A 57,671-nucleotide genomic window follows, 5' to 3' on the forward strand; every position below is an offset into this window, starting at 1 on the left:
AATCTATAATCGTTGGCCTACATTTATAAAGTAATATCATATCATTTAGTGAAATTTTCTTTCTAGAATTAATGGATGTGATTTCATATACATTTCCATACTTAGCACAAAAATCAACTTTCAATTCTCTTTTCTTTGTTTTTGCCAATGTGTTTATAAAGATTTCTGAGTAATTGCTCCAATATTGAATTCCTGGAGATAACCTTTCACTTAAACGTAAATCTAAATCAGCCCCCCAATAAATAAGTAGCCATTCATAATTGTTTGACATAATACTTACTTGCTTATTACTAAGATCAACCCTAGTTATGGATAAATCTACATCATTCCAATCAAAATAATTCGAAAAAATACTTTTTAAATTATAACAAGATTTTTCTAATAAATTGTTTTCTATATCCATACACTATCCTTAATTTATGTTATGTTTACAATGATTAAATTTAATACTTTCAAAAAAAACAACATTTCCACTAGTATTTAGAGACTTATTAATTAAAGCCACCACATTTCCACTCTAAATCACGTTAATAATCCAGCATTTTAACATGTATATTGTAATTTAAGGATAACTCACCAAAGATTCCAAACACGCAAGAGTAATGCCATTTTCTTTTAAAGCCTGAAATAAACCACTAGGTGAAGTATAAGAGCAACCTAGTTTTTCTTTAATGCGTAGAATACGTTTATTTTCTGTCGCTTCCGAACAACCTTGAATATAACTAATTTCCTTTACTCGGCAATGTGATAATAATAAACGAATAGTTATCATTTCTTTACGGGTAAAACGAATGTTACCAAAACGCATATAATGATGAAAATCTAAAATATCTCGGTTATTATCTTCAATTTGTTGAGATAAGCTTATGTCCGCCCTAAGTGGTAAAATAATATTTTCATTATCTTTCCAGACATGCTGGGAGTAATCAGAAATAACAGCCCTTAATTTATAGAGCTCTAATAACTCATTAGATGAGAATTTCTTTCTTGAATTTATTGATGTAATTTCATATACACCGCCATATTGAGTACAAAAATCCACTTTCATTTCTTTCTTATCTGTTTTAGATAATGTTTTTTGAAATTCGGCAGAGTAATTATTCCAATATTGAATACCAGGGATTAATCGCTCCTTTACTTTCTTATCTAAATCATCATCCCAAACCATAAGAACCCAATTATAATTACTAGAAATAGTCCTTACAGAATGATTAATCAAATCTACTCTACTATAAGTAACATCTATATCATTCCAATCGAAATACTTTAAAAACTTATCACCAAAACCAGAACAAGAAAGTTCTAGGTGTTTATTTTCTATATTCATATGTCACCCTTACATTTAAATAGTTAATAACCTTTGTTTTTTACTCAATAACAATGAAACAAATAGAGTTAACGAACTCAATGAAACAAAAACACCAACCAAGGAAACATCAATGATGACTAAATAGTTGATAATTAAAGGCGTTAACCCGCCTATAATCGTCGATGCAAGATTGTATCCCATACTTAAAGTCGTAACTTGTCCATTGGCTGGTTTTGCCATGGCATAATTCCAATTACATAAAACCATTGCTGAAATAATAATAATTGACGATTGGGAGATAAGTACTAATGATAAAACCTTAGTCGACATTAGGTAATAAATAGGAATTGATAGTATGGCAGCTAACTTTACCCCTAAGTTAAACACCCGTTCAGAGTAACTGTATTTATCTGTTAACCAGCCAACTATTGCCATTAAAATCAATAATAAAGTTGATGATATCATTGAATATATACTTTTAAATTCTTCTAGCTCTAACTCCTTAAGTAAAAACGAAGATGAAAAATTTAAGGTATAAAAAATAACCGAACCAGGAATAACAACCAGTAAAATATTAAATGCCTTAAGCCAATCTATTTTTTGGCACCCATCATACTCAATGGGTTGGTCTGGTAAGCGATAGCGAAACCAAAAACAGATCAGTATATTACCTAGACCTAATAGTAGTGGTATCCTCCACCCCACCCTTTGCATGGTTTCAGGGTCTAATATATTTTCGAGAATTAACACGATTCCTAACGAGCCAATAACACCAACAACCGCACTTCCAGTTAACAACGCCGAAATTCTACCTCGTTCTTGGGGCTTAGAGTCTTTATATAAATAGGTAGACAGTGATGGGCTTTCACCCGCAAAACTAAAAGATAGCAACATTTGAAGAAATAATATGGCTAAAGGCGTATATACCCCTAAGAGTTCAATTGGCAGAAATGCCATACATAATGTTGCACTACCGGTGAGAATACTTACCAAAATCATTGCTGGTTTTTTACCAACTTTATCTGCATAACGGCCAATCACATACCCACCTAGTGGCCGTATAAGAAAGCGTAAAGCAAAAATCCCCCACACAAGTTCCGTTGCTTGCTGATAACCTAGCCGAGTTAATTCTGCACTTAAATATGATGAAATCGCTGCAAAAATTGCAACATCATAAAATTCTAAGGTATGCCCTGCTACAGCGCCAAAACGTAATTTCCATTTCATAAAATGATCCCATATCCCTATATGAAACAAATAGTTAAATTAATTAATAGGCATTAATTTTTCTAAGCTTGCTAATGTAATCCCGTGATCTTTCATTACCGAAAAACATTCCTTTTGAGATACCATTTCACAGTTTAATTTTTTCTTGATATTGTTAACCCTTATATATTCGTCCTCCTCCGAACAGCCTTGAATACGGCTAATTTCATTTATATTTCGGTGGGAAAGCAACAAACGGATGGTTAATACTTCTTTATTTGAAAATGACAACTGCCCAAAACGTATATAATTAGAGATTTCATTACCCCTGCAAATAATAGGTGCGGTTTCGTCTAATTCAATTTTTTGGCGTAACGGTAATGCAACCGTTTTATTTTCAGACCATTTTTCATATGCATATTCAGAAACTATTGAACGCCATCGATACAATGAAAGTAAATGATCATATGGGACTTTATGATTCGCATTGAGTGAAAATATCTCAAATAAATTATTGTATCTATTACAAAAATCAATTTTTTTATTTCCTTTATCTAATTTGGTTAAAATTTTCTGGTATGCTTCCGAATAATTACTCCAATATTGAACACCCGCAAATAACCGTTCTTTTAATGATAAATCCATATCATGATGCCAATAAATTAATTGCCATTCATAGTCGCTTGACAATGCATATATCTTTTTTTCGTCAATATCAATAATATTATAATTAACATCAATATCATTCCAATTAAAATAATTACATAGGTCTAATTTCACACTAGCACTTATTTTTTCCATCCTATTGCTTTCTATATCCATAAAAATCACCTTTTAGTTATTTAAATAAAAATAAAGATAATAAAAACGTTGAATCTATATCTTTAACACATAAAAATAAATATTCAAAGGCCAAAATTTAAAGGTATTCAAAATTAAGAATTATTTTTTTATCTTTATATCTCAATTGAATTACAGTTCATTAAAATAATTTAAATTATATTTATATATTAACTATTGGAGATCATATGAAACAAGACTGGCACTCGGCTGATATTATTGCAGCAATAAAGAAAAAAGGTTCTTCTCTTTCAGAAATATCACGTTCAGCAGGGTTAAACTCATCAACATTAAATAACGCCCTATCAAGACGCTGGCCAAAAGGAGAGCGTATTATTGCCGAGTTTTTGGGTGTTGCACCATCTGAAATTTGGCCATCGCGTTATAACGAAAAATAACATAAGAATTGTTTTCTCTATGTCCCCAAAAATATCAAAAAAAGCGGGTAACTTTCTCTGTCACCCGCTTATTATTCATTTTTAATTAAAAAATGCTTAATTTGAAAGCTAACTTGATACTTTTAAACCAATTAGCCCTGTAATAATCAAGGCAAGGCTTAATAAGCGAAACATATTCGCTGATTCCCCAAGAAAAATAATCCCAACAATTGCCGTACCTACTGCACCAATACCGGTCCAAATTGCATAAGCCGTGCCGACAGGTAAGTCACGCATTGCGTAAGCTAACAGACCCATACTCGCAATAATCGCAATAATGGTAATGATACTCGGTGTTAAACGTGTAAAACCATGGGTATATTTCAAACCGACAGCCCATACAACTTCTAATAAACCCGCAAATAAAAGGACGATCCAAGCCATAGCTGGTTGCTCCCGTTAAATACTCGGGGTCGTCCCCATATTTAAATGACGTTAATTCAGGTCGTCCTGAATACGTATGAAGTGAAAATCCATTATAAACATTCATGTAACAAGACTCAAGCAACGAAAAATAACAAATAAGCGCAAATCAGTAATAATATTTAACCTTTTTATACTGTTTTTTATGATTAAGCATCATAACCATCGCACTCAAAATTATACACAGGTAAAGTAGGTGTCTTATCTGGCAAGTTCATCGAGAAAACAGCATGAGTCTCAGAGACATCTTACTCGCCCTTTGTGTAGTGATTATTTGGGGGGTTAACTTCGTTATCATTAAGCTCGGGGTAACTGCACTTCCGCCGTTATTATTAGGTGCCTTACGCTTCATGTTTGTGGCCTTTCCCGCTATTTTTATTTTTAAACGCCCTAAAATTCCATTCAAATTATTGCTTCTCTATGGGCTAACGATTAGCTTTGGTCAATTCGCCTTCTTATTTTGTGCTATTCGAGTTGGAATGCCTGCGGGTATAACCTCTGTCATATTGCAATCCCAAGCTTTCTTTACCCTATTACTTGGCGCAATGATTTTAAAGGAATCATTACAGCCAACCCACTTTATTGGTATGTTTATCGCGATTGCAGGGCTGACGGTGTTAGCCAATGGCGCCACTGCCGGTGGGCTAGATGATATCCCATTGCTCGGATTAGCATTTACTTTAATTGCAGGATTATCATGGGCTTGTGGTAATATCACCAATAGAATTATTATGAAACAGGAAGGCGCAGAGAAATGTAGTGCCCTATCTTTAGTCAGTTGGAGTGCTCTGATCCCAATTATCCCTTTTTTAATTAGTTCATGGATTTTAGAAGGCGAAGAAGCAATTATTGAAGGGCTATCTGGTTTTAATTGGTCGGTCTTTGGTGTCATTATCTATTTAGCTTATTTATCAACATTTGTTGGCTATGGGATCTGGGGTGTCTTACTTGGTCGCTATGAAGCGTGGCGTGTTGCTCCTTTTTCATTGTTAGTTCCCGTCTTCGGTTTAAGCAGTAGTGCATTATTTCTTGATGAGCACATTAATGGCGTACAAGTTGCTGGCCTTGTTTTAATCATGTTTGGCCTAATTACTACACTTTTTGGCAAAAAAATAATTCAAAAATTAAGACATACCTAGTTAACCAATTAATAATCGGAGGTTTTTTAACTTCCGATTATTTGCCCTACCTTTACCCATCCCCTCATCGGCAAAAACACATCAACAGTCATTAATTTCAAAATAAATAATAAATCAAGATAAAAAACCAAATCAATAGACAACCACTAGTTCAAAACCAAATAAAATCCAATAAATAATCCTAAATTAGTGATACTGGCTACAATTATGAAATTTATCTCAAATTTCAATTGGGTGTATCGGTTTAGCTACTTTTTCTTTGACTTAAGTATGGTTATACCTTTCTCAGTTTTACTTAAACAAATAACAAAAAGTAATCAACTGAACAGATGGGGATGGCTATGGGTAAACAATTAATATGGATTGTGCTCGCATTACTTGGTGCTTTTTCACTGGGTTACATCGCCTTAAATCGAGGTGAACAGATTAATGCCCTGTGGATCGTTGTTGCAGCCGTGTGTATTTATCTGATTGCATACCGATATTATGGGCTTTTTATTGCTAAAAAAGTACTCCAAGTTGATGCAACTCGTATGACACCAGCAATTCGTCATAACGATGGCTTAGACTACGTACCGACAGATAAAAAAGTATTATTTGGCCACCACTTTGCCGCTATCGCAGGTGCTGGCCCACTTGTCGGCCCTGTACTTGCGGCACAGATGGGGTATTTACCAGGCATGCTTTGGCTACTTGCCGGGGTTGTGCTAGCAGGGGCCGTACAAGACTTTATGGTGTTGTTTGTTTCAACACGTCGAGACGGCCGTTCACTGGGTGAATTAGTTAAAGAAGAAATGGGTAATACGGCAGGGGTTCTGGCTTTAATTGCTTGTTTTATGATTATGGTGATTATCTTAGCCGTACTCGCTATGATTGTCGTAAAAGCCCTCACTCATAGCCCATGGGGAACTTACACCGTTGCCTTTACTATTCCATTGGCGATTTTTATGGGTATTTATACCCGTTATATACGGCCAGGACGCATTGGTGAAGTCTCTATTATAGGGTTAGTTTTCCTCGTATTTGCAATTATCTCTGGGGGTTGGGTCGCTGAAAGCGAAACTTGGGCACCTTATTTTGACTATACTGGTGTTCAACTCACTTGGATGTTAGTGGGATATGGCTTTGTTGCCGCTGTACTTCCTGTTTGGCTGCTACTTGCCCCACGAGACTACCTATCAACCTTCTTAAAAATCGGTACTATTATTGGTTTGGCAATTGGTATTTTAATCCTCAATCCAAATCTACAAATGCCATCGCTGACCAAATATATTGATGGTACAGGCCCGGTTTGGGCAGGTGACTTGTTTCCATTCTTATTTATTACCATTGCTTGCGGTGCCGTTTCTGGCTTCCACGCACTGATATCATCGGGCACCACACCCAAAATGTTGGCGAATGAAAACCAAGCTTGCTTTATCGGCTATGGTGGCATGTTGATGGAATCTTTTGTAGCTATCATGGCGTTAGTCGCCGCTTGTGTGATTGACCCAGGTGTTTATTTCGCCATGAATAGCCCCATGGCAATGTTAGCTCCCGCAGGTACACAAGATGTAGTCGTTTCTGCTGCCCAAGTCGTCAGTAGCTGGGGCTTCCAGATCACCCCTGAACAGCTTAACAGCATTGCTAATGATGTGGGTGAAACCAGTATTATTTCACGTGCCGGAGGTGCTCCAACACTGGCTGTTGGGATGGCGTATATTCTCCACGGTGCCCTTGGCGGTCTAATGAATGTCGCCTTCTGGTATCACTTTGCCATCCTATTTGAAGCGTTGTTCATTTTAACCGCGGTGGATGCAGGAACTCGAGCGGCACGCTTTATGCTGCAAGATTTACTGGGTGTGGTTTCTCCATCCTTGAAACGTACCGATTCGTTACCCGCAAACTTGATAGCAACCGCGCTATGTGTGCTGGCTTGGGGTTATTTTCTTCACCAAGGTGTTGTCGACCCACTTGGCGGTATTAACACCTTATGGCCATTGTTTGGTATCGCGAACCAAATGTTAGCGGGTATGGCATTAATGCTGTGTGCTGTGGTACTGTTTAAAATGAAGCGCCAAAGATATGCATGGGTCGCTTTAGTCCCAACTGCATGGTTGTTAATCTGTACGATGACTGCAGGCTGGGAGAAAACTTTCAGTGAAGATGCCCGTGTTGGTTTCTTAGCTGTCGCAAATAAATTCCAAGCAATGATTGATAGCGGTAATATTCCAGTTCAATATACGGAATCTCAATTAACTCAGTTAATTTTCAATAACCGCTTAGATGCAGGATTAACTATTTTCTTTATGATTGTTGTGGTATTACTGGCTCTATTCTCCATCCGCACTGCGTTGAAGGCATTAAAATCCGACCAACCAACAGCGAATGAAGTACCATACGAAGCCATGCCAGCCAACTATGAAGAAATCGTGGCAAATACACGCCATCATTGATTTTCGCGGAAAAGCTTGTCACTGTTTAGGACATATACTCTTTCTCCAAAATAATTCACGTTGGAGCAAAGCGGCAAAGAAGATAATCCCTAGGAGCATACTCTAGTATGTGACTAGGGTTAGCGAATGAAGCCAACGCAGCAACAACGTGAAGTATGAAGGAGAAACTAGGAGCATACATAACAGTATGTGACTTGGGTGGCCGAGAGCAGTCAACAACGCTGTAGCGCGAGGTATGAAGGAGAAAAAATGTTTGGAGAACTGGGAAAAGCAGCCCGCTACCTAGGCCAAGCGGCAAAAATGATGGTCGGCGTCCCCGATTACGACAACTACGTCGCTCATATGCAAAAAACGCACCCTGACCAAACTCCCATGACCTATGAAGAGTTTTTTAAAGAGCGCCAAGATGCACGTTACGGTGGTAAAGGTGGGTTTAAGTGCTGTTAGGCCTTAAAAAATAGACAAAAAAAGCCGTGGCATTCGACCACGGCTTTTTATTTTTAACGATTCAGTATAGGATCAACCGTTATTTTACGCGTGAAACATACTCGCCAGAACGAGTATCAACACGGATCACTTCACCGATCTGAACAAACAGAGGAACCTTAACCACTGCGCCAGTGCTCAGTGTTGCAGGTTTACCACCTGTACCTGCGGTATCACCTTTCAGGCCAGGGTCAGTATCAGTAATTTCTAACTCAACAAAGTTAGGTGGAGTAACCGCGATAGGACGGCCGTCCCACAGTGTTAAAATACATTCTGCTTGGTCAACTAACCATTTTGCGTTATCGCCAACGGTTTTTTCGTCCGCTGCTAACTGTTCGAAAGTTTCGTTGTTCATGAAATGCCAGAACTCACCGTCGTTGTACAGGTAAGTTAAGTTCATATCCATGACATCTGCACCTTCAACAGAGTCAGTAGACTTAAATGTTTTTTCCAACAGTTTGTTAGAAATCAGTTTACGGATACGCACACGTGCGAACGCTTGACCTTTACCCGGTTTGACGAATTCACTTTCTAAAACGACACAAGGCTCGCCATCTAACATGATTTTAAGACCTGAGCGGAATTCATTGGTACTATAAGTAGCCATGGTGATCCTCTAATTTATAAACTAAAAATGGCATAGCCAAAAAATGGTCGATATTGTAACTCAAAATACCTCATCCAGAGAAGTCTGGATACAACAACTTGCAGAAGCAATCACTAATCCAGATGAATTGCTGCAAATACTTAACCTAGAAAATCACCTTTTATCAAAAGAAGGCAGTGAGGCACGTAAACTATTTCCTTTACGCGTTCCAGTGCCCTTTATTTCCCGTATGAAGAAAGGCGATCCACTAGATCCTCTGTTATTGCAGGTATTAACCGCAAAAGCAGAGTTTGATATACATCCAGGTTTTTCTACTGACCCACTAGAAGAGCAGGATAATGAAATTCCAAGTTTACTGCATAAATACCACAACCGCGCATTACTGCTGGTAAAAGGTGGCTGTGCAGTCAACTGTCGCTACTGTTTTCGCCGGCATTTTCCTTATGAAGACAACAAAGGAAATAAAAATAACTGGTTGATGGCTGTGGATTATATAAAAAACCACACCGAACTCAATGAAATCATCTTCTCAGGTGGTGATCCATTGATGGCAAAAGACCATGAACTCGATTGGCTTATCAGCCAATTAGAGGCGATCCCACATATAAAACGCCTTAGAATTCATACTCGCTTGCCTGTAGTGATACCTGAACGTATCACTGAAACTCTCTGTAAACGCCTTGCTAGCTCAAGGTTACAAGTAATTATGGTGACACACGTTAACCACGCTAACGAAATCGACGAGTCATTCACCAATGCTATGCAAAAACTAAAGTTATCAGGTGTGACATTATTAAACCAAAGCGTATTACTGCGCCAAGTTAATGACAACGTGACAGCTCTGATGAATTTAAGTAATGCTCTGTTTGATGCGGGTATTTTACCTTATTACTTACATGTATTAGATAAAGTCCAAGGTGCCGCTCACTTTTTAGTGAGTGATACTGAAGCTAGACAATTAATACAGCAATTATTGAGTAAAGTCTCAGGGTACCTTGTACCTAAGCTCGCTCGGGAAATTGGGGGAGAGCCAAGTAAAACACTGCTTGACCTTAATTTAAGGCAGAACTAGAAAGCAAAACGCCCAAATCATCATTTGGGCGCTATGAATTCATTTTAGGGGCACTTATAAACTTGGCCAACCATTTTGCTATCTAATGGAATGAAGCTAGATAACACAGTTTCACTTGGACTTGATGCACCAAAAATCACGTTACCGCCCATTGCCGCGGCTTTATTACGTAAATCATTTGCTGCGCTGCGCATTGAGCTAGATTCATTATTCACACCACTCAACCAGTTGCTTTGAGTCCCTGCAACCTGACCGAGAAGTTGGCAATCACTTCCTGGTTGATTCTCAACAAAACGAACTTGTGAGCCTGCCGCAGTCAAATTAGTTGTTGTTGAACAACCTGCTAAAAGCAATAATGCAGCAGCACCAAGCAAGACTTTAATTCGCATGTTTTCCCTCATTTTTTCATTGTGTTTTTGCAGCTGGTTTGAAAATCGCTTTAGTTTCAATAATCTATTAATTGAAATATCTAGGAGGTGATTAACATACAGCGCCATAATTGCCGCACATCACCAGCCGAATAGAGTTTACCACAAATTAACCAAGAACCTGCTCTATTCTTTACTAATTCAAACCATTTACCTTACGTTAAATATAACCTGTGAAGCAACATTGACGCAAAAATAAATCGTATAACGCATTAATTGTACATCGTTTCGAGGTATTACATTCATCAATAATTAATGGTTATATATTTATTAAAAACCAATAAAAAAACCGGCACCGCTAGGAACACTAACGATACCGGTTTTGTGGTGGGTAGCCCTAACTGAGTTAGTGACTACTTAAGCTTGATGTCGCCAGCTGGCTTACATCATACCGCCCATTCCACCCATGCCGCCCATACCAGCAGCACCTAAGTCAGGTGCGTCTGATTTTGGCAGTTCAGTGATCATCGCTTCAGTGGTGATCATCAGACCTGCGATAGACGCTGCGAATTGCAGAGCAGAACGCGTTACTTTAGTTGGGTCTAAGATACCCATGTCGATCATGTCGCCGTAAGTATCAGTCGCCGCGTTGTAACCTTCGTTACCTTTTGCTGCTTTCACGTTGTTAACAACAACAGAGGCTTCTTCACCTGCGTTAGTAACGATTTGACGCATTGGCGCTTCCATCGCACGCAGAGCAACACGAATACCTACGTTTTGTTCTTCGTTTTCACCAGTCAGTGCTTCCAGTTTCGCTGCAACGCGAACCAGTGCAGTACCACCACCAGCAACAACACCTTCTTCAACCGCTGCGCGAGTTGCATGCAGAGCATCGTCAACACGAGCACGTTTTTCTTTCATTTCAACTTCAGTTGCTGCGCCCACTTTAATAACAGCAACACCGCCTGCTAATTTAGCAACGCGCTCTTGCAGTTTTTCACGGTCGTAGTCAGAAGAAGATTCTTCGATTTGTTGACGAATTTGTGCAACACGGCCCGCAATCGCAGATTCTTCACCCACACCATCAATGATAGTGGTAGTGTCTTTGTTAATAACAATACGTTTTGCTTGACCTAAATCTTCTAATGTCGCTTTTTCTAACTCCATACCGATCTCTTCAGAGATAACAGTACCGTTAGTCAGAATTGCGATATCTTGCAGCATGGCTTTACGACGGTCACCGAAGCCCGGTGCTTTAACCGCTGCAACTTTAACAATACCACGCATGGTGTTAACAACCAGAGTTGCCAGTGCTTCACCTTCAACATCTTCAGCGATGATTAACAGTGGTTTGCTTGCTTTAGCAACGCCTTCTAATACTGGCAGTAATTCACGGATGTTAGAGACTTTTTTGTCAACTAACAGGATGAATGGGTTTTCTAACTCAACAGCACCTGTTTCTGGTTTATTGATGAAGTAAGGAGACAAGTAACCGCGGTCAAATTGCATACCTTCAACCACATCCAGCTCGTCTTCCAGACCAGTACCTTCTTCAACCGTGATAACGCCTTCTTTACCGACTTTATCCATAGCTTCTGCAATTAATTTACCCACGGTTTCGTCGGAGTTTGCAGAAATAGTACCAACCTGTGCGATTGATTTAGTGTCTGAACAAGGAACAGACAAGGCTTTCAGTTCTTCAACTGCAGCAACAACTGCTTTATCGATACCGCGTTTCAGGTCCATTGGGTTCATACCCGCAGCAACCGCTTTTAAGCCTTCAGTAATGATAGCTTGAGCCAGTACAGTTGCAGTTGTTGTACCGTCACCTGCAGCGTCGTTAGCTTTAGAAGCAACTTCTTTCACCATTTGAGCGCCCATGTTTTCGAATTTGTCTTCTAATTCGATTTCACGTGCAACTGAAACACCATCTTTGGTGATAACTGGTGAACCAAAAGATTTATCTAAAACTACGTTACGGCCTTTAGGACCTAAAGTAACTTTTACTGCGTCTGCCAGAACATTCACACCACGAAGCATTTTCGTACGTGCATCACTACCAAATTTAACGTCTTTAGCTGCCATTATCTCTTTCCTTCAAATTCTTTTCGTTCGTTGAGAAGTTTTAAGTGAAAATTACGCTTCAACAATTGCCAGAATGTCACTTTCGGACATAATCAGAACTTCTTCATTGTCGATTTTTTCAGCTTTCACGCCATAACCATCGTTAAAAATTACGATATCGCCAACTTTCACATCCAGTGCTTTGATTTCACCATTTTCGAGGATGCGGCCGTTGCCAACAGCAAGAACTTCACCACGAGTTGATTTGCTTGCAGCAGTACCCGTTAGAACGATCCCGCCGGCAGATTTTGATTCAACTTCTTTACGCTTAACGATAACACGGTCATGCAATGGACGAATTTTCATTAATAGTTCTCCTATAAATAAAGTCCATACTAGGTAAAAGGACGATACCAGCATGTCTTAAATAAACTAGTACCATGTTTGAGCAGATTGGGGCGAAGAAGAGGGACTTCAAGGGGGGAGATAAAAAATTTTTCATTTTTATCTCCCCATAAATAGGGTGGTTTTATGGTTTAGGGCGTTCGTCTTTATCCGATGAATCTGTTTTATCTGAATTATCGATTGTAAAAGAAGGATCATCTTGCTTACGTTGGAATTCCCCCTCAAAAGTATCGCCACGTTGAAAGCCGCTATTTCCTGTTTGGTTAAAACCTGAACCCGGCTGGTAGAAACGAATATGAGGAATTAAGCGCATTACAATAAGCTTTTGAATTGGCGGAAGTAACAATAGTAAGCCAATAAAATCTGTAAAGAACCCCGGCACAATCAACAAAAAGCCCGCTAAAACCAATGCAACGCTCTTGATCATTTCAGCTGCTGGGCTTTCACCCGATGCTAACTTTTGTTGGATTTGTAGTACATTTTTCATACCTTGATTTTTAACGAGTGACACACCTAAACAGGATGTCAAAACGACCAAAATTAGCGTCATTAAAACACCAACTTCGGATGCAACCCGCACAAAAATCACGGATTCAATGTAAACGAGAATACATATCAGAATGAGTGGTAACCAGCGCACAAGTTCTCCTTTATTTCAATAAGCTATCGATTATTTTACGCCCCTAGGGAAACCTTTGTGAACTGCATCTAAGAGACAACTATCAATATTCGCTTTTTTCTTTAGTATAGCCATAATAATTGGGGCAGAGATAACGCTTTTCAACTCACAGATTTTTTTCATTAATGATACTTATCTGTGATGAATGTCACACAACGTGAAATCTGTTGCATAAATCAAACTATATAGTGATCTAGGTTCAAGGCAATAGATGATTAAAAGCATATCATCTACCCATAAATCAGTAGATCATAATGCTGACAACGTAGTAGACGGTGTTAATTGCTTGTAAAGTTTTACTTTGCAATATTAATCACCTGTGAATTTTGTTTTACGAAGTATAGATTTTTAAAGCGCATAAACGGACAGTAACTGTAATCTAATTAAGAAGGTTCTCATGTCAAACAATACTCGTATCGAAGAAGACCTGTTAGGTAAAAAAGAAGTTCCAGCTGATGCCTATTATGGTGTTCATACTCTGCGTGCGATTGAAAACTTTTATATCAGCGACCGCACTATTAACGATGTCCCAGAATTTATCCGCGGCATGGTTATGGTAAAAAAAGCGGCAGCTTTAGCCAACAAAGAACTGAAAACTATTCCTCGTAATATCGCAGAGACTATTATCAAAGCCTGTGACGTTGTGTTGAATGAAGGCAAATGCATGGATCAGTTCCCTGTTGACGTATTCCAAGGTGGTGCGGGCACATCACTGAACATGAATACCAATGAAGTACTGGCGAATATCGGTTTAGAGCTGATGGGTCACAAAAAAGGGGAATATGAATTCCTCAACCCAAATGATCACCTGAACAAAAGTCAATCCACTAACGATGCTTACCCTACTGGGTTCCGTATCGCAGTGTATAACTCAGTACTGAAGTTAATTGAATCTGTTGAATACCTGAGAAAAGGCTTTGAAGCTAAAGCTGAAGAATACAAAGACATTCTGAAAATGGGCCGTACCCAGTTGCAGGATGCTGTTCCAATGACCGTCGGCCAAGAATTCCATGCTTTCGCTACTCTCTTAAAAGAAGAAGAGAAAAACTTAAAACGCAGCATCGAATTACTGCTCGAAGTTAACTTAGGCGCTACTGCTATCGGTACAGGCTTGAATACTGCACCTGGTTACTCAGAGCTTGCCGTTAAAAAATTAGCTGAAGTGACTGGTTTACCATGCGTTCCTGCAGAAGACTTAATCGAAGCAACCTCTGACTGCGGCGCTTACATCACAGTTCACGCGGGCTTAAAACGTCTGGCGATGAAACTGTCTAAAATTTGTAACGACTTACGTCTGTTATCTTCCGGTCCTCGTGCAGGTCTGAAAGAAATCAATTTACCTGAGTTACAAGCTGGTTCTTCTATCATGCCAGCAAAAGTTAACCCTGTAATTCCTGAAGTTGTTAACCAAGCTTGTTTCAAAGTTATTGGTAACGATATCTGCGTAACAATGGCTGCTGAAGCGGGTCAATTGCAATTAAACGTAATGGAACCAGCGATTGGCCAAGCGATGTTCGAATCCATCTCTTTAATGAGCAACGCATGTCGTAATCTGCAAGAAAAATGCATTAGCGGCATTACAGTAAACAAAGAAATCTGTGAAGCATTTGTATTTAACTCCATCGGTATCGTCACTTACTTAAACCCATTTATTGGCCACCATAATGGTGACATCGTGGGTAAAATTTGTGCTGAAACCGGTAAGAGCGTCCGCGAAGTTGTTTTAGAACGCGGTTTACTGACTGAAGCTGAACTGGATGATATTTTCTCTATTGAGAACTTAAAACACCCAGCTTATAAAGCAAAACGCTTTGATGACTAAAAATTTATGTTTATCATAAATAACACTTAAAAATAAAGGCACGCCTCTCAATAGAAAGCGTGCCTTTTTTGATTGATACACACACAAATAATTAACATAACAGTTTCATAATTTTAATTTTCATTTTGTCGAGGAGTAAACACTATGTTAGCCGTAGAATTTATTATTGTTCTGCTGGCCATCTTTTTGGGGGCCCGTTTAGGTGGGATAGGTATCGGCTTCGCCGGTGGCCTTGGGGTACTGGTACTCGCTGCTATTGGCGTAAAACCAGGAACCATTCCATTTGACGTTATCTCAATCATCATGGCTGTTATTGCCGCTATCTCTGCAATGCAAATTGCTGGGGGTCTGGACTATTTAGTTGCCCAAACCGAAAAATTACTGCGCCGCAATCCTAAATACATCACCATTCTTGCACCCATTGTTACCTACTTCCTGACACTTTTCGCAGGGACAGGTAATATCTCTTTAGCAACACTGCCTGTTATTGCAGAAGTTGCAAAAGAGCAAGGCGTAAAACCGTGCCGTCCATTATCAACTGCGGTTGTTGCTGCTCAGATAGGTATTACAGCATCACCAATTTCTGCTGCAGTGGTTTACATGGCATCCGTCATGGAAAACCCTGCAATGGTTGGTGCAGGTAACACAGTCAGTTACATCTCTCTCTTAAGTGTTCTATTACCTGCGACATTCCTTGCTATCATTTTGATGTCGTTCATCATCTCTTGGACTTTTAACTCTAAATTATCCGATGACCCTATCTACCAAAAACGTTTAGCTGAAGGTTTAGTTGAACTGCGTGGTAGCCAAGTAAAAGAAATCAAAGCCGGTGCTAAGTCTTCTGTACTGCTGTTCTTACTTGGGGTTGTTGGCGTTGTCTGTTATGCCATCATTAACAGCCCAAGCTTAGGGATTGTCGAAACCCCATTAATGAACACCACAAATGCTATTTTGATTATCATGCTGACTGTAGCGACATTAATCACTATTTTCTGTCGTGTTAATACTGATGCAATCTTGAACTCAAGTACCTTTAAAGCAGGTATGAGCGCATGTATTTGTATTTTAGGTGTTGCTTGGTTAGGTGATACTTTCGTACAGCATAACATTGACTGGATCAAAGAAACTGCCGGTGATTTAATCCATGAGCACTCTTGGATGTTAGCGGTAATTTTCTTCTTCTGTTCTGCTTTACTATACTCACAAGCTGCAACAGCAAAAGCATTGATGCCTATGGCATTAGCGCTGAATGTAAGCCCATTAACGGCTATCGCATCATTCTCTGCGGTTTCTGGTCTATTTATTCTGCCTACTTACCCAACACTGGTTGCAGCAGTACAAATGGATGATACAGGGACAACACGTATTGGCCGATTTGTCTTTAACCATCCATTCTTTATTCCAGGTACCATCGCTGTCGCATTAGCTGTTTCATTCGGCTTCTTATTCGGCGGTATGATCCTATAGTTTATATTAGTATCAATTAATATTATAAAGACCCGTGCAAATCGCACGGGTTTTCTATGCCTACATATAACATATTATTTTTGTTATTCTATACAAAGTCACGGAGGAAATTATAAAAATATAATAATCATTCAGATAAAAAACTAAGCCATTTATTAAAAATATATTTAAAATATATTGAACTCGGTTGTTAATAATTAAATTAAAATCAGAAATAAGTATTTTTCTAACAATATATCTATATTAATACTCTACATATAAGTGTAACAAACAATGACTATAATCATATAATGACAAGCTGCTTCATTCATTTCTTCAAAATAACAAATAGAAATATAAATTCAAAAATAAAGTAAAAATAAATAACTATCAAAATAAATCACTAACAAAGCAAAAACAGACAAACAATAACACTAAAAAGCCTCTCATCACACACGAATTGAGAGTGCCAAAGATAGAAATCATCTATCAAAAATTTAAAATCAATCCGCCATAAATATTGGTAATAATTAACTGACCCTTGTTTAATAATATCCGAAAAGTCTGATAATTATCTTTTAATCACTCTGAGTGACACAAATTAAACATCACGAAACTTTAATAGAAAAATAACTTATTTGTTCAATATTTATATATTTGGAGGAGTAATGCTAAATACTCAAAGAAATGAAAATACAAATGTAACCGTTTATATTGGAAGCTTTTTAAAACACCGTAGAAAAGTGGTGGGCTTAACTGGCTCACAATTAGCTTCTCGCTTAAAAATTAGCCAACAACAAGTTTCTCGTTATGAAAGAGGTAAAAATGCGATTACGATCCAAGGTCTTTTAGATATTTTACAAGCTCTCGAATTACGAACACATGATATTGATGATTTTATGAAAAAAGTCTTTCAGTTTTATTATATCGATGCTGCATTAGAAGCTAAGTTGATCAACTAAGACCGATATAAATCCATGAAGTTCGTTTCAGGGGGGTTCTTCCCCCTCCTGTTTGCTTTAAACTCCCCCTCTTAATTTCCTATTTGATTTCGTTCTCCTTCGAAAACGACGACTCATAATAGCACTGCAAACCGCTATAATTCACAATTGAACATTGTTATGATGGATAAAAATCAGACATTATTGTGATGGAGTTAACAATGCCTATCCAACGCGAAATTATTTTGAGCCATGCGTTAAATCAATTGGAAATTCAAGGCTTATCCGCATCTACAGAGAATTTACTCAGTGAAATTGAATCTGATTTCTCTACTATTCGCCAGTTCTGGCCAGACGATGAGGCGCTTATTTATGATTGCTTACGCTATCATAGCCAGCAAATCGAAGTATGGCAGCGACAGACTTTGCTAGATGAGTCCCTAAGCCCACAGCAAAAATTAATGGCTCGCTACCAACAATTATCAGAAAAAGTCAGCCAAGGGCGTTTCCCTGGCTGTTTATTTATTTCTGCATGTAATTATTACCCAGATGCAGAGCACCCTATCCACCAATTAAGTCGCTTGCAAAAAGACAATTCGTTTCACTTCACTAAAAACTTATTAGAAGAGCTAGATATTGAAGACTCTGTATTGGTTGCTAACCAAATGGAACTAGTACTTGAAGGCTGTTTAAACCGTTTATTAGTACAAAGAGACATTCAAGATGTCGAGATTGCACAACACCTTTCTGAGGATATCCTAACAATCGCACTATGCCGTAAAAAAGGAGCGTTAAGTTAAAAAAACAACTAACGCATACTAAACACACACATTTTGCTGAAAAAGAAAACACTCAGTAAAAAAAAGTGGTTTTTTATTAAAAATGCATTGACGCAAACGGCTGAATACGGTTTAATGCGCCCCGTTGCCCGGATAGCTCAGTCGGTAGAGCAGGGGATTGAAAATCCCCGTGTCCTTGGTTCGATTCCGAGTCCGGGCACCACTTATTTAAAGAACCCGCCCAAAAGGCGGGTTTTTGCTTTTCTAGCTACGGTAGATTTCAGGTCGTTGCAACACGTTATTTATTTACTGGATTTCATGCCATTTTTGCAGATGTTCTTTGCTGTTAAAGACACCTATACCCCCTCATAAACCTATCTCTTATTTTCTTGTGTAAGTATTCCATAAAAACAAATCATTAACTTTAACAGATATGTCAATTTCAGCTTTTCATTCACACTAGGCTATCAGATTGAATTGTGTTCTATCTACGAAACCTGTCAGCTTAAATCTGAGCTGATACAGTCATGCTACGCTTTAATGTGTCTGGCAGATATACATAAAATAATATGTGTAGCAATATGCTGCGCTATTTAATGAGTTTTATCCGAAATATGGAAAGAAACCCGGAGCGGTATATTCAACTATGTCGGGATGTTTTATAACAGTGTTAGCATGGCTTGCGTGTTCTTATATCACCAACGTAATATAAATATCAATATTATCAATTAGTAACACATGTTTACATAGCTCGTATTAATTCAAAATTAAATTAAGACTAACCTTCAGGTAAGGAAAAAATATAGAGTTTAAAAAGATAACTTGACCATCTTCACATTTTATAAAACATTAATTTGAAGTTATACTTCATTTGATGTTTTATATTGGAGTTTAATTCTAAATAGAAATCTCACTTATAACCACTACAAGAGTGAACGCGTATGAAAATAATAAAGAAAATATCTTATCTCTTTTTCACCATAATACTGTCTTCACCAATATTCTCATCGACCAGTTTTGCTGAGAAACTCCCCGCCCTTCCTGTGACATTAAAAAATGGAACCGGAGTAATTAACCAAAATATTATTTACATAGGTTTAGGTAGTACAGGAAACTCATGGTATAAACTTGATCTTAATGAAAATAAAAAAAAATGGGAAAAAATAGCTGATTTTCCGGGTACGCCAAGAGACCAAGCTATAGCAATTAAGTTAAATAATAATATTTATATATTCGGCGGAGCGGGAAAAGAAAATATTGATAGTGAAACAATAAGCTCATTAACAGATGTTTATCGTTATTCACCAAGTGAAGACAAATGGGAAAAAATAGATACTAGTTCACCTTATGGCTTGGTTGGTCATGCAGGAGTTAGTATCAGCACCAATAAAGCTATCATTCTTGGAGGAGTAAACAAGCAAATATTTGATAAATATTTCATTAATTTAAATAATGCTAAAAACAATTCATCTATTAAAAATAAAGTTATTAATGATTACTTTAATAAACCCATAGAAGGCTATTTTTTTAATCGAGTCATACTAACTTATAATGCAGATAATAATCAATGGGGTTCATTAGGCACTATTCCTTTTAATGGAACTGCGGGTTCTTCATTAGTAGTAAATGATAACAATTCAATAACCTTGATTAACGGTGAATTAAAACCTGGGTTACGTACTAGTGAAATACAAACGGCTATATTAGAAAATAATCAACTACAGTGGAATACTACTGTACAGAAACTTCCTCCACCATCACCTGAGCAGCAGCAAGATGGCTTGGCTGGTGCATTTGCAGGTTATAGTGCTCATACCTTACTTGTTGCTGGGGGTGCTAACTTCCCTGGGTCTCAGGCTAAGTATTCACAGAAACATTATTTTGCACATCAGGATTTAGACAAAAAATGGCATAAAGAAATTTATGGGTTGATTGATAATCAATGGAAAGTAATTGGTGAATTACCGATCCCTCTTGGTTATGGAATCACTATTGAGCATGGTAATTCACTATATTTAATCGGAGGTGAAACTACAAAAGGTGAGGCAGTTAATTCTGTAATCACTTTAACATTAAAAGATAAAGAGCTAATTATTAACTAAACCAGTTAAATTTATAAATTATAATAACCAACCAAGAACTCCATATTAAATTTATGGAGTCTTATCCACTCAGGTAAAAACTATGTTTAATAATAAAATTTTATTGGCATGTTGTACTTTTTTTATGTCATTTCAATTAAATGCGACTACACTAGACTTTCGTCATGAATATTCAGATTCATCCAGAATAAATAAAGATCGCATTGCCTTTATTCATTCATTTTCAAATGGTATCGGATTTTATATTGATGCCAGTATAAAGTCAGGTGGTGTTGACGGCGAAAAAGATAAAGTATTTAGTGATGTTGTTAATAATGCTATCGAAATGGGGCTAAGTTACAACCATAAGATAAATAAAAGTATAACGTTACAACCGGGATTAATTTTTGAAACAGTTACAGACACATCAATTTATAAACCTTATTTAAAGGCGCAATATAATTTTGATAACGGTTTATATATTGCAGGCCGTTATCGTTTTGATTATGCCAGAAAAACAAAAAAAGCTGTTGATGACGAAAAAACAAATCGCTTTGATGCGTTTATTGGCTATAAATATAATAAATACAAAATTGAATATGACTACACACAAATGTATAGCGATGGCATAAAATATGATAATAAGAAACGTAATTATGAACATAATGTCTCTTTCTCTTACCAATTGAGTGACACATTCACTCCTTATATTGAAGTTGGAAATGTTGCGGTAAGCCCGACCAGTGACGCCCGTCAAACTAGGTATCGTTTAGGATTACAATTCCACTTTTAAATCTTATGTAAAAAGATGCCAAAAATTATAGTGAGTAATTACTCCATTACTCACTATATTATTTTTTCATATTTATCAATAAATTAAGAAAAATATTTTATTATTTGATCTTCTTCACAAATTACGACTTTCGTAATTGAGGAATTTAGCTTCATAAAATAACATTAATTGGAGTTATACTTCAAAATAAAATGGTGAGTTCAAAATGGCATTGATTGAAAAGATGACTACGGATATTCAACAAAAAGGAGGGCTGATCGTTTCTTGCCAGCCTGTCGATAATAGCCCTATGGATAAGCCAGAAATTGTTGCTGCAATGGCTCAAGCTGCAGTTAATGCAGGTGCAGTAGCAGTACGAATTGAGGGAATAGATAATTTAAAAGCAACTCGCCCTCTTATTGATGTGCCAATTATTGGTATTGTCAAACGCGATTTACTGGATAGTCCTGTCAGGATCACACCTTGGTTAAGTGATGTAGAAGCACTAGCAACAGAAGGTGCCGATATTATCGCTTTTGATGGTACGGATCGTGTACGCCCAGTTCCAGTCAATGAGTTATTGGCTTGCATACACCACTTCAATAGGTTGGCAATGGCAGATTGTTCCACATTTAATGAGGGAATGTATTGCCAGGAATTAGGAACAGAATTTATTGGTTCAACTATGTCTGGCTATACCGGTGGTGAAATACCAAAATTACCTGATTTACAATTAGTGGCAGCACTCGCTGAAAATGGATGCCGTGTAATAGCCGAAGGCCGCTATAACACACCTATGATTGCAGCAAGAGCTATACAAGCTGGAGCTTGGGCTGTCACAGTTGGTTCCGCATTAACCCGACTTGAACATGTCTGTGATTGGTTTACCCATGCCCTCAAGTTACAGCAGGAATTAGTTAAATGAATGTATTAGCAATTGATATTGGAGGAACAAAGATTTCGGCTGCATTAATCAGTCGAGACAATCAACTTACGCACCATACTCAAATTACAACCCCTGCAAGTGCATCACCAACTCAACTCTATGAAGCTTTGGTGGCGATAACTACACCACTAAAAGCGTATGCAGATGGTGTCGCCGTAGCCTCTACAGGGATTATCTGTGATGGCGTATTAACTGCATTAAATCCTAATAATTTGGGAGGATTAAAAAATTTCCCGTTAAAAAAAACACTTTCTACAATAACCGGTTTGCCTTGCTGGTTACTCAATGATGCTCAAGCTGCTGCATGGGCTGAATATGATTACCGCCATGAAAATATCTCTGATATGGCATTTATTACAGTATCGACAGGGGTTGGGGGCGGCCTAATTCAACAAGGACAATTACAGCTAGGAAAACGAGGTATTGCAGGCCATCTAGGCCACACTATAGCTGATCCTCATGGCCCTCTTTGCGGCTGTGGTCGTTATGGATGTGTCGAAGCTATCGCTTCCGGCCGAGCCATTGCTTCACAAGCTGTAAATGAACTTGCAGGTAAAGATGCTAAAGCTATTTTTACTGCCTATTACCAGGGAAGCCTTCAAGCGAAAACAATAATTGAAAACTCAGCAAGTACTATAGCTAATTTAGTTGCTGATATTAAAGCAATAATAGATGCCGACTGTGTTGTTATTGGTGGAAGTGTTGGATTAGCAAATGGATATATCGAGCTTGTTCAAGCAGCTATCAGACAACAGCCCGAGGCGTTACAAGTCCCTATTTTAGCTGCTCACTATCATCATAATGCTGGACTTTGGGGAGCCGTTCTTTGGGCTAGGAAACACTAAAAAACTGTCGTACTTCTTACCTTTTACCTTACATATGGCAGGACTAAAAAAATGCAATTACATGATTTTGGTTTCGTTAATTATGCAGTGCTATTTGGATATTTAGCCGCAATGTTACTCGTTGGTGTTTATTTCTCTAAACGCCAAAAAACAGCGGATGATTATTTTCGTGCCGGGGGGCGGGTTCCCGGTTGGGCTGCCGGTGTTTCTGTCTTTGCAACAACATTAAGCTCAATTACCTTTATGTCAATTCCAGCGAAAGCTTATACTTCTGATTGGACTTTTATTATTGGCCAATATTTAGCGATCGCCATTTTGCCATTAGTATTTTATTTCTATATTCCTTTCTTTAGAAAATTAAAAATTACTTCAGCCTATGAGTATTTAGAAGCCCGTTTTGATATACGAAGTCGTTTATTTGCCAGCCTGTCATTTATGTTATTTCATATTGGTCGTATTGCAATTATCACTTATTTGACCGTACTCGCACTACGTCCTTTCATAGGGATAGACCCTATTATATTAGTTGTACTGATTAGTCTATTATGTATTATTTATACATGGATGGGAGGGATTGAAGGCGTTATTTGGACAGATGTTATTCAGGGATTGTTACTTTCAGGTGGTGCTGTTTTAATCTTTATCATGATTTGTTTTAAAGTTGATGGAGGTATTAGTGAGATTTTTACCACAACAGCACAGGCTGATAAATTTTTCCCGGATGCACAGTTACGCTGGAGTTGGACTGACAGTACTATTCCTGTATTAATGATTGGTTTTTTATTTGCCAATATTCAACAATTTACTGCAAGCCAAGATGTTGTCCAGCGCTACATTGTGACTGATTCTATCGAACAAACTAAACGTACTTTAATCACAAATGCTAAATTAGTTGCCATTATTCCTATTTTCTTTTTTGCCATTGGTTCAGCCCTATTTGTGTATTACAAACAAAATCCAAGTTTGTTACCTGAAGGTTTTAATACCGGAGGTATCTTACCCTTATTTATTGTTACAGAAATGCCAGTGGGTATTTCTGGGCTGATCATTGCAGCTATCTTTGCCGCTGCTCAATCGAGCATATCTAGTAGCTTAAATAGTATTTCTAGTTGCTTTAATTCTGATATCTATATTCGCTTAAGTAAAGTTGAACGGCGTTCAGAACAAAAAATGAAAGTCGCCAGATTAGTTATAATTATTGCTGGAGTATTCAGCAGTTTAGCAACAATTTGGCTAGTTTTATCTGACGAGTCTGAAATATGGGATGCTTTTAACAGTTTAATCGGTTTAATGGGTGGCCCTATGACCGGACTATTTATGTTAGGTATTTTTGTTAAACGTGCTAATGCAGGTAGTGCGGTCGCAGGCATTATAGTAAGTATCATTGCTGTATTAGCAGCCCGTTATGGCAGTGACCTTAACTTTTTCTTCTATGGTGTAATAGGTGCTATGTCAGTAGTCATTATTGGTACAATTACTGCGCCATTTTTCTCGGCAGCAAAACAAATTTCATTGGATGATAGTGAAATATCAAGGAACTCATAGGAGGTATCTATGTTATTTGGTCATATATCTGACGCGGCAGTAATGCCTGAAATGAATTTGGTATTACGTAATATAATTAAAAAGGCAATCGCACTCGACCCATTCTCTTTAGAACCGGGAAGCTACCCTATTGATGATAATGATGTATTCATGAATGTGATGTCATTTGAAACACAATCTCGAGAACAAAAATGTGCAGAATTACATCATCGCTATATTGATATACAAATTTTACTATCCGGTGAGGAAGTTATAGATTACGGCGTTCGAAATTCGGCTAAAAATGCCACTGTTTACAGTGAAGCGGATGACTACCAACTCACAGATGTCATTGAAAATTGTCAAACATTGTCATTAACACCCTCTATGTTTGCTATTTTTATGCCTTATGAACCCCATAAACCAGGTATAGCAGCAGAGAAAGGAAACAGTATATTAAAAAAAGCAGTAATTAAGGTAAACCTTAATTTGCTGACTAGTTAATTTTCATCAGTTCCAATTAAACGCTTTATTTCTAATGCATCAATAAATTGTATATTGATGCAAATGGAATAAAGCGTTTTGTTATTATCACATAATTATAAGAGCAAGGCTTTTTTTAACCCGCCAGAATTGATACTCTTGTTAGCAGAATTCCATTCCCTTTGAACTTCGGCAAACAAGGATAATTTTCATGACAAAACAGTCAGTTACCAGACTGAAGCCAGGTAAAATACTCGATACACTAGGGGCAATGAAAAATAGCCTGACGCGAGTATCACAGCGTATTGCTGAATATATCCTGTTTCATCCTGTTGAAGTCACTCAGCTTTCCATCGCACAACTTTCCCAAGCGACTAAGGCGGGTGAGGCAACTGTAGTGCGTTTTTGCCGCACTTTAGGCTATAAGGGCTTTCAAGACTTTAAAATGGATTTAGCCATTGAAATGGCGACATCGGATAGTGAAGAATCACCAATCCTTGATGCTGAAGTTAGCCATCAGGATGATATCCATACTATAGGTTTAAAATTACAAGCAACCATCAATAATGTGTTATCAGAAACATTAAATTTACTTGATATGACGCAAGTTCAAGATGCTGTAAATGCGTTGCTATCATCGAATTATGTTTTTATCTGCGGTGTGGGTTCCTCAGGGATCACAGCAGAGGATCTAAAAAATAAACTGATGCGTATTGGATATCGAGTGGATGCTGTTACCAATAACCATTTTATGTATATGCAGGCTTCCTTATTGAAACCGGGTGATATCGCGATTGGTATCAGCCATTCCGGAAACTCACCGGAAACAGTTCATGCACTGAAACTTGCAAAAGAAGCAGGGGCTACCACAATTGCGCTAACGCATAATTTAGGTTCACACATTATGGAATATGCCAATTATTATCTGATTAATGGTAATCGACAGGGGAAATTACAAGGTGATTCTATTGGTACAAAAACAGCACAACTGTTCGTTTTAGACTTACTATATACCCTACTTGTCCAAGCTCAACCTGAAATGGTCAAAGAGCAAAAACTGCGTACACTAAATGCATTAAAAAATACCAATTCAGCATGAGTTTATAATCAGTGTTATGTGGTCTTGAACAAAAACCAGCTAAAGATCACACTTTCATTTTTCTCTTTCTTTAACGCTAATTTCATTATTGCGTTCTGAACGATTGAGCCTTAATATAGAGTAAAACTCCATATTATAATAAATAAAGAAATCAACCTCCAAAAAGGAATGATAATGAAAAAACTCTCTGGATTAATCGCTGCACCTCATACACCTTTTGCTGCCGATGGCAGTATTAATTACCCTGTCATTGATAAAATTGCAGAACATCTTATTGCAAGTGGTGTCACTGGTGCTTACGTATTAGGAACAACAGGAGAAGGTATCCATTGTTCTGTCGAAGAACGCAAAAAAGTCGCTGAATGCTGGGCTGCTGCCAGTCAAGGACAACTAGATATCATTGTTCATACAGGTGCACTCAGTATTGCAGACACTATAGAGCTATCCCGTCATGCTGAAACGTTAGATATTCAAGCTACATCAGTAATTGGTCCTTGTTTCTTTAAACCAAGCAATGTAGATGACTTAGTTGAATATTGTCGTTTAGCAGCGATGAATTCGCCTTCTAAAGGCTTTTATTACTACCACTCTACTATGTCAGGTCTAAACATTGACATGGAAAAATTTTTACAAGCGGCAGGAAAAACAATTCCGAATTTATCCGGAATGAAATTTAATTCTCCTGATATGTATGAATTTCAACGTTGTTTACGTGTTGATGGCGGTAAATACGACATTCCATTTGGTGTAGATGAATTTATACCGGCAGGGTTAGCTTGTGGGGCGTTAAGCGCTGTAGGAAGCACCTATAACTATGCGGCTCCTTTATATCTTGAAATAATTGAGAAATTTAACACTGGTGATTACGATGGTATCGCTGCATGTATGGATAAAGTAATTGCAATTATTCGTGTGCTGGTAGAATACGGTGGTGTTGCTGCAGGTAAAGTTGCAATGCAATTACATGGTATTGATGTTGGTGACCCCCGCCGTCCACTACGCCCATTAACTGCAGCACAAAAAACGGATGCATTAGCAAAATTTAAAGCGGCCGGTTTTCTATAATTAACTTTACTCTTGCTGAGTATTAACAACACAAGCTTGTTTTTTTACATCTCCCCCATTTGATGATGACAGTGGCCTTCGAAGTGAAAGCCACTCTTTATTTCTTAAAATATTCCCCCAATCAGTTATCCGATTAAGCTGAATAACATCATGTGTAAAATCAAAAAAAGAATATATTGTCACCTATATAAGCAAATCATTTTTTATTACAGATAATTATATTTTACTACACTTGATTTTTTTATTTTTAGCAGTGAATAATGCAACCGCCCCCTGAATATTAACAGAAACATCTTCAAACAAAGAAGCAAGTGTCGTTTCAAGTGAATCCGCAGAGTCATAAACATTGCTAAAAATTCCTTTTTTATTATAGACTGACATTAGCTTACTTCCAAAACGATTATGCTTAACCCCCTTTCCAAGAATAGTCGCACCATATAAAGTGCCATCATCCTTAAGTGTTTCACTGATATTTATTATCGCTTGTTTCTTATCACTCATTTTCCCTGGCAAGCAATGTAATAAATAAAATATGGATACTGAATCAAATGCCCCTCTCAACTCACCAGTAAATCTGTTAAAAATATCATGACAGAAACAAGAGTTTAATTTCTCATCATAAATATATTTTTTAGCATATTCTAAACTGTGAATATTAAGATCGGAAAGTGATATTTTATTAATTTCATCTGCAGCTTTTTTTAAATAAAAACCAGTCCCAACACCAATATCCATATGGTTGTTACCAAGATGAGATTTAAAGTGAGGAATTAAAAATTCATCAGTATTACAACGCCATGCATAGTTATTAGATATATTTAGTACCCACCAGTCATATAGAGCCAAAGAGAGAGGTGTATATACTTTAGAACCATCATTTGTGTTCAATGACATAAAATCTCCATAATGGAAAAAATATATATTATTTTTTTATTATTTATTTTAATAGTCGAAAATAATGAGTGATAAGTCAGGTTATCATATGCTATAAGTGTAGGATTATATACTTGGTATTATTCAGAGTTATTTATATCACATCCCATCTTTAATCGGAAAAAACTCTGACAATTTCACACATGCGCCATTAAAATCATCTAAAGATATATCTCCATCTATTCACCCCATTCACACCATAGCCTAACAAAACAAATCAAAAAACTAATAAATATGCATATCATCTTTGGTATGCTTCATCTGTGATAACCATAAACCATATGCCTTTCTAAATAATTTATCAGAAACCATTTACACAGATACTGGATAAAACCCACAAGGTCATGAAATACAAAATAACGAAATTTAATCATAACGATTAAAGCGAACATAATTCACGCAAGTAAATTAACAAGTTATATTTTTATTGTCAGTTTACCTCTTTCGAGGTATTTTCATTGAGCTAATGCTGTGTGGAAAATCATCTGCATCTCCCTTTCCTGAAGAGCGGGTATAATAGTCACCCTGAAAGTTTTTTTGAAAAACCGCATTGCCCATCCATCCGGAATATCAAGCGACATGATCTTGTTATCAAAATTATATGTACTAAAATCATCAATACTTTCATTTACCAGCAAATACTGACCTGTTTGATCAAATCCATTAAATAATACAATGGCAGAGAACCTCTGGTGACAACTATCTCCATTACTCAGTGTCACAGTTGCTGTAATCTTTTGGTGTACAAAAATACTCTTACTGCCCTCTTTATTTTGACAAGATTGACTGGCATTGAATTGTGCTTGTATTTTTTACATCAACACTGGCATACATCTCGTTAAATGGGGTTAATACACGCCCGATTATCAGGGTAAGAGTACATAGAGGAATTCACCGTCACGTGAATATTATCAGCTATTGCAACCAAAGGTAGTCCTATCAATAAAAACAAACCTATAACTCGTTTTTTCATATTAAATTCCAAATCTATTTTCACCTCTGCGGATCAAGGGGACCTGTATCTGGGCTATACCGAATCAGATGTCTTCCCCATATGCTTTACAGCTTTCAATTGATCATCATTCTGAATTAATCTGCCCTTTTTCAGATAGTTAATTTTTCAGCCATCAATTGTGCTTCATCTTCGCTGTGAGTCACTAACAGTGCTGTTTGCCTGAGAGGGTAGATTTCATAGACCACCCCACCCGAGCTGAATTATTTACCGTGGTGGGGTGTCAGCTCAGAACATGGCAATCAATGTAGAAAAAAGGGGCATATTATGGGTCTTGACAAAAAGATAAAATAGATTTACTTTGAAAATCAATTCATTAAATAGCTGAATGTTCCCGAGTCTGGGCACCACATATTTAAAGAACCCGCCCCAAAAGGCGGTTTTTTGCTTTTATATTTCTAAGCTCAAGTTGAGTACTCGGCTAAAGAATCTGAAATCTATAATCTTTTTTTTATCTAACCTAAACACTTATTTCTATACCCTTTCAGTCTACTAGACATGGTTAGTCCGCCACTATACAGAATATTGATATACAATCAGCTATAATATAAAGTCAATTAACTTGACTTATACCAAATAACCAGGAATTACCTAAAAAAAACCAAACACTAAAGTTTATAATTAGATTATTATTCTCACCCTTTTCTCATTTCATCCATTAGACAGCCAAGCTTAACTCATATTACGTGTTTTTATTAGCCTATTGTCTTATCTAAGAACCTAAAAATAAGTTTTTATATTAATAGTTATGAAAATAAATCATTAAAAAACCACAATATCATTTTTTATTCCTAGCTATTGAGCTAAAAAAATAATCAAATACAATATTAATCAATAAGTGCTAATAATAATTTGTAATAAAAAGGTAACTAAGCCTTAATGTAATAAAACCTACTCAACCTTACCGAACAACTCACAATTTCTGCTTAACATGTTGTTAAGTAATAAAAATAACCCCATAAAACAAAGTGCAAATAACTATAATGTTTAGAATAAGACTCTGCATATGAACCTAAAATAAATGACTTAATCTTATTTAAAACTTTCAATTAAGGAATACCTTATATTCTAAAATTTTCTTTTCGTCATAATTTACTCTTAGCTATAAAAATAGTTTTATGAATCAATGATACTAGGGTCAAGTTTCCTCATGAAAAAGAAAAAAGATACAACTTATTATATCAGCCAACTAGTTGGTAAATGCTTACAAGAATACCGGCAAGAATTAGGAATTAGTGGTGAGAACATTGCGAAAGAGTTAGGCATTAGCCAACAGCAATTATCGCGCTATGAACGAGGGGAGAATGCGTTAACCGTAGATGTATTGTTTAAATTTATTCTTATACTCGGTATTAATTTCCCAGATTTTTACCATAGGCTATTCTATGTCGTGAGTCATCATCCTAAACTTTCACACTATATCACTAATTTAAATGGTTTTGGCTGGGAATTAGATGATTTGAAAGACTACTATAATTCAGCAATTGTATAACCTTTAGCGTAAAGAAATATTGTTTAATTTGTTTATTTTATATTATTATGAAAATCATGGAGTTTGCCTATAATCGATGAGAACAGCGCTATGCCTACCCCTTCTCCGACTGCATTTTCAAGGATAACTCGCACATCAGGACGCACGAATAGCATACTTACCATTGCTTTTCCTTTGTTATTTATTCTAATAACAACATTGATTTGGAGTGCAGAGCGAATTGTTCAACAAGAAACTAAACGCCTAGAAGTCGATTTTAGGTCACTAATAGGCTATATCAATGAACAAGAAAAGTTTTTACGATCTTTAAATAAGCAAAATCAAGATTTAATAGAGTTAGTTGAAAGCCGAACCTATGCAATACAAGAACAGTTCTTACCAACAAGGTCGCCATTATATCTACTCGAAGGTAAAGAATCTTTAGTTGCAATGCCATTTACCCTAGCTTGTGACAAGAGTTTAGAGTGTTCCAACGTTCCCAGTATATTATTTTCTTTAGGGGCCTATTTAGCTGATTACTATTCTACTTTTTGGGGAGGCTCATATTTTCCAGCTGCTGCAGTATTTTTTGTCAACGAACACGACCAAATTAGTATCAGCGTTCCTTCCGTTGGAACAGTTTTAGGAAATGAATCTATTTCTCCAAATTTGTATTACTCCGTCATTGATAGTATTAGAAAAAATTTACCTACTATTCATGCTCAATTTTTAGAATCACAAGAAAGCGATTCAAAAGACATTATCTGGTTACGTCCTGAGCCATTTGATCATATTCTCATTGGGATCATCCCTGCTGGTTTTGATGAACATTTATGGCAGAATGCTCACATTTCTCCTAAAAATATTTATGCAGTTAGTATGTTAAGCCAAGCAAGGCTTAGCGTGCTGGAGCGAATGTTAAACCCCACACTCACACATCAATTTTGGCTGATTCATGCAAAATATGGTCAGCTACTTGGAACAACCCAAGCACCTGAAGAAGAAGCATTAGAAGGTATTTTCTATACCAGAGATGGCCTAGTTCTTAAACTTTCATCTAAAACTGATGAATGGACTGGATATTATAGAATTAGTTATGCGGCTTTTTTTGAAGACAACCTGTGGCTTCCTATCAGTTTAGTTATTGCACTTTTCTTTAGTTTATTTTGTGGATGGGGATATCACCGCTGGTACCAACGAAAAATATTACAACCCGCAATAGACTCCCAGCAAGCTATCTTAGAAAATGAATCTTTTAACCAAACACTTATTGCGACAACCCCTATCGGCTTATGTGTAATAGATAAAGAAACCCAGCAGTTACGCTTTGCGAATGAGTTAGCTCGTTATTGGCTAAAAATAACCAATATATCTACTCCCCACGACTCAAATGAATATAATGAATTACTTATCAAGGTTCTTTCTGACACAGAACAGGTTAAAACTAATTTAAAGTCTGGGGAACATGTTCTTTATGTCGTAAGCACAGCAACTTATTACCAGCAGCGCCCTGTTATTTTATGCGCATTTACTGATATTACGATCCAAGCAGAAACTGAAAAACAACTTGATGATGCTAAGCGACTTGCAGAAGAAGCCAACCGAGCTAAATCCACATTTTTAGCAACAATGAGCCATGAAATACGAACCCCACTTTATGGTCTAATAGGTACATTAGAATTACTGGCAAATACCTCTCTTTCATCTCAACAAGCTCACTTTATTGATCGAATATCAACAACATCCCAATTACTTATGCAGTTAATTGGTGATATTTTAGATATTAGCAAAATAGAAGCTAATCAAATTCAAATTCATAATCAACCATTTGATTTATTAGAATTAGTGCAACAAACTGTTCAGTTATATCAAGGAATTGCTCAGCAAAAAGGGTTGCTCCTATTTGCTATTATTGACCCAAATGTACAAGCAAATAGAGTTGGTGACTCTGCCCGACTGCAACAAATTTTAGGTAATTTACTCAGTAATGCGATTAAATTTACCCACAGAGGTACTGTTACTATTGAACTTAAAAGAAGTAATAAAAATAATATATTACTACGTGTCAGTGATACAGGTGTTGGAATTAGCCCTGAACAACAAATAAAATTATTTGAGCCATTTTATCAAGCTCATTCAGAAATTCATGCTTATGGTGGTACTGGCTTAGGTCTATTTATTTGCTCTAAGCTTATCAAATTGATGGATGGGCAAATAAGTTTACAAAGCGAAACTGGAGTTGGTAGCTCGTTTCTCGTGACACTACCTTTAGCACTCGATATACAGCAAACACACTGGCTATCACTCAAAAACACCAATATTTGGTTGCAAACCCCAAACCCATTATTGACTGAAAATATAACGCAATGGCTAAAACGTTGGGGGGCCAATGTATATTTCACAGAAAATAGCCTCCCCATAGATACCTCATCCGTTATTGCCGTCGGCATCTTAATTCCATCGTTTCCTCTGCCAACTAATTGGGATGGGCAACTATGGGTAAGCACTGAAATGAATTTCAGACTATCCGAGTTAAATCAGCAGTTATTCTTACTACAAAATAATAAAGAACCGATCCCCCTTATTTGTCCAACATCTCGTATACAAACTCATATGCATAAATACCCGCTTCGCGTTTTAATTGCTGAAGATAACCCCATTAACCAAGTTGTTCTACAAGAGCAACTTGAACTACTTGGTTGTAAGGTATTTATTGCCAATGATGGTGAAGAAGCGTTGGTGATCTGGGATAACGAAATTGTTGATATCATCCTTACAGACGTTAATATGCCTTATCGTAATGGTTATGAGCTTGCACAGCAGCTGCGCAGTGAAGGCGAAACATGCCCGATTGTTGGTGTTACTGCTAATGGATTAAAAGAAGAAGAAGAGCGATGCCTAGAATCTGGAATGGATTCATGGCTTGTAAAACCTATAGAGCTAGAAACCTTAGTTCAATTGTTCAACCGTTTATTCCCGATTTACTCCTCCTCAGCTTCAGAAATGGGGCCAATAAAAGTGATTAACCCGCTAAATGGGGAAGATAGAGAAAAAATTATTCGTCATTTTGTGAGCGATATTACTCAATTTTGCCAAGCGGTTGAAAATAACAACACAGAAGAATTAAAACAGTTATCCCATCGTATCCGTGGTGCATTAATTAGTGTTGAACAACGTGAGTTAGCTAATCAGCTTCGTGAGTTTGAAACAGCATTAGATTCACGGACATCAACATACATTGATACCCAGATTAGTCAGAATATCTGCAACCAATTAGCTAATTGGATAAAAAAAATTAGTCAAACAAATGATGTGTGAGGCAATAACTGATTAACGCTTGATTATTATCAACACCCAATTTACGCATTGCAGCATTTTTCTGTAGGCTGATAGTTTTATCACTGCGGTTTAATTGCTTAGCAATATCAACAATAGGCTTACCTTGAACAAAAAGGCGCAGTACCTCAAGTTCACGAGGTGATAATGTCTTTACCCTATCATTTAATGTTACTGCATTACGGCTTTTTAATGTCGTTGTCATATCTGCAACAGGAACACGATATTGGCGACCTTGCCCCGCTAATGTGATAGCTTTCATCAGGTCACCTAATGGTGCCTCTTTTGACACCACCGCACTCACCCCAGAATCATATAACATTTGTACAATCATTGGGTTAGATACCATCGTTAATACAATCACTGCAATATTTGGATATTGACGACGTAAAAATTGAATATAATTCTGTCCATCGCTAGATTGGGTATTATTAGGCATCATATAATCAGTTACGATCACATCAACCTCATTTTTTTTCAAAAAAGCAAATAGTTCAGCATCCTGAGTGTAAGCACCTAAAATGTCTAAATTCATTGATTGAGAAAGTGTATCTTTCAAACCTGAAAGCACAATGGGATGATCATCAACTAATACTAATTTGAGTTTTTTCATTTAATAATACTCAGCATCAGAATATATATATATTCAATATAACACCATAGAAAAAATGTCAATTAACACTCTTAATATGAAACAACAACTCGAACTGTTTTAGAAAACGAACCAGAAGCGATAGTACTGCCCGCTATCTTGCTTAATGTCGCAGTAAAAGGGACATTAATCGGTGATTGTGGCATGATTTCACCAATACTGTAGCTTTCATTATAGTTAATATCAGTTGAATTACGGGTTAATAGTGTTTGTAACCCATTGCCCATATCAAGATATTTTCCACCTAGCACCGTATTATTATTGGGTTCAAAACGTACTGATATATTTAGCCCTGTTTCGCAGTCTTGTGGCACTGACATACCTAAATTAAAAGTTCGGCTAACCACTTCTCCCGCATTCATTTGTTTAGGTGAAATTGAGTCAAAGTTTACACTTCCCCCATTAGAAGCCGTGATATTCACCGCAGGTGCAGGGCAGAGCAAGGTTAAGCTACCTTTAATTCGCACATAAGTTGGCCCGCCTAAATCCTTACCTAAATAATCCACATGGGTTCCTAATAAAAATAGCCCTGTATCAAAAGGTTTAAGAGCGTTTGCCCCCTTATAAACATAAAAGTTATACATGAAAGCAATATTGCGTGTAATTCCTGTTTCTGGTTGACTCCAATACCCCAAATAAATATTTGGAACAGTTGGGTTGGTTATCGTTACTGGACTAGGAGATGAAATTGCATTTTGTTGCGTCACACTGACACCACTATTAATCAATAATGTTTTAATTGCAGTTGGCATTGTATTTTTAAAGTAAACGGCATTAGTTGTACTTGATGAGCCAGTAAACTCACATCTCACTGATATATATGAGCTCAATGCTGATGTCAATAAGGTACCATTTGGAATTGAAGTACTACTATTTGTAATATCAAAGGTTAATTCTTGTTCTATAGTTGTAGCTCCTGAACTCGGTATACAATTATTAACCGCAGCTACTGATTGAAAACTTAGCAAAAATAAAAATAATATAGCGAATGAATTTATTTTATTAAAAATTAACATAATTTATCTCTTATCCTTTTCATTTGATAAGGAGCAAGTTGTATTACATGTATATTTCAATAAGTTTGGTGTTCCATAATCATCAATATAAGTAATAACCATTTTCGGCGATTTCACTTGTTTATCTGATAGAAAATATGTTGAATTGCTATTTGGCTTTATGACAATTTCTTTAAAATCAGGAACTTTAGATTCATTATCATTAACATTAATCACAACAATGTGATAGGGTGTCGGGTTAGTTAATTTTAACGAGTTTCCCATTTTTTCCACTTTCAATTCTTTCTGCCAATCATTGTTAGGGTATTTTTTCAATTCACTTGGACGATAAAATAATTTAAAGCGTGATTGAATAACAATTTCAACAGCATTTTCTAGTTTAGTTTTCGGTGGAATACCCAAGACATTAAAGTAAAATAAAGACTCTTGGTTGTTCGGTATTTTCACGTCATTTTTTGATAAACTAATTCTAACCTGTTTCTTTTGATTCGCTTCAACACGTTGCAGTAAAGGCAAAGCAATTAGTGGCTCTGAAATTTTTTCACCATTTTCATTCTCGACCCATGACTGAACTAAATAAGGGTCTTTTTTATCAATATTCTCAATCACAACGCTAACACCTTTACTTGCTTCATCATAAATAACGCGAGTACGGTCAACAGAAATTGATGCATGTGTGTATGTGCTAATCAAGATTAAAGCACTTATTATTAATTTAAATTTTTTCATGATTTTCTATTCTTTATTACAGGTTATATTCTTACTGGCTAAATGGCTTTGTTTTCCTAACATAATTCGACATGACTGGTCACCACTCCATTTAACCGTTAATTTTTGATCTGGTTGGAAGCCCGTTAAATAAACTTGCCCTTCCTCTGCAATCATTCCCAATACACTATTATTATCAGAGCCATAAACTAAAGCACCAAATGGAGGCGTATTTCCGTCAGGGAATTTAATTGTAACTAACGCTTTTTCCCCCACTAATGTATTGAGTTTTGAATAACCAACCGCGCCATCAGTTAAATTTGATTCAATCACGCTGTCATCAATGCTGACATTGTCTGGTACATTATTAAGGTCTACATACTGGGTCGACCTATAATAGGTTGGAACATTACTAATTGCGGCTAAACCAAACCCATTCGTAACTGATTCATTTTTATTAATTGATACCCCTTTCGCTTTATCTGTATCAATAACCATACGAGCTTGGTTATCATAAACTCGTCGGTGTAAGACTGGGCCTTGGTTGGTAATCGTCAAGGAGCCATCTAGTGACCCACTTAATGTATGGTAATCTTCACCATACGATCCCGTTAGTTGTGCAGTACCATATTGCGTATCACGATAAACGGATGCATTCATTGCCGCATTTTCAAAAAGGTCTTTACTTGATAAACCTAAGCTAACATTATTGTCATTAATTTTAGAATTGTAATTAATATTACTATTATATTTTTTATCAATATCATTATAAGAACTAAAGTATTGAATCCGTGAGTTTCTTTCACCACCAAATGGTATACTTAACGAAAGATATGCTTGCTTAGAGCGTTTACCTTTTACGTAGCTACTTTCACCAATTGATAATGATAAAATCGCATTATTTATAAAACTTGTATTTATGGTTTTATTAAACGATAAATTGAGAGTATTGTTATTTTTTGATTCTTTCCAATAACTTTCCCGTGAGTAACTTAAACTTATATCTGCCTGTAAATCAGGGAGTTGTTGTGTAAAAGAAGTCGTAAATACATTTTTCTGCCGATAATGTGGCGTTAACGGAGTTTCTTTTAAGCTAATATAATCATTCACTGACATAAAGCCTTCATTAGAAAACTGGTACCCTGTTAAATCCAGTCGACTCGAATTTGAAAAACGTTTTGCATAATTAATACGGTAACTTTCACCAGTACGTAAAGCGATATCCTGTAGTTGATTCTTCGACTGTGTAATATCAAAAGATATTGCACCAAAACGTTCCATATTTACCCCAACACCTGCATTATAGGCATGATATTCATCATTAGAGGTTGCAAAAATACCACCAAAAATAGATAAATTGTTGAGGATCCCCCAAGAAGCTTCAGTTGATATAAAGTCATCATTGATGTTTTTATATCCCATTGGGTCTAACCGGCCTGCATTCAGTTTATATTGCACCATGCCTGGGCGTGTTAAAAAAGGAATATTGGTCGAGGAAACTTGGTACTCACGTATAGAGCCATCTTCTTCTGTAATTTTAACATCAAGAGTCCCTGATAAAGAGGAACTCAAATTATCAATTGAAAAAGGCCCTGGTGCCACTTTCATTTGATTCAAGATACGTCCATTTTGTGAGATAGTGACTGTCGCATTACTTGTCGCGGTTCCTGTGACACTCGGTGCATACCCCCTTAGAGAAGCCGGTAGCATGTTCTCATCCGTAAAGACACTAACGCCGTTAAAGCGTACAGAATCAAATACATTACTTACTGTATAATACTTACCCGCAAAAAATTTTGCGGATAAACTAGGTAAATCTGTAAATAAATAAGTTTGCACCCATTTAAAATTATCATTTTTATTATCATTAAAATCTTTTTGATATTGATAATTACTGCGAACACGCCAACGCCCTACATTCGCACCAATAGAACCGAATGAGCTAAAATTATTAATATCTCGAGCATTCTTATACTTAATATAGTTTTCAACAAAGTTGTAATCCAATACGAGTGCATTAACTCCAACTTCCCGTTGCATGGGCGGAACCCAATTGTCATCAGAATACTGAAAATAAGCTTGAGGTATTGAAAGCATTAACTCTTGCTTTTCATCATCGAATCTTGCCTGAATATTTTTATCCTGTGATGCAAGATCATAACACTGACCATTTTCCCATGTTGGTACTTCTTTAATAAATTCTTCTTTTAACCCAATAACTTCTACTAAGTTTCTAGAAATACAAGGTTGTATATTTTCGTCTTTATTTAAAAAGTTTATTTGATCAAAATAATTGATTCTTCGACCATTTACCGATACATTAGAAAAATAAGAACCTTCACTAATTTTATTTTTCTCAAATGCACTTAAATCTATATGAGTATTACCCAAAATAGATAATGCGTCTTCATTAAATTGAACAGAATCCGCATTAACATAGTAAGTGTAAAACAATAAACTAGATACTAAACTAGTCACTATGTTTTTATTAAAATTGTTCTTTTTCATTAGCCGCAATATTCTATAATGGATTTATTGAATGAACTCATATAACTGAAAATGCTGTGAAGCAATTGCTATACACAGCATAATCAGCAAATATAAGATTTATTATTTTTTTAATGTTTTTATATTAATACTTATTGGTAATCTAAAACGTAAGCGACTGTAGATTTAACAGAACCGGCTGTAGCTGCACCTAATGCCTGCATACGAGCAGATAAATTAATAACATTTGTCCCTGCGTTTAAGCTTTGCTCAACAGTATCATTTGTTTTTAAATTTGTTCCACTTGCATTTTGGAATAACACACCAACATTGGTAGCAGTACCAGTACTTGCCCATAAGGTGCCAGCTGCATCCATTTGGCCCGTAAATTTAACTGTTACTTTAGAATAATCAGTACCACTTGCGGTAGGGTCCAAAATACAATCCGTTAATTCTAATGTGAAATCAACATTTGGACCTTGTGAACCAGCTGTTTGTAATGATGCCGCTGGAACAGAACCTAATTGAACTTCTTTGTTAACAGAAGAAGGAGCAATGGTACAAGCACCAGTATTCACAGTACCATTGAATTCAATAGTACCGCTTCCTACATCCGCAGCAAATGAAGTTGATGCAGCAGTGAATGTTAATGCGATAATTGAAGATGCTAATAGCGTCTTTTTCATTTTAAACCCTTATTTCATGATATTATTAATATATACTAAGGCAATACCTTAGTTGGTACACAGCCATATCAATAGTTTTATTGATATAACTAGAATTTAGTTAACTTTATTCTTATCATTATTTTAATGACTTGAGATGTTCGATAACATGTGAAGTAATATAACCTCTAATATGAACCGTAAATATAAGGAGATCCTTAAAACAAATACTAACCTTCATTTTTTTTATTGTTTGAATAAAAACCATGACTTAATAATGAGTTATATTCAGAGGTCCAGCTATTTGATTGTTCTAAATCTATATCTTCAAGGAAATAATGAACACTGACTTTAAGGAAGTCTGCAATCATAACTAAAGAATCGATATCTATTCTGTTAATACCTCGTTCATAGCGAGAAAACTGCTGTTGACTAACATTCAAAGCCATTGCCACTTCAGTTCCTGTTAATCCATACTCCCTTCTAAGCTTTTTTATTCTGCTCCCTACTATTTTGGCAATAGGATATCTAGCTGCCATTTTTATTTCCTTTCTGAAAAATACAAAGTAGATACTGAATAACGTAAGAATAACTAACTGCGAGCAATACTAATTAAATAAAATAAAAATAACAAACTCACATACGAGTAATAAATAAAACCAAACATTAATTTTATTTATTGAAAATGCTGATTATTAACTATTAATATCTGGTTACCCTTAACATAAGTAAGGTTTATGAAACAATGTCTAACGAACTCGTCATTTTTCGGGTAAACACCATCACTAAATATAGTTACTTATCTCATATATTTAAAAAAAACAGTTTTTTTATCCAACAAGTCTTAAACGCCACATGTCATTAATTAACAAGATGTTAACATTTCTTTTTTAATGGAATTTTATATCACCAAAACTTGGTGATACCCGTACCTAAAAAAATAATAAACTTTAAGACTATAAACTTTCTTGAGGCTTTATTAAGCCCTTAACTAAATGCCCTACCTATTGAAGTTATTAAGATTATTCATTCCTACATTCTTTAAATATTTCGTTATTATCCATATCATTTTTATTAGTTAACCATAATAGAATAAAAAAATGGAATAAAAACAATATTCTCAAGAATCGTAGAAATGTTTTAAATTCTTAAACATGGTGCGCCAAGTACACCTGAATTTAAGGCAGCACTAAAAGCAGAGTCTTTTGGTCGGCGCCTCCTAGTTAGTATGAATTTTTTACCTTCGTTTTTGGCATCTTCAACTAATTTTCTCACTAGCTCTAGATTACTCGGTTTTATCAGAAAGTACTCCATTTTCAATATTCCATTAATTCGTTCTGCTAAAGCATTTTGGCAACAATCGTAGCTATCTATCATAGAATATTGAATATTATGTTCTTTATGTATTTCCTGATACTCCGAAGAACAAGATTGTATCCCCCGACCTTAATGATGGATCAGCTTTCTTTCGCTCCTCAATCCTATCCAGTATTTTGTAATAGGCCTGTCGACTGATTTGCATAAAGTGACAAGCTATTGTTACGTTGAGGTTGTAATCCTTTTTTCTTTAATAGTAGAAAACCCACATTTTCATCCCATATTCGCCCTAGAAATGCATGGGATAAATAAGACCATAATAGATTTAGAAGACATAACAAATGCTAACTAATTGTTTTGTAATAACTTTTGTTTTATCTGCTTTACCGGATAAAAATAAGTGAAAAACATCAGAATATCGCCTTCATTTAATCCCATAAAAAATAACATTATAAAACAAACGATTAGACTAGTTTTCTATGCGAATGAATTAATCTAACGCGATAAAGTCATTTCAAACTCATAAACGGATGTAAATAAATATCTCAATAACTCGGTTTTTGATTATTTAAGATATATTTCACTGCTTAAATACTCTTGTAATGCGTTTATTTGTTTTTATGGGTTATGTTGGCGTTTAATGCTTATGGTGGGTTGTTTTTTGGCTTAAAGATCTGCATTCAACGCCTTAACGCGGTGCTAGTGATAATGTTAATAAATATTTCGTTTTTTATTTTCTTTTAATTTCAATGCGTTAATTTAATATATTTCGTTACATTCTACCGGCGAAATACATACTTTAGCGATATCTGATTACTCATTTTATGGATATTATTTGTTTCGTTCTTCACAACAGATAAAAATTTTTAATTAAATGACTTAATATAAGGTAGATAACATGAATAAGACTTTAATTGCATTATGCTTAGCGTTAACGACAACTTCTATTTCTGCAATGGCTGCGGATGCCGGTTCTGGTAAAATTACGTTTAAAGGCACAATTAATAGCGGTGCATGTACAATTGCACCGACTGATGTGAATAAAGAAGTTCAATTAGGTAATATTGCCGCGGTTAATTTAGATGCTGCTGGTAAAAAAGGCCCACTCAATTCATTTGAATTAAAATTACAAGATTGCCAATTAGACCCAAGTGCTTCAGGTACTCCTTATTCTAAAGTAAAAATTACGTTTAATGGCCAACCTGATGCCACAAACGCATCTTTATGGTCAAGCACTGGTAGCGCAAATAACGTTGCAGTTTCATTCTTAGATAGTACAGGTAAAACGATTAAACCCGGTGAGACTTTAGAGCAAACACTGAAAGCGTCTGACACCACAATCATTTTGTCTGCTCAAGCAGAAGCAACCGGTGCCGCCACTTCAGGTAGCATCAACTCTATCGCAAACTACGTATTAAGCTACGAATAAGATAGCCATCATGCCTAAGCAAAAGCTTTACGCTAATTAGCGTAAAGCTTTGTATTCCCACTATCGATTATCATAAGAGTGCCAACATGTATTTTAAGAAAAAAAATATAGGTTATATTATCTCACTCATTATGTGTGGTGGGTATACAAATGCAGAAACTTTTAATATCAATGCCCTTAATTTGTCTGCAGACGACAATATTGACCTAAGCTATTTTGAAAAAAATAGTTTAAGTGAAGGTTTATATGAATCGGATATTATTTTAAATGATAAAAAAATTATCCGCGGCGAAAAAATTAAGTTTATTAATCATGACGGAACGATTGAGCCGTGTATTACGGCACAATTAATAAAACGTTTTCCCTTAAATGAAGAAGCGAAAGAAATATTACTTTCTGCTCAAGAAAACGCATGTATTAATTTATTCTCTCTCGATAAAAATGTGGCTATCGATTTTAATGATAGCGAACAAGTCCTGAGTATTTCGATACCTCAGAAATATATGGCATCGACTTATTCTTCGTGGGTGAGCCCTGAAATGCGCGATTATGGGATTGCGGGGTTAATTTTAGATTATACGATTAGCGATAATCATTTAATCCGTAAAAACGAAGAAACACGTAACCAACTCTATGCCTTCGGGAATGTGGGCGCTAACTTCGCGCAATGGCGTTTACGGGCAAATTACCAATATGAGAATAAATTGGCGGGCGAAGATGGACGGGGTAGCAAGAAACGCAACTTAGATTGGGACCAAGTCTACGCTTTTAGGGACATTGCCAGCTTATCGGCGAAGTTGTTTGCCGGGGAAATTTTCATTAAATCAGACTTGTTTGATAGCGTGCGTTTCAAAGGCGTGAGCATGTTTACCGATGAAAGCATGATGCCACCGAACCTCAGAGGGTATGCCCCTCAAATTACCGGGGTTGCCGCCTCAAACGCAACGGTCACCTTATCACAAAATGGCCGTATCATCAGCCAAGTGAAAGTGCCGGCGGGCCCTTTTGTGATTAAGGACTTAAGTCAATCCATCATGGGCACCATTGATGTGACCGTGGCAGAGGATAACGGTAAAGAAACGAAATTTCAGTTTACGACAACCAATATTCCGTTTTTAACCCGTAAGGGGCAAGCGCGCTACACCTTGAATTTAGGTCAGCTATCCCCGAAAAATGGCACCCATGCTAACGACAATTTTATGACTGTCGAAAGCTCTGTTGGGGTGTTTAACCATACCTCTGTTTTTGGCGGAATCGTGGCGACATCAGGGAATAAATATAAAGCCATTAACCTCGGCATTGGCCAAAATATCGGCTTTTTAGGGGCTTTTTCGGTGGACATCACCCAATCTTACGCCGACACCTTATTGGGGCGTGAGAAAGGCAAAAGCTACCGTATTAACTATGCCAAAGATTTACCGAGTATTGATGGGCAGTTGACATTAACCGGGTACCGTTTTGCCGACAGAACCTTTAACTCTTTATCCAATTTTGTTGAGCAAAACTTTGTCGACAGACAAGATATCGATACCAATAAAGACAAACATGTTTTTTCATTGTCTTACGCTCAGCAATTACGTGGAATGAATGCGAGTGCGAATATCACCGCATCACGTAAAACCTATTGGAATGGTAAACAAAATAACTATTTCAGTGTGGGGCTCAATAAATTCTTCGATGAAGGCGTCATGAAAGGTGGGAATATCTCCCTGTCTTTAAACCAAGTTCGTGGGGCGAATAATAAAACGGATAACCAAGTTTATTTATCCGTCAGCAAACCATTAAGTACTGAAAACCAAAATGCATCAATATCGTATTTCGCCTCTTACAGTGACAGCAACAAGCGCTATGCAAATAACGTGAATTACAGTCGTCATGTTGATAGCAACACGAACTATAATTTAACCGCATCGACCCAAGATGGGTTATCGGAAGGCATGGTGAGCACCTATGTGTCACACAGTGCGGATGCCGGCCAAGTCCAAGTGACGGGGTCATTATCGGATTCCATGACGTCGCTAAGTATGACGATGAGTGGCTCGGTCACCGCGACACAGCACGGTATTTCCGCGCACCGTTTAACCTATCGTGACCAATCTCGCTTAGTGGTTGATGTGCCAAATGCGCAAGGCGTGATGATTGAAAATGGCCATGCGACGACGAATAGCCGTGGGTTAGCCACCATCAGTAACGTTCCGACCTACTATAATATGGAATACAAGGTGGATGTGAACAACCTGCCAGACACGGTAAACATTGATGATAATGTTTTAGCGTCTACACTCACTGATGGGGCAATCGGTTATGCTAAAATGGATGCAGATATTGGTAAGTCACTGATAACACGAATTAAGCTGGCTAATGGTCAATACCCACCATTAGGCTCAGTGGTGAAAAATAACGTAACGGGTAAAGTTTCAGGCATTATTGCTGAATCCGGTATCGTCTACTTAACCGGGTTGAACATGGGCGACCAACTTAGCGTTAACTGGGGAGATGCACAAGCGTGTACGTTCTTAGCGGACAGTCTCCTGGCTAAAAGTAGCGATTCAATTGCTTGTCGTCACTAATGTGATTTCAATGGGTGAAAAAATGACATTATTTAAAAAAGTACTTTCCGTTGTTTTACTCTCAAGCGTCATGAGCCAAGCGTATGCCGTTCTTGGGTTAGATAGAACCCGTGTTATTTTTAATGAAGCCGATGGCGGAACCAGTATCGTTGTTGAAAACCAAGATACCGCCTCTTCGTTTTTAGCGCAGACATGGATAGAAAACCAAAAAGGTGAAAAGCTGACTAACTCACTAGTGGCATTACCTTTTTTACAAAAAATTGGCCCTAAACAGAAAAAACAAATCAAAATTGCGTATATGGATGGGCAAAATACCTTACCCACGGACAGGGAGAGTCTGTTGTATTTCAATGTATTAGGTATTCCACCGCAAGGTAAAGAAGCGAATGCGGTTCAGTTTACTATCCAATCACGCTTAAAACTGTTTTATCGCCCAAAAGGTATTGACTACACAGTCTCTGCCGAGAAAGATTTTCAGCGTGATTTAAAAGTCACAAAACAAGGTGGACAGATTACGTTGTCGAATCCAACCCCGTTTAATATTGTGATCACCAATATCAATGTTGATCAAAATAAAGATAAAGATTTCCCTGAAGTGCTTGTCGCCCCGTTTAGTGATTCGACCGTGACCTTGAAAAACCCGGCATGGAACAGTTTTGAAGTCGCTTATATTGATGACTTCGGTGGTCTGAAATTTAATAAATACCAGTGCGCCGCAGCACAGCCTTGCCAATTATTGCCACAGGCGAAATAAAAAATACAAATGTGGGAGCTTACTGAAATGAAATTTAAAAAACGGTCATGGCAAAGTGGCGTGTTCTTTCTCCTTCTGATGTCAACTTCTGCCGCGTATGCCGGAGTGACATGCCGACCGGGTAATAGTGTACCCGGCTCGACGGGAAATGCGTGGAACCCACTCCCTGAAGTCTATATTGATATGAATACAACCCCCGGCACCGTTGCTCCCGGCACGCTATTGGGCTCTGCCAGTAGTGGTTTCTTTTCATGGGCTTGTGTGTTTTCAGGCTCAAAGGCGGAGCGGACAATTTGGTTTAACAACCAAACGCCAACAACCATAAAAAATACACTTAAAAACAGCGGTGTTAGGCTTTATCAGGACAGTATGTATAGTGGCTCTGTTGAAATAACTGCGGCCAACACCCCGCAGTTAGAAGTGGGCGTCTGGGAAGCGGGCCCTAAAAATGTGCTATTTGGTTACACGTATCGAGTGGTCAGAGGTACGGGAGAGTTAAAATCTTTTGATACCGGTGTTTTTAATGTTGGTTATCACAGTGATTACCAGAGAAAAAGTTTAGGGGATATCTATCAGGCGAGGATTATCGGGAAATTGGTGAACTATTGCCCAACACCGATTGTCCGCATGAGCGATAAAGTGGTTGATTTTAAAGAGCTCACGGCTGAAAATTTTGAAGGTGGTCAAACAGTTAGAGAAAACTTTTCATTAGATTTAGTGCCCGATTCAACGTGTGATGCGGCATTAGAAGTCAGTGTTGCGTTCCAAAGCAACAGTGGCGTGATAAATAAAAAGTACATCGTCTTTAACAATGGCCTACAAGCTGCAATTACAGACAGAACCAATAACCAACAGGTTGCGTTTGATCAGTATTATTATAAAGGGAGTATTAGTAAACAACAGCCCGGCTATTTCCCTTACAGTATCGAGTTATCCAAGAAAGATGCTGAAGCCATTAAATCAGGGCAGTTCAGTAACACTGTGAATGTTTTATTTACCTACCGTTAGTGAGTTTTAGGTTTGTATTAAGTCAATATCACCTTTGTGCGGTGGTATTGGCTTAGCCTAAAATGGCGGAGAGATATGAGATTTTTGCCTTAATCTCTACAATGTCACTTACTATTAGTAAAAATAGTAGAAATATAAAGAAGGCGTGTGATATTAAGAAAGAGATAATTCAAATCAAAGATCCTCTACGCTCATGAAAAATATAATTACTTAATTCAACACCATTTACAGCTTAAAACTCAAGTCATAAAACAGATACTTCTCCCTCTCATCCCATTGTGGTGATTTCCGCCAAAGAAAACTATCACATTGACAAACTTGCTATACAATTTAATCATGCACTGCCCACCAACACCTACATATTTAGGTTGATAAACACCCATCGTAATTGAGGCTATAACCATGAACAACGCGCCATCTTTCCGAGACATCATTTATAGCCTTATAGGGAGTATCCCAAGAGGTAGAGTTGTCACTTACGGAACGTTGGCAAAAATGGCAGGTTACCCAGCTCATGTACGCCAAGTTTGCCAAGTTATTAGAACCATCCCTGCGGGAAGTTCTTTACCTTGCCACCGTATTATTAATAGTCAGGGTAAGTTATCAGTCAAAGGCGAGTGCTATCTACGTCACAAACAAGCCCTTATAGATGAAGGTATTATTTTTGACTTGAACGATAAAATAAAACTAAAGGACTATTTCTGGGAGGGATTTGATTAGCTCTTTCATTCTATTAAGTATAAAAATAATTTTTACCGTAATATTGTAATTGTTGGTACTTAGTAAAATAAACTGTCTCACTCACAGCAGTTTATTTTTATAATTACTATCTAATCTAGTTCCTATGTTTAAAATAACAAAATCATAACTTACATCCTCATTGGTTGCCCTTCATCCAATGAATTAAAAATAGGGCAACCAATGGTTTTTCAATTAAATATCAAAACGCTAACTTCCCGGTGTGAAATAAATCGGGGAACCAGGCCCTACAGGAATCCCTAATACAAATACCCATACGATAAAGAATAATGACCAACCAATGAAGAAAATGATGGAATAAGGCAACATCATTGAGACAAGTGTACCAATCCCTGCATCTTTCTTATATTTCACAACAATCGCCATAATTAAGCCAAAGTAGCTCATCATCGGTGTGATAATATTCGTGACCGAATCACCAATTCGGTATGCCGCTTGAATAGTTTCTGGCGCATAGCCCGCTAACATTAGCATAGGAACAAAAATAGGTGCCGTTACCGCCCATTGGGCTGATGCTGAGCCAATCATTAAATTAATAAATGCACAGATAAGAATAAAGCCAATAAACAGCACACCACCGTGAAGGTCGATACTATTTAAGAAGTTGGCACCTTTAACTGCGATAACTTGCCCGATGTTTGTCCAACCAAAGAAAGCAACAAATTGTGCCGCGAAGAAAATAATGACAAGGTATAAACCGAGCGTACTCATTGCTCCAGCCATTGCATCAACAATGTCTTTATCCGAGCGCATAGTTTTAGCAATATAACCATACACGATGCCTGGAACGGCAAAGAAGACAAAAATAAAGACCACAATACCTTTTAAGAACGGCGAGTTGCTGACTAATCCCGTTTCCTGATTCCGTAATATTCCGTTCTCTGGTACCACCATCAATGCCAAAATTGCCGCTAATCCCCAGAAGGTAACTGATGCCCAGAATAACGCTTTTTTCTCGAGTGGAGTAACGTTTGCAGAAGCATAAAGGCTATTTTCATCTTCATCAACGGCACCACCTGTATATGGACCCAACTGGGGTTCCACAATTTTTTCGGTGATCAAATAACCTAAAATAGTGATTAAAAACGTACTGGCAAACATAAAGTACCAGTTTGCTTCTGCACCCACGATATAAGTTGGATCAATGATTTGCGCAGCTTGCTGAGTGATACCCGAAAGTAACGGGTCAACCGTACCTAATAGTAAGTTTGCTGAATAACCACCTGAAACACCAGCAAATGCGGCGGCAAGACCCGCTAAAGGATGACGACCTAATGAGTGGAAAATAATGGCAGCCAGTGGAATAAGTACCACATAGCCCAATTCTGCGGCGGTGTTTGACATGATCCCCGCAAACACGATAGCCATTGTGGTTAATTTTCGTGGAGCTTTGGTGACAATTAAGCGCATAGCCGCGGAAAGTAAGCCGGCCCGCTCTGCAATTCCAACCCCTAATAATGCCACTAATACCGTCCCTAATGGTGCGAAACCTGTAAAGTTGGTGACGACATTCGCAATAATTTTTCGGATCCCTTCGGCATCCAATAAACTTACAATATGAATAATACCATCTTCTGCCCGCCCTTTTGCGCCTTCTGGGCGCGGATCTGGCACGCTTACACCAAAGTACTGACCAATTGCTGAGGAAACTAATAAAATTGCAATTAAAATAATAAATAAAATGACGGGATGTGGTAGTGCATTACCTAGCCACTCAACCGTTCGCAAAAAACGGCTTCCCTCTTGCTTCTTTTGTTCCATATTTTCTCCTTATAAACAAGAAAAACGGACATTACACAATGTTTTTGTTTTTTACCATTTACAAATAGATCATTTCAAATCAACAAAATTCACACAATTTAGACATAAAATTCAACATAATTAGGGATAATTCATTTTTATTAGTCATTAATATTATTAATTTAAATAAAGGCACCAATTAAAACCAAAGTAAATCAGATAAATTAATTTCTATAAGTGTGGTCAATATAACAATTTTCATATTATCTATGACGTTTATTCGTCATTTATCACTAATTAAATATTATTTTTTAGCAGTTTTATTTCATATTAATAGTAAAAACCTTATTTATAAACACTCGATAAAACCTTACTTATAATTCGGAATAACAACCCCAACAAAGAATAATCTACCAACTTTCTTTATATTGATATGGAAGGCTATAATAGTAAAAAATCAATTCATGGAGTCACTATCATGTCAGTCATTGATCTTTGGGCAGAACGCCATATTCAAGAAGCTCTGAGTAAAGGGGAGCTTTCAAATTTAAATGGGGAGGGAAAAATGTTACAGCTTGAAGATGATAGTTTAGTTCCACCTGAACTTAGGGCTGGGTATCGAATATTAAAGAACTCGGGCTATTTACCCACTGAATTACAACAAAGGAAAGATGCACTAACGCTAAGCCATATGCTACAAGGTCTCTCTGTGGACGACCCCAATTATACGTCGGTGAGTAAGCAATTAGCTTTACTCGAACTAAAACTCAAACAAGCCAATGTAAATACTGATTTTTTACATGGCAACTATGCAAATTCAATTTCTGAACAAATAACCAATAAGTCAAATACCAAATAATGTAGGTAAGTCTTACAATAAATTAATCCATTATCCGTTTACTATTTATCTTAATCATTCTTCCTTTATTTCTCTTTGCTTGATTCGTTATTAAAAATGCCCCTTAATAGTCATATTAAGACTATTTACCTCTTTTTTATATGGTTATCCAAGTATTATCAATCCCTATTTTATACTTATTAATAAGCAAGGGATGGAAAATGGAACAGAAACAATATTCTAATAAATGGCAAGAACGTTTCGACTTTTTTGATAAGCATGGTGCTCCTGATACGCCTGAATTCAAAGCAGCGTTGAAAGCCGCCTCTTTCGGTAAGCGTATTCTCATTAATATGAACATTTTTGCCTTCTTCTTCGGTATTATTTACTTCTTGATTTTAGGGCTGTGGAAGAAAGGGTTGGTGATGCTTGGTATCACTCTTGGGGTTGGTCTAGTTTTGAATATTATTGATTTTATGATTGGTGGAACGATCCCTAATGCCGTCTTTACAGGGGTATCTGTCGGTATGTCAGCGCTGTGGGCCATGGTTGCCAATTATGCTTACTATATTAAAGAAACCAAAGGATTGGACAACTGGAACCCATTTGAAGGGATCCGCATGGTCTAAGCTGTAAAAAGATAAAAATTGGCTGCGGGCGAGGTGGCTAATTTTTATCTGGCAACAAAGCTCCCCAAAATAACCTACCGTAAGTGACTTCCCTGCAAACGATATTCATTCGGTGTTTTGCTATAAAATTGGCGAAATGCATGACTAAATGCCGAATGTGAGTCATAGCCCACCGCTAATGCAATTTGTTCTATTGATTTATTGGATAATAATAAGCGCCCTGCCGCTTCCATGCGTTTTTGTAATAGAAACTGCATCGCCGTTAACTGTGTTTCAGCCTTTATTTTTCGTTGAAGCGTACTCACTGACATACAAAAAGCCGTTGCCATATCTTCACAACTAATAGGATGGTGTAGACGCAGTTCCACCCATTGAGAAAGCTCATCAATCCATTTATTTTCAGGTTTTAACTGTGCCAACAATAGACGAGCAACCGTAAAATTATGTTCCGGAGCTTGTGGGAAGTTTTGCAACCAATTCAAAAGACCAATTGCGGCAGGTGTCAGAGTAAATTGCGTCATTTTTTCATTTAATGCCCATTGTGCTGTAGCAGGCATTTCTAATACGTAATTTTGATTTCCTAGCTGCCCGCTAAAAGCATGGCTCACACTAGGCGGGATCACGACCCCCTTTCCTGCATTTAACAGAAAATGTTGCCGGTACATATTAATTTCCATCTGCCCAGATAACGACAAAACGACTTGCCACTGCCCATCATGTTGATGAGAAATGACGTCGTTCGAATATTGGCGAAAATGAAGCTCAGGTAATCGCAAAGGGTTGCACTCCCACGGTCAATGAATAGCAAGAGTATAGGACTATAGGTGGTAATATTGCTATAGAGGAAGTGACTGGCCTATCTATCAAATTCATCAAAATAAAAATGTTTCAGCGGTTCCATTTGCTGGTGAAGAACTCGTATAACAAAGATATCTTTGGTTCTCTGCCGATAAAAAATGACATGCTTAGAATGATTATAACGCCTAATCCCCTCTGAAATTTCCGCACACTTCAGTCCTATCAAAGGATTGGAGCTCAACATTTCTAACGCACAATGTAAACTTTTAGTATACTCATCCGCTTTACTGACACCAAAATTCACCAAAGTATATTCAAATATTCCTTCAAAATCTTTAGCGGCTAAGTTAGAAAGTTTATACATTATGTGCGGTCTTCATTTTTTTGGCTATATCATGGAGTGTGAATGATGATTCACCGCTTTTTTCACCTTCTTCAATTAGCATCTTCAATGCAGCCGTTTGTTTTTCTTGAATTTCAAGTAAACGCAGTGCGGAGCGAACAACTTCACTTGTTGAACCATACCTTCCAGATGAAATCAGTTGATTTACAAATTCATCTAATTGCGTTCCGATTGTCACACTTGTGGTACGAGCCATAAGATCACCTTTGTGTTAATTATTAACACAATTATTTTAGTGGGTTATCACCATAAAATCAATCAGTGTAGGCATTAGGCTAAAAGCGCCCCATTCGGCAAAGGTAAGTTAAATTCAGCAAGAACAATCGCCCCCTTTTCATCAGATGCCCCCGTGATCAACACTTCCGATTTAATGCCTGCTATACGCTTGACTTCAAAGTTACACACACATAGTACCTGCTTACCAATCAAATCATCTGGCGTATAATTGACAGTGATCTGTGCGCTAGAGCGCTTAATACCCAATTCGCCTAAATCAACTTCCATAACATAAGCTGGCTTTTTGGCTTTACTGTTGACTTGTGCACTAACAATAGTCCCAACACGCATTTCAACACGGGTAAAATCATCCCATTCAATAATTTGCATAAATCCATTCCTAAATTAAATTACTTATGTGTAATAAATTAACATACAACAGACTTTGCGGTTTATCGCCAGAACGTCATTTTATGTAGCCAAACCACCACAGGGCTCAGATGATAAGCAAAAAATAACCCTCATAAAAATGAGGGCTAAAGATAAATAACAGAAAGTATGTTGAAGTACGGCGTTTTCTTTTTTACTACATCGTTGAAAATGTATTCATAATGATCCCACCAGTGATAATGAGGCCCATCGCAAATACTGCTGGGAAATCGGGTTTTTGTTTATATAAAATCATAGAAACGAGTGTCACACCGACAATACCAAACCCACACCATAATGAATAAGCCACACCGACTGGGATATAACCCATTGCACGGGTTAGTGCGAAATAACACAAGCAATAAGCAACAATGACTAATACAGATGGACCCAATTTGCTAAAGCTATTGGTCTTTTTTATCATTGAAGTACCCGTTATTTCAGAGCCAATAGAAAGCGCTAACCATAAAAATCCAGTAAACATAATATTCCCCTTAACTTTGAATTAATGAGCTGTGTTATTTTTTGTTGATAATAATGAAGACTCAGTTTCATCTTTAGATGGTTCAGTTTCTTCCGGATCATCGGAGCCCATTTTGGAGAATAGATTCATGATCACAATGCCACTCGCGATCACGGCCATACCGATCATCGCCGCAGTGTCTGGGTGTTGCCCATAAAATAGCATGCCGAGGGTAGAAACCATTAAGATCCCTGTACCTGACCATGTTGCATAAGCCAAACCAACAGGAATATATTTTACTGCCCGAGAAAGTGAATAGTAACAAATAACATATAGCACAACGATTAATGCCAATAATAATGATTTAGTCATACCTTCACTATTATCAAACATTTTTAAGGTCGATGTTGCTGAGGTTTCAGAAACAATAACCGCCAGCATCCAAAGCCATGACTTTGCTTTAGGGGACATAGATAATACTCCTACAATAAATAGAAAGATTAATTTTTAATTTGATTAAATAACTTTATTTTTTAAGAGACTTTAAATAATCGATTGCTGAATCTGTTAATTTATTTTCATTCGCGCAATACCCCCTAGGGTTATTCATTACTTCCTTTAAAGTAATATAGCGATTTGGATGTTCATCATTTATTTCAGGTTTTAAATTTTCAGTAATATCACGAATTAAAAATTTATTTTCTATTTCATTAAATGAATCAAAATAAACACCTAACTTGATTGCTTTAGTGATATTTTCTTTAATCAACTGATTATAATTTTCATTTTTATTTAAACCTAAAACCTGACTTAATTCACTTTCAGGGCAACAATGGTATTTCAGTGCCAATATCGGCATGTTTTGTGATAATGCATGAAAGACTAACTCACTTTCCTCACTCATAAACAAACCATTGGCTATCTCACCAACGACTTTTGCATCAATAAACGGTAAAAACAGGCTGTCATAATGATTTAAACTATTTATTGATAAGGTGCTTTTATTTATAACACTTCCCAATTCAGCCCATTTTTCAACATCAAAAGACTGGTGCATTGATGCGGTGGCATAAAAGGAAAAAGAAACAGAATCTAACTGTGCCAGTCTTTGGTAAATAGCTTGCTGATACCCCTCAACAGGCGATAGCACCACCAGAACTTGTCGCTTTAACTGACGTAAAACTTGCTGCACAATTCGCTCGATCAGTTTTTCGTTCATTCTGCCACCACTCCTTAGCCCGCGATAAATACGCTATCGTTATTGCGTAAGCCCGCGGCATTTGCTTCATCGGTATCAATATGAAACTCAAGAGAAAAGCGTTCATCCACTCTCACGACAACTTCATCAAACACTAAGCTGCGTTCACCTTCAGTACGGATATTCACCTTTTGCCCATTCACCACATTTAATGCTCTTGAGTCCATCACACTCATATGAATATGACGCTGAGCACAAATAACCTGCGACTCAAGATTGACATGCCCCGCTGGGCCAATCAGTAAAGCATTGCCTGAACCTGCCATGTCACCTGACTCTCTTACCGGCGCTTTTATACCAAGCGCAAAGCAGTCGGCCTTAGACACTTCTAATTGCGTTTTTGGGCGAACAGGCCCTAGTACTCTGACTTTGCTAATCGACCCTTTTGGTCCCACCACCATGACGCATTCTTTCGCCGCAAATTGCCCGGGCTGTTTTAAATCTTTAAATGGCGTCAGCTGATATCCTTGGCCAAACAAGGCTTCAACGTCCTGTTGTGAAAGATGAACATGGCGGTTAGATATTCCGACAGGGATAGCAATGTTGGAAACGCTGCCTTGTGCTGGTGTATAGGCTGAAAGCCGCTCCAATATTTTCCCCATTAATTGCTCATTCATCATGATTTTTTCCCTTTACGCGGGTCATTCTTGATGTCTTTCACATTGATGTCGGTTTTAACTTCAACCACAGGCGCTTCTGTTTTAGCCTCAACAACCGCTTTTTCCACTAACTTTTCTGCTTTTACTTCTGGCTGAAGACTTTTCTCTAACTCACCTTTTTTACTTTTCACTGTTAGCAATTTACTGATTACGCTTTCTTCAGGCCGCGCAATCACTAATGAGCCGACGAGTAGCTGACTATTGGCGATCACTTCAATACCATGGTCAACTGCGGTGCGAACAGCACTGATTTCGCCTTGGAAACAAACGGATACCAGTCCAGAGCCGATTTTTCGATAACCTACAATTTCTACACTGGCGGCTTTACACGCCGCATCAGCAGCCTGTATTGCGGATGTCAGTCCCCGAGTTTCAATTACGCCTAAACTTTTCATCTGTCTCTCCTACTTAGTGACGAACCAGTCGAATATCGAAATCAAATTGTTTGAAGAATGCTTCAAGTTGGTCTAATTCTTCTGCACTATAGGTTGGGTCTTGCTTAACGGGATAAATCATATCCAGTTTGTCGTACTTACCGCGGCCCAACTGGTGATAAGGCAGAATATCGATGCGTTTTACATTGCCGCGTTTGGATAATTCCATCGCATAGTTAATCGCCCCTGTAATGGCATCAAACGAGTCGTTATAGCCACGAACTAATGGCATTCTGACAACCACGTTCGCGCCGAGATCAATCAATCTTTCGAGGTTGCGGCGAACATTTTCATTGCCAATACCGAATAGATTTTTATGCTGCGCAGTATCAATATGTTTAATGTCATAGAGGAATAGGTCGACAACTTCAGCTAACTTTTCATAGTTTTCTAACGATGTTGTACCTTGGGTTTCTATTGCGGTGTTGATCATCATTTTTTTACACTCACGCAGTAGAGCGACTGCAAAATCGGTTTGTAGGCTCATTTCGCCTCCACCGATTGTCACACCACCACCGGAAGAAATATAAAAATCATAATCTTGCATGATGATATCCATCATTTCGGCCACAGTGACATCTTTACCCATGATGTCTAATGCACCGCCAATGCATACTTCTTCACATTTACGGCAACCGATACAATCAATGCTGCGATTCACGCGGTGAATTTGCTCACCTTGCTCATTAATAGTTTTGTAGTGGATCCCTGTCGGGCAGACATCAACGCATTTCCCACAATTGACGCATTTATCGTGGGAAAACATCACTTGAAACTGGCTACTTAACCCTTCTGGGTTAGCGCACCATGGGCAACGAATATTGCACCCTTTTAAGAAAATCAGTGTTCGGATACCGTCGCCATCATAAATCGAGTATTTTTGGATATTAAATATCCGACCTTTAATCTCTGCCGCGCTCATCATTGCACCTCTAACACTATGTTTATAAATCAGAATTTATTATTGTTGTTATAAAATGGCAGGTATAAATTCATACCTGCCTACATGGGTTTAGAACTTCTCAATTACAGTACGGCTAATAATTTCATCTTGAACTTCTTTACAGAGTTCAACGAAGTAGGCGCTGTACCCCGCGACACGAACGATTAAATCACGGTATTTTTCAGGCTCTTGCTGGGCTTTTTTCAGCATTTCGTTATCGACATAGCTGAACTGCATTTGACCGTTTCCTAAGATAGACGCGGTTCTTAGCAAGGTGATTAAGCCGTGGCGGCCTTCTGGTGTGTCCAATAAGCCTTTTAAGAACTTAAAGTTATGCACCATGCCAATATTCATCGTTTCAACATTCATTTTGCTGATTGATTTAATGATGGCAGTTGGGCCTTGTTTATCCGCACCTTGTGTTGGGCTGATACCATCGGATAACGGCATCCACGCCAAGCGACCGTTGGCACTTGCTGCGGTTAACTCACCAATCGGCGTGTTGTTGGAGATGGATAAAGTTCCGTGACTCAGTGTTGAATACAACATGTCGTACTTACGACACTCACGCTCTGTCCACTCCGTAATATCGAGTGCGTATTGGTCAACATAGTCATCATCGTTACCAAATTTAGGCGCATTTAAGCAGTCACGGCGTAATTCGTCATAGCCTTCAAAGTTAGCTAATAATCCATCACGAATTTGCTCAAGGGTGTAGCGGCCATCTTCATAAACCAATTTGCGAATCGCGACAATGGAGTCAACATAGGTTGCAAGACCAGAGAAAATCAGCCCTGGGCCGTGGTTGATCATCGCCCCACCCGCTGCAACGTCTTTCCCTTTTTCCATACAGCCTTCCACTAGCAAAGACATTAAGGGTTTTGGTGCCACATCACGGTGAACTCGCTGGCTGATAACGGTACCGATAGCGGATAAGCGAATAATATGAGCAATCTGCGCTTTCACTGCATTATCAAAGCCTTCGAATGTTTTCAGATCACGTAAATCACCGGTATCTAAGCCTTGGTAGCTATCGAATAGCACCATGCGACCACGGTTTAATACAAACTCAATCGCGATTGGCCATTGGGTGTAACCAGTTGATGTCCATTGATAAATACGGCCTGATTTCTGTGGCTCAACACAGCCCATCAAACAGTAATCACGCGCATCTTCAAAATCGAAGCCTTTACGCAACATCATTTTGATGTGGGAATCGTCGAAGTGACAGGCAGGGAAGCCCATTCCGGCTTTCACGACATCAACGATTTTTTCCATGTATTTCTGTGGTGATTGGTTATGAATACGACAAGCCAACGATGGCTGATACACTTTAACGAAACGAACCGCGTCCATAATTAAGTAAGTCAAATCGTTACAAGCATCACCACCAGAACGTTTTTGTCCACCCACCGTTAAGTTGATAAATGGCTGATAACCGGCAAAATATTTCGCACCCAGCTCACTCGAC

Annotated in this window: 56 protein-coding genes, 1 tRNA gene and 1 pseudogene (2 of these 58 cut by a window edge); 27 read left to right on the forward strand and 31 right to left on the reverse strand. The window is 37.4% G+C overall.

Features of this window, described 5'->3' with window-relative positions; translation table 11 throughout:
* From PZ638_RS17375 to PZ638_RS17390, 4 genes are all read right to left on the reverse strand, one after another.
* A protein-coding gene (locus tag PZ638_RS17375) for a helix-turn-helix transcriptional regulator (protein WP_144396009.1) crosses the window boundary here: on the reverse strand, positions 1-403 show its 5' portion. It extends 380 nt beyond the left edge of the window; the window shows 403 of its 783 coding nt (coding positions 1-403); the start codon lies at positions 401-403; the stop codon falls past the left edge of the window.
* 159 nt (positions 404-562) lie between these two features.
* Positions 563-1,327, reverse strand: a complete 765-nt coding sequence (locus tag PZ638_RS17380) for a helix-turn-helix transcriptional regulator (protein ID WP_004258635.1) — start codon at positions 1,325-1,327, stop codon at positions 563-565.
* 15 nt (positions 1,328-1,342) lie between these two features.
* Positions 1,343-2,536 carry an MFS transporter gene (locus PZ638_RS17385; protein ID WP_004258638.1) on the reverse strand — a complete coding sequence of 398 codons (1,194 nt, stop codon included), beginning with the start codon at positions 2,534-2,536 and terminating at the stop codon, positions 1,343-1,345.
* A 39-nt stretch (positions 2,537-2,575) separates the two neighbouring features.
* Positions 2,576-3,337 carry a hypothetical protein gene (locus tag PZ638_RS17390; RefSeq protein WP_110591182.1) on the reverse strand — a complete coding sequence of 254 codons (762 nt, stop codon included), beginning with the start codon at positions 3,335-3,337 and terminating at the stop codon, positions 2,576-2,578.
* 206 nt (positions 3,338-3,543) lie between these two features.
* On the opposite strand from PZ638_RS17390, the gene PZ638_RS17395 reads away from it, so the two are divergent.
* Positions 3,544-3,753 carry a helix-turn-helix domain-containing protein gene (locus tag PZ638_RS17395; protein WP_144141535.1) on the forward strand — a complete coding sequence of 70 codons (210 nt, stop codon included), beginning with the start codon at positions 3,544-3,546 and terminating at the stop codon, positions 3,751-3,753.
* Positions 3,754-3,861: 108 nt separating this feature from the next.
* On the opposite strand, the gene sugE is transcribed toward PZ638_RS17395, so the two are convergent.
* The gene (sugE, locus tag PZ638_RS17400) at positions 3,862-4,176 is read right to left on the reverse strand and encodes a quaternary ammonium compound efflux SMR transporter SugE (protein WP_004258648.1); all 315 of its coding nucleotides are present in this window, start codon (positions 4,174-4,176) and stop codon (positions 3,862-3,864) included.
* Positions 4,177-4,445: 269 nt separating this feature from the next.
* Here sugE and PZ638_RS17405 point away from each other — a divergent pair, with 269 nt between their 5' ends.
* The 3 genes from PZ638_RS17405 (at position 4,446) to PZ638_RS17415 (ending at position 8,236) form a co-directional block, all read left to right on the forward strand.
* Positions 4,446-5,354, forward strand: a complete 909-nt coding sequence (locus PZ638_RS17405) for an EamA family transporter (protein WP_136135362.1) — start codon at positions 4,446-4,448, stop codon at positions 5,352-5,354.
* Between the two features lie 341 nt (positions 5,355-5,695).
* On the forward strand, positions 5,696-7,789 hold the full coding sequence (cstA, locus tag PZ638_RS17410; protein WP_206277788.1) for a pyruvate/proton symporter CstA: 2,094 nt from the start codon (positions 5,696-5,698) through the stop codon (positions 7,787-7,789).
* A gap of 249 nt (positions 7,790-8,038) precedes the next feature.
* The gene (locus PZ638_RS17415; RefSeq protein ID WP_004258665.1) at positions 8,039-8,236 is read left to right on the forward strand and encodes a YbdD/YjiX family protein; all 198 of its coding nucleotides are present in this window, start codon (positions 8,039-8,041) and stop codon (positions 8,234-8,236) included.
* A 79-nt stretch (positions 8,237-8,315) separates the two neighbouring features.
* On the opposite strand, the gene efp is transcribed toward PZ638_RS17415, so the two are convergent.
* On the reverse strand, positions 8,316-8,882 hold the full coding sequence (gene efp / locus PZ638_RS17420; RefSeq protein ID WP_004258667.1) for an elongation factor P: 567 nt from the start codon (positions 8,880-8,882) through the stop codon (positions 8,316-8,318).
* Between the two features lie 43 nt (positions 8,883-8,925).
* On the opposite strand from efp, the gene epmB reads away from it, so the two are divergent.
* Positions 8,926-9,954, forward strand: coding sequence for an EF-P beta-lysylation protein EpmB (epmB, locus tag PZ638_RS17425; protein ID WP_094962347.1), 1,029 nt, complete (start codon positions 8,926-8,928; stop codon positions 9,952-9,954).
* Positions 9,955-9,998: 44 nt separating this feature from the next.
* Here epmB and PZ638_RS17430 read toward each other — a convergent pair whose 3' ends face one another.
* From PZ638_RS17430 to PZ638_RS17445, 4 genes are all read right to left on the reverse strand, one after another.
* On the reverse strand, positions 9,999-10,343 hold the full coding sequence (locus PZ638_RS17430) for a DUF4156 domain-containing protein (RefSeq protein ID WP_004908089.1): 345 nt from the start codon (positions 10,341-10,343) through the stop codon (positions 9,999-10,001).
* Between the two features lie 420 nt (positions 10,344-10,763).
* The gene (gene groL / locus PZ638_RS17435) at positions 10,764-12,407 is read right to left on the reverse strand and encodes a chaperonin GroEL (RefSeq protein ID WP_004258673.1); all 1,644 of its coding nucleotides are present in this window, start codon (positions 12,405-12,407) and stop codon (positions 10,764-10,766) included.
* A 51-nt stretch (positions 12,408-12,458) separates the two neighbouring features.
* A complete protein-coding gene (locus PZ638_RS17440; RefSeq protein ID WP_004908085.1) occupies positions 12,459-12,752 on the reverse strand; it encodes a co-chaperone GroES in 294 nt (97 codons plus the stop codon).
* Between the two features lie 163 nt (positions 12,753-12,915).
* Positions 12,916-13,431 carry an FxsA family protein gene (locus tag PZ638_RS17445; RefSeq protein WP_036958041.1) on the reverse strand — a complete coding sequence of 172 codons (516 nt, stop codon included), beginning with the start codon at positions 13,429-13,431 and terminating at the stop codon, positions 12,916-12,918.
* A gap of 436 nt (positions 13,432-13,867) precedes the next feature.
* Here PZ638_RS17445 and aspA point away from each other — a divergent pair, with 436 nt between their 5' ends.
* From aspA to PZ638_RS17510, 13 genes are all read left to right on the forward strand, one after another.
* Positions 13,868-15,292: an aspartate ammonia-lyase gene (aspA, locus tag PZ638_RS17450; RefSeq protein ID WP_004258700.1), complete on the forward strand. Its 1,425-nt coding sequence runs from the start codon at positions 13,868-13,870 to the stop codon at positions 15,290-15,292.
* 144 nt (positions 15,293-15,436) lie between these two features.
* A complete protein-coding gene (locus tag PZ638_RS17455; protein ID WP_004258703.1) occupies positions 15,437-16,759 on the forward strand; it encodes an anaerobic C4-dicarboxylate transporter in 1,323 nt (440 codons plus the stop codon).
* A 647-nt stretch (positions 16,760-17,406) separates the two neighbouring features.
* Positions 17,407-17,700: a helix-turn-helix domain-containing protein gene (locus PZ638_RS17460; protein WP_004258707.1), complete on the forward strand. Its 294-nt coding sequence runs from the start codon at positions 17,407-17,409 to the stop codon at positions 17,698-17,700.
* 206 nt (positions 17,701-17,906) lie between these two features.
* Positions 17,907-18,479, forward strand: a complete 573-nt coding sequence (dicD, locus tag PZ638_RS17465) for a division control transcriptional repressor DicD (protein ID WP_409201109.1) — start codon at positions 17,907-17,909, stop codon at positions 18,477-18,479.
* A 126-nt stretch (positions 18,480-18,605) separates the two neighbouring features.
* A tRNA-Phe gene (locus PZ638_RS17470) sits at positions 18,606-18,681 on the forward strand.
* Between the two features lie 718 nt (positions 18,682-19,399).
* Entirely contained in the window at positions 19,400-20,560 is a 1,161-nt protein-coding gene (locus PZ638_RS17475; protein ID WP_004258885.1) for an N-acetylneuraminate epimerase, read from the forward strand.
* Positions 20,561-20,642: 82 nt separating this feature from the next.
* The gene (locus tag PZ638_RS17480; protein ID WP_036958047.1) at positions 20,643-21,332 is read left to right on the forward strand and encodes an oligogalacturonate-specific porin KdgM family protein; all 690 of its coding nucleotides are present in this window, start codon (positions 20,643-20,645) and stop codon (positions 21,330-21,332) included.
* Positions 21,333-21,537: 205 nt separating this feature from the next.
* Positions 21,538-22,236, forward strand: a complete 699-nt coding sequence (locus tag PZ638_RS17485) for an N-acetylmannosamine-6-phosphate 2-epimerase (protein WP_004258889.1) — start codon at positions 21,538-21,540, stop codon at positions 22,234-22,236.
* The gene (gene nanK, locus PZ638_RS17490) at positions 22,233-23,102 is read left to right on the forward strand and encodes an N-acetylmannosamine kinase (RefSeq protein WP_272674664.1); all 870 of its coding nucleotides are present in this window, start codon (positions 22,233-22,235) and stop codon (positions 23,100-23,102) included. The genes PZ638_RS17485 and nanK overlap by 4 nt, the downstream gene beginning before the upstream one ends.
* 51 nt (positions 23,103-23,153) lie before the next feature.
* Complete coding sequence (locus PZ638_RS17495; protein ID WP_004258898.1) at positions 23,154-24,647, forward strand: sodium:solute symporter family protein; 1,494 nt, start codon at positions 23,154-23,156, stop codon at positions 24,645-24,647.
* 9 nt (positions 24,648-24,656) lie between these two features.
* Entirely contained in the window at positions 24,657-25,130 is a 474-nt protein-coding gene (gene nanQ, locus PZ638_RS17500) for an N-acetylneuraminate anomerase (protein ID WP_136135356.1), read from the forward strand.
* Positions 25,131-25,320: 190 nt separating this feature from the next.
* Entirely contained in the window at positions 25,321-26,208 is an 888-nt protein-coding gene (locus tag PZ638_RS17505) for a MurR/RpiR family transcriptional regulator (RefSeq protein WP_004258907.1), read from the forward strand.
* Between the two features lie 174 nt (positions 26,209-26,382).
* Positions 26,383-27,273 carry a dihydrodipicolinate synthase family protein gene (locus PZ638_RS17510; protein ID WP_036958048.1) on the forward strand — a complete coding sequence of 297 codons (891 nt, stop codon included), beginning with the start codon at positions 26,383-26,385 and terminating at the stop codon, positions 27,271-27,273.
* 216 nt (positions 27,274-27,489) lie between these two features.
* Here the strand turns inward: PZ638_RS17510 and PZ638_RS17515 are convergent, their stop codons facing one another.
* Together PZ638_RS17515 and PZ638_RS17520 are read right to left on the reverse strand one after the other, a co-directional pair.
* A complete protein-coding gene (locus PZ638_RS17515; RefSeq protein ID WP_164456057.1) occupies positions 27,490-28,167 on the reverse strand; it encodes a class I SAM-dependent methyltransferase in 678 nt (225 codons plus the stop codon).
* 494 nt (positions 28,168-28,661) lie between these two features.
* On the reverse strand, positions 28,662-28,928 hold the full coding sequence (locus PZ638_RS17520) for a hypothetical protein (protein ID WP_112307625.1): 267 nt from the start codon (positions 28,926-28,928) through the stop codon (positions 28,662-28,664).
* Positions 28,929-30,368: 1,440 nt separating this feature from the next.
* Here PZ638_RS17520 and PZ638_RS17525 point away from each other — a divergent pair.
* On the forward strand, positions 30,369-30,710 hold the full coding sequence (locus PZ638_RS17525) for a helix-turn-helix domain-containing protein (RefSeq protein ID WP_036958050.1): 342 nt from the start codon (positions 30,369-30,371) through the stop codon (positions 30,708-30,710).
* Positions 30,711-30,800: 90 nt separating this feature from the next.
* On the forward strand, positions 30,801-34,007 hold the full coding sequence (locus PZ638_RS17530; protein ID WP_226617308.1) for an ATP-binding protein: 3,207 nt from the start codon (positions 30,801-30,803) through the stop codon (positions 34,005-34,007).
* On the opposite strand, the gene PZ638_RS17535 is transcribed toward PZ638_RS17530, so the two are convergent.
* The 7 genes and pseudogenes from PZ638_RS17535 to PZ638_RS21280 form a co-directional block, all read right to left on the reverse strand.
* Complete coding sequence (locus tag PZ638_RS17535) at positions 33,985-34,638, reverse strand: response regulator (protein WP_004258940.1); 654 nt, start codon at positions 34,636-34,638, stop codon at positions 33,985-33,987. The two genes, PZ638_RS17530 and PZ638_RS17535, sit on opposite strands and share 23 nt — an antisense overlap.
* 71 nt (positions 34,639-34,709) lie before the next feature.
* Positions 34,710-35,693, reverse strand: coding sequence for a fimbrial protein (locus tag PZ638_RS17540; RefSeq protein WP_272674668.1), 984 nt, complete (start codon positions 35,691-35,693; stop codon positions 34,710-34,712).
* 3 nt (positions 35,694-35,696) lie between these two features.
* Positions 35,697-36,422, reverse strand: a complete 726-nt coding sequence (locus tag PZ638_RS17545) for a fimbrial biogenesis chaperone (protein ID WP_004258949.1) — start codon at positions 36,420-36,422, stop codon at positions 35,697-35,699.
* Positions 36,423-36,428: 6 nt separating this feature from the next.
* Positions 36,429-38,909: a fimbria/pilus outer membrane usher protein gene (locus PZ638_RS17550; protein WP_272674669.1), complete on the reverse strand. Its 2,481-nt coding sequence runs from the start codon at positions 38,907-38,909 to the stop codon at positions 36,429-36,431.
* 131 nt (positions 38,910-39,040) lie between these two features.
* Positions 39,041-39,574 carry a fimbrial protein gene (locus PZ638_RS17555; protein WP_004258955.1) on the reverse strand — a complete coding sequence of 178 codons (534 nt, stop codon included), beginning with the start codon at positions 39,572-39,574 and terminating at the stop codon, positions 39,041-39,043.
* Positions 39,575-39,783: 209 nt separating this feature from the next.
* Entirely contained in the window at positions 39,784-40,092 is a 309-nt protein-coding gene (locus PZ638_RS17560) for a helix-turn-helix domain-containing protein (RefSeq protein WP_004258958.1), read from the reverse strand.
* A 712-nt stretch (positions 40,093-40,804) separates the two neighbouring features.
* Positions 40,805-40,996 (reverse strand): annotated as a pseudogene (locus PZ638_RS21280) (IS3 family transposase); the annotation flags it as partial.
* A gap of 772 nt (positions 40,997-41,768) precedes the next feature.
* Here PZ638_RS21280 and PZ638_RS17565 point away from each other — a divergent pair.
* From PZ638_RS17565 to PZ638_RS17585, 5 genes are all read left to right on the forward strand, one after another.
* Positions 41,769-42,299 (forward strand): fimbrial protein, encoded by a 531-nt coding sequence (locus PZ638_RS17565; RefSeq protein WP_004258966.1) that lies wholly within the window; start codon positions 41,769-41,771, stop codon positions 42,297-42,299.
* 86 nt (positions 42,300-42,385) lie between these two features.
* Positions 42,386-44,869: a fimbria/pilus outer membrane usher protein gene (locus PZ638_RS17570; RefSeq protein WP_272674872.1), complete on the forward strand. Its 2,484-nt coding sequence runs from the start codon at positions 42,386-42,388 to the stop codon at positions 44,867-44,869.
* 22 nt (positions 44,870-44,891) lie between these two features.
* On the forward strand, positions 44,892-45,623 hold the full coding sequence (locus PZ638_RS17575; protein WP_311972592.1) for a fimbrial biogenesis chaperone: 732 nt from the start codon (positions 44,892-44,894) through the stop codon (positions 45,621-45,623).
* A gap of 27 nt (positions 45,624-45,650) precedes the next feature.
* Positions 45,651-46,631 (forward strand): hypothetical protein, encoded by a 981-nt coding sequence (locus PZ638_RS17580; protein WP_175427131.1) that lies wholly within the window; start codon positions 45,651-45,653, stop codon positions 46,629-46,631.
* A gap of 402 nt (positions 46,632-47,033) precedes the next feature.
* Complete coding sequence (locus tag PZ638_RS17585) at positions 47,034-47,351, forward strand: MGMT family protein (RefSeq protein ID WP_094961548.1); 318 nt, start codon at positions 47,034-47,036, stop codon at positions 47,349-47,351.
* Positions 47,352-47,579: 228 nt separating this feature from the next.
* On the opposite strand, the gene PZ638_RS17590 is transcribed toward PZ638_RS17585, so the two are convergent.
* Entirely contained in the window at positions 47,580-49,151 is a 1,572-nt protein-coding gene (locus PZ638_RS17590; RefSeq protein ID WP_110591172.1) for an AbgT family transporter, read from the reverse strand.
* Between the two features lie 457 nt (positions 49,152-49,608).
* On the opposite strand from PZ638_RS17590, the gene PZ638_RS17595 reads away from it, so the two are divergent.
* Together PZ638_RS17595 and PZ638_RS17600 are read left to right on the forward strand one after the other, a co-directional pair.
* Positions 49,609-49,989 carry a DnaJ family domain-containing protein gene (locus PZ638_RS17595; protein WP_181488670.1) on the forward strand — a complete coding sequence of 127 codons (381 nt, stop codon included), beginning with the start codon at positions 49,609-49,611 and terminating at the stop codon, positions 49,987-49,989.
* A 200-nt stretch (positions 49,990-50,189) separates the two neighbouring features.
* Positions 50,190-50,597, forward strand: coding sequence for a DUF2628 domain-containing protein (locus tag PZ638_RS17600; protein WP_036958052.1), 408 nt, complete (start codon positions 50,190-50,192; stop codon positions 50,595-50,597).
* Between the two features lie 74 nt (positions 50,598-50,671).
* On the opposite strand, the gene PZ638_RS17605 is transcribed toward PZ638_RS17600, so the two are convergent.
* The 11 genes from PZ638_RS17605 to cutC form a co-directional block, all read right to left on the reverse strand.
* Positions 50,672-51,373, reverse strand: coding sequence for a helix-turn-helix domain-containing protein (locus tag PZ638_RS17605; protein ID WP_036958053.1), 702 nt, complete (start codon positions 51,371-51,373; stop codon positions 50,672-50,674).
* Positions 51,374-51,453: 80 nt separating this feature from the next.
* Positions 51,454-51,759: a type II toxin-antitoxin system RelE/ParE family toxin gene (locus PZ638_RS17610; RefSeq protein ID WP_047757257.1), complete on the reverse strand. Its 306-nt coding sequence runs from the start codon at positions 51,757-51,759 to the stop codon at positions 51,454-51,456.
* Positions 51,752-51,994, reverse strand: coding sequence for a type II toxin-antitoxin system ParD family antitoxin (locus PZ638_RS17615; protein WP_094961552.1), 243 nt, complete (start codon positions 51,992-51,994; stop codon positions 51,752-51,754). The genes PZ638_RS17610 and PZ638_RS17615 overlap by 8 nt, the downstream gene beginning before the upstream one ends.
* A 74-nt stretch (positions 51,995-52,068) precedes the next feature.
* Complete coding sequence (locus PZ638_RS17620) at positions 52,069-52,404, reverse strand: tRNA-binding protein (protein ID WP_112308058.1); 336 nt, start codon at positions 52,402-52,404, stop codon at positions 52,069-52,071.
* Positions 52,405-52,600: 196 nt separating this feature from the next.
* On the reverse strand, positions 52,601-52,927 hold the full coding sequence (locus PZ638_RS17625) for a DMT family transporter (protein WP_004259019.1): 327 nt from the start codon (positions 52,925-52,927) through the stop codon (positions 52,601-52,603).
* A gap of 21 nt (positions 52,928-52,948) precedes the next feature.
* Positions 52,949-53,377, reverse strand: coding sequence for a DMT family transporter (locus tag PZ638_RS17630; protein ID WP_004259023.1), 429 nt, complete (start codon positions 53,375-53,377; stop codon positions 52,949-52,951).
* A gap of 55 nt (positions 53,378-53,432) precedes the next feature.
* Positions 53,433-54,098 carry a hypothetical protein gene (locus tag PZ638_RS17635; protein WP_226617001.1) on the reverse strand — a complete coding sequence of 222 codons (666 nt, stop codon included), beginning with the start codon at positions 54,096-54,098 and terminating at the stop codon, positions 53,433-53,435.
* 41 nt (positions 54,099-54,139) lie between these two features.
* Entirely contained in the window at positions 54,140-54,784 is a 645-nt protein-coding gene (locus PZ638_RS17640) for a phosphate propanoyltransferase (protein ID WP_004259030.1), read from the reverse strand.
* Positions 54,781-55,218, reverse strand: coding sequence for a BMC domain-containing protein (locus PZ638_RS17645; protein ID WP_047757251.1), 438 nt, complete (start codon positions 55,216-55,218; stop codon positions 54,781-54,783). Before PZ638_RS17645 ends, PZ638_RS17640 begins: the two co-directional genes overlap by 4 nt.
* Positions 55,219-55,231: 13 nt before the next feature.
* Positions 55,232-56,182 carry a choline TMA-lyase-activating enzyme gene (gene cutD, locus PZ638_RS17650; protein WP_004259033.1) on the reverse strand — a complete coding sequence of 317 codons (951 nt, stop codon included), beginning with the start codon at positions 56,180-56,182 and terminating at the stop codon, positions 55,232-55,234.
* 87 nt (positions 56,183-56,269) lie between these two features.
* A protein-coding gene (cutC, locus tag PZ638_RS17655; protein WP_272674550.1) for a choline trimethylamine-lyase crosses the window boundary here: on the reverse strand, positions 56,270-57,671 show its final stretch. Its footprint extends 2,030 nt past the window's final position; only the last 1,402 of its 3,432 coding nucleotides appear in the window; the start codon falls outside the window, past its right edge — the gene reads right to left on this strand; its stop codon occupies positions 56,270-56,272.

Source organism: Providencia hangzhouensis, assembly GCF_029193595.2.
Classification (GTDB): Bacteria; Pseudomonadota; Gammaproteobacteria; order Enterobacterales; family Enterobacteriaceae; genus Providencia; species Providencia hangzhouensis.

Coding starts and splice junctions, on each gene's coding strand:
- PZ638_RS17510 (WP_036958048.1), top strand. CDS start 26,383: ATGAAAAAACTCTCTGGATTAATCGCTGCACCTCATACACCTTTTGCT.
- PZ638_RS17560 (WP_004258958.1), bottom strand. CDS start 40,092: ATGGCAGCTAGATATCCTATTGCCAAAATAGTAGGGAGCAGAATAAAA.
- PZ638_RS17390 (WP_110591182.1), bottom strand. CDS start 3,337: ATGGATATAGAAAGCAATAGGATGGAAAAAATAAGTGCTAGTGTGAAA.
- PZ638_RS17415 (WP_004258665.1), top strand. CDS start 8,039: ATGTTTGGAGAACTGGGAAAAGCAGCCCGCTACCTAGGCCAAGCGGCA.
- PZ638_RS17395 (WP_144141535.1), top strand. CDS start 3,544: ATGAAACAAGACTGGCACTCGGCTGATATTATTGCAGCAATAAAGAAA.
- PZ638_RS17525 (WP_036958050.1), top strand. CDS start 30,369: ATGAAAAAGAAAAAAGATACAACTTATTATATCAGCCAACTAGTTGGT.
- sugE (WP_004258648.1), bottom strand. CDS start 4,176: ATGGCTTGGATCGTCCTTTTATTTGCGGGTTTATTAGAAGTTGTATGG.
- PZ638_RS17555 (WP_004258955.1), bottom strand. CDS start 39,574: ATGAAAAAGACGCTATTAGCATCTTCAATTATCGCATTAACATTCACT.
- PZ638_RS17455 (WP_004258703.1), top strand. CDS start 15,437: ATGTTAGCCGTAGAATTTATTATTGTTCTGCTGGCCATCTTTTTGGGG.
- PZ638_RS17475 (WP_004258885.1), top strand. CDS start 19,400: ATGAAAATAATAAAGAAAATATCTTATCTCTTTTTCACCATAATACTG.
- epmB (WP_094962347.1), top strand. CDS start 8,926: ATGGTCGATATTGTAACTCAAAATACCTCATCCAGAGAAGTCTGGATA.
- PZ638_RS17590 (WP_110591172.1), bottom strand. CDS start 49,151: ATGGAACAAAAGAAGCAAGAGGGAAGCCGTTTTTTGCGAACGGTTGAG.
- cstA (WP_206277788.1), top strand. CDS start 5,696: ATGGGTAAACAATTAATATGGATTGTGCTCGCATTACTTGGTGCTTTT.
- PZ638_RS17430 (WP_004908089.1), bottom strand. CDS start 10,343: ATGCGAATTAAAGTCTTGCTTGGTGCTGCTGCATTATTGCTTTTAGCA.
- nanQ (WP_136135356.1), top strand. CDS start 24,657: ATGTTATTTGGTCATATATCTGACGCGGCAGTAATGCCTGAAATGAAT.
- PZ638_RS17495 (WP_004258898.1), top strand. CDS start 23,154: ATGCAATTACATGATTTTGGTTTCGTTAATTATGCAGTGCTATTTGGA.
- PZ638_RS17645 (WP_047757251.1), bottom strand. CDS start 55,218: ATGAAAAGTTTAGGCGTAATTGAAACTCGGGGACTGACATCCGCAATA.
- PZ638_RS17480 (WP_036958047.1), top strand. CDS start 20,643: ATGTTTAATAATAAAATTTTATTGGCATGTTGTACTTTTTTTATGTCA.
- PZ638_RS17405 (WP_136135362.1), top strand. CDS start 4,446: ATGAGTCTCAGAGACATCTTACTCGCCCTTTGTGTAGTGATTATTTGG.
- PZ638_RS17535 (WP_004258940.1), bottom strand. CDS start 34,638: ATGAAAAAACTCAAATTAGTATTAGTTGATGATCATCCCATTGTGCTT.
- PZ638_RS17440 (WP_004908085.1), bottom strand. CDS start 12,752: ATGAAAATTCGTCCATTGCATGACCGTGTTATCGTTAAGCGTAAAGAA.
- PZ638_RS17545 (WP_004258949.1), bottom strand. CDS start 36,422: ATGAAAAAATTTAAATTAATAATAAGTGCTTTAATCTTGATTAGCACA.
- PZ638_RS17385 (WP_004258638.1), bottom strand. CDS start 2,536: ATGAAATGGAAATTACGTTTTGGCGCTGTAGCAGGGCATACCTTAGAA.
- PZ638_RS17540 (WP_272674668.1), bottom strand. CDS start 35,693: ATGTTAATTTTTAATAAAATAAATTCATTCGCTATATTATTTTTATTT.
- PZ638_RS17515 (WP_164456057.1), bottom strand. CDS start 28,167: ATGTCATTGAACACAAATGATGGTTCTAAAGTATATACACCTCTCTCT.
- cutD (WP_004259033.1), bottom strand. CDS start 56,182: ATGATGAGCGCGGCAGAGATTAAAGGTCGGATATTTAATATCCAAAAA.
- PZ638_RS17565 (WP_004258966.1), top strand. CDS start 41,769: ATGAATAAGACTTTAATTGCATTATGCTTAGCGTTAACGACAACTTCT.
- PZ638_RS17610 (WP_047757257.1), bottom strand. CDS start 51,759: ATGTATAAACTTTCTAACTTAGCCGCTAAAGATTTTGAAGGAATATTT.
- PZ638_RS17585 (WP_094961548.1), top strand. CDS start 47,034: ATGAACAACGCGCCATCTTTCCGAGACATCATTTATAGCCTTATAGGG.
- PZ638_RS17580 (WP_175427131.1), top strand. CDS start 45,651: ATGAAATTTAAAAAACGGTCATGGCAAAGTGGCGTGTTCTTTCTCCTT.
- aspA (WP_004258700.1), top strand. CDS start 13,868: ATGTCAAACAATACTCGTATCGAAGAAGACCTGTTAGGTAAAAAAGAA.
- PZ638_RS17595 (WP_181488670.1), top strand. CDS start 49,609: ATGTCAGTCATTGATCTTTGGGCAGAACGCCATATTCAAGAAGCTCTG.
- PZ638_RS17550 (WP_272674669.1), bottom strand. CDS start 38,909: ATGAAAAAGAACAATTTTAATAAAAACATAGTGACTAGTTTAGTATCT.
- PZ638_RS17380 (WP_004258635.1), bottom strand. CDS start 1,327: ATGAATATAGAAAATAAACACCTAGAACTTTCTTGTTCTGGTTTTGGT.
- efp (WP_004258667.1), bottom strand. CDS start 8,882: ATGGCTACTTATAGTACCAATGAATTCCGCTCAGGTCTTAAAATCATG.
- PZ638_RS17530 (WP_226617308.1), top strand. CDS start 30,801: ATGCCTACCCCTTCTCCGACTGCATTTTCAAGGATAACTCGCACATCA.
- PZ638_RS17485 (WP_004258889.1), top strand. CDS start 21,538: ATGGCATTGATTGAAAAGATGACTACGGATATTCAACAAAAAGGAGGG.
- nanK (WP_272674664.1), top strand. CDS start 22,233: ATGAATGTATTAGCAATTGATATTGGAGGAACAAAGATTTCGGCTGCA.
- PZ638_RS17600 (WP_036958052.1), top strand. CDS start 50,190: ATGGAACAGAAACAATATTCTAATAAATGGCAAGAACGTTTCGACTTT.
- PZ638_RS17460 (WP_004258707.1), top strand. CDS start 17,407: ATGCTAAATACTCAAAGAAATGAAAATACAAATGTAACCGTTTATATT.
- PZ638_RS17620 (WP_112308058.1), bottom strand. CDS start 52,404: ATGCAAATTATTGAATGGGATGATTTTACCCGTGTTGAAATGCGTGTT.
- PZ638_RS17505 (WP_004258907.1), top strand. CDS start 25,321: ATGACAAAACAGTCAGTTACCAGACTGAAGCCAGGTAAAATACTCGAT.
- PZ638_RS17625 (WP_004259019.1), bottom strand. CDS start 52,927: ATGTTTACTGGATTTTTATGGTTAGCGCTTTCTATTGGCTCTGAAATA.
- PZ638_RS17575 (WP_311972592.1), top strand. CDS start 44,892: ATGACATTATTTAAAAAAGTACTTTCCGTTGTTTTACTCTCAAGCGTC.
- groL (WP_004258673.1), bottom strand. CDS start 12,407: ATGGCAGCTAAAGACGTTAAATTTGGTAGTGATGCACGTACGAAAATG.
- PZ638_RS17640 (WP_004259030.1), bottom strand. CDS start 54,784: ATGATGAATGAGCAATTAATGGGGAAAATATTGGAGCGGCTTTCAGCC.
- PZ638_RS17630 (WP_004259023.1), bottom strand. CDS start 53,377: ATGTCCCCTAAAGCAAAGTCATGGCTTTGGATGCTGGCGGTTATTGTT.
- PZ638_RS17570 (WP_272674872.1), top strand. CDS start 42,386: ATGTATTTTAAGAAAAAAAATATAGGTTATATTATCTCACTCATTATG.
- PZ638_RS17615 (WP_094961552.1), bottom strand. CDS start 51,994: ATGGCTCGTACCACAAGTGTGACAATCGGAACGCAATTAGATGAATTT.